The sequence below is a fragment of the Bacillus sp. SRB3LM genome, from assembly GCF_015712745.1.
In the GTDB taxonomy this organism is placed as follows: domain Bacteria; phylum Bacillota; class Bacilli; order Bacillales; family Bacillaceae_G; genus Bacillus_A; species Bacillus_A thuringiensis_K.
On sequence record NZ_VWVQ01000002.1, the window covers coordinates 111,165 to 168,835 of the forward strand.

The following is a 57,671-nucleotide window of genomic DNA, read 5'->3' on the forward strand; positions in this document are numbered from 1 at the left end:
ATAGTTTAGAGCAAGGATGCGATGGACACATGTATTTAACTTCCAAGACGGACACAATACCTTTCTATATACGCTTAGGAGGAAAACAATTATCACAAGGAAGCCAGATGATTGTTTTTGACGAACCTATTGGGCAAAGCTTGGCCGCTACAAAATTTCCGGGAGGTGTTATAAAATGGTTAAATTAGCTAGAAATTCGGCTGTTAGAGTTGGAGTTGTTAAGAATTCATTGACTGGGCATACTATAAAAAAGGTGCGTGGTGCTATGATTAACAAAGCAGAAAGATTTGAAAGAGGATTTCCCGACGGAGTATATGTAGAACCAAGCGATAAAAAAGAACCAAGAGTAAAAGTAAGAGCGCTGTTTAAATATTGTAACGAACGTGGAGTAGAACCAAAAGATTTAACAGATGAAGAAAGAGAGCAGTTCTTAGTATACGAATAATAATGAAGAGTCCCTATGAGATAGGGGCTTTTTTATTTTATATAAAAGGGAGAGATTATTAATGGAAGATATTAAATTTTATGCGCGTGTAAAAAACAAATGGGCTCGTAGACGTAGTGGGTTAAAGAACCCTGCATTATCAGAGCTATATGACACTACTAGAGCGTTGAATGAGAAATACGAAGTAAAACACTGGGCGTTCCCAGCAGGCATTAACCCGGAAGACTATCCTGAGTTGTTAGCGATGGAGGAGATAGTGACAAGTCATGTAAGCCACTACTCCAATGACTTTTATCTACATGATCTTCATGCGTACTTAACAGGGGATAAGAAGGGACTTTGGTTATTAAGAAATAGTGGAACACACTATATTCCTTTAGAGGATAAGTTTAATCCTATGTATTTTGATTTATACAAATCATACATTGTGGGGAATAAGTATTTCTATCTAATTAATAACGGAGAAATTCAGAAAATTACAGCAGAGAAAGCAAATGCTATTATTCAAGAGAAGCTATTTGTTGCTGCATAAGGGAGTTTTTAATGGTTCGACGTCTTTCAACAATAAGCGTTTTTAGTAGAAAGAGTTAACATAATAATATTATGGTAAAGGGTTGGTGTCGCCCATTAAGAAATAAAAGGATTTTTGTTGTTTTATGTAGAATATATTTATGTTCTGCACAATCAAACCTAGGGGGAATTTTCACATGGATTTAAAACTAAACTTAGAAAATGATGAAGCTCTTCGCGTTGAACATGCATTAGCAAAAAATGGTCAAGCTGTTTTTGATATTGACGAGGTCACAAGATGTTTTGTCCGATTGGATAAGTATGTTCCGTCACCTGTAAAACTAGATCCTTTTGTAGAAGCTAAGTATATTGACTCATTTAAAAGATCTATTTTAGATGAAGTTATTGATAGCGGCGTAGGTCAAAATTATGAGTATACATCATTTGCTACAACATATCCTCACATTTTTATTAAAACAGGAACTATGATTACACTCATTGTTTGTAGATCTGTTTTTCCAATGAACATTATTAAAAACAAAGATGATTTTGAATTTACAACAAAACTTAACAAGAACTATAAAAAATAATATAATCAGGGGATTTTTCCCCTGGTTTTATTTTCAGGCGAGGTCTTTCAACTAAATTGGTATTATGTTGAAAGAGTGCGAAAGTTACTTTAATCCCCTCTTTGGGGTAATTACATATATTTTTACTGGAGGTTTTACCATGAAAATTGATTTATGTATCGGTTACAACCAAACATTAACCGTTAATTTTATCGCACTAGGTTTGTACGTTAAGCAACATACGGATTATGAAAATACGTTAGAATTTATGTCGTCGTATACGTTTGATGATGCTAAACACATTCAAATGTATCATCCGGAAATTTTGATGTAATACAAAGTTGCATATGCACAGTGAAAAGGTTTTATTAAGAGAGTAAGTTACCTCGCAAGTTTTACGCTTTCACACCTCCCGGTGAAATTCGAACTTGTTTAAAACCTATCTACTTTACCAAATCATTATTTTCCTCCCTAAGGATTAAGGCAGCCGTTCGCAGGCTGTCTTTTTCTATTCACTATTGTTATTAAGAAAGAAGGAATTTGTTATGAAGAATAAACAGAATAAAACTAAGCGTATTGGTGTTATGACACAAAACCGTGGAACTATGCCCCCACCAGCAAGAGCTGACAAAGCTAAAAAAGGCAAAGGTTCATACTCACGTAAAAATTCTAAAATTGATTTAAGGGCGGTGTAATTATGGCTGATAGAAGTAAAACACTTTTATGGTGCACCGGTTATTATACAAATGAATTTTGCAAACAAAAAGCTGCTGAGATTAAACAAAAGATTAAAGATGGTGACGAGGATTTCAAGGAGTATATTGGTGTCAGGATCGTCGATAAAGTGATGGCACATGACACGAATAATAACCTTGTCCAATTTAATAGAATAAGACTTGTACGTAGATAAAAATATGATTACTTAAGATGTTCCAACTGATATAATGTATTGGACAACTTAGATTAAGGAGATACATAAACAATGGGATATTTAATCGCGGCATTTTTCTTATTAATAATTACATTCATCCTCTCCCTCACTTTAAGGGGAAAACCTCAAGAGCATGCAAAAGGAATGTTACATGAAATTCTAACTGGCCCTCTTGGGAAAATGTTATTAACTGCTCTTATAGCACTTATTATTATTGGAATATTTTTTGCTGGTATGATTTATGATTTAAACAATTAAAAAGGTATTATTCGCTACCTGTAGAAATACATATTAAAAGCCATTTAGAAGGAGATAATAATATGGAAATTTTAACGGTTTCACTTGCTACTTCAATTACATATGCTTTAGAAGTTTTAGAAAACGAAGAATCTAGACCTGAAGAGTTAGAAGCAGTTAAGAAGTTCCTTCAATCTGCAGGAATGATTAATGAAGCTTTTACAACAACTGATGAGAATAAAAAGAAAGCTTTATTAGAAGAAGTTTCAAAGATAAAGTTTTAAATAAAAAAGGAGCATACCATTTCGGTTATGCTCCCTTCTCTTTTTATAACACTTCTAATTCTTCATGTCGATAAGGTAACTCAATCTCACGTAAGAATGGTACCTGGTCCCCTGCTGTTTTTAAAAGTGTTTTTACATATACAGATTGAATTGGTTGGAAAATGTCTGTTGAGAAATCAAACTTCTCCGTTAACCCCTCATCAAAATACAATTCATGTTTTACAGTGTAGTCGTTAAATGGTGGACATCCAACTGGTACTGTTACCTTTGGTGTGTTTACATTTGTGAAACGACGATCTGTTCCTTCTAATGAGAACTTTGTTGTAAACTCTGCAGTATCTTGGGAATACTCACGGTACTCCACAACGATGTCTTGGAATCCATACATAAAGATTCGTTTGTTATCGTGCTTGAACCAGTAAGGTTGTTTTACTTTGATTTGCAGTTCTGTTACTTGTCGTCTTGGGAATGAAAATACTAGCTTACCAGCTTCAACAATCTCTTCCGGAATATCTGTATTGTTTACCTTTTTTACTGGGTAAGTTTCAATACGCCTCCACTCCCCATTCTGATTCTTGTATTGAATATCAAGAACGCTCATAGAGTACTCTGGAGATGGATGAAGAGTAATTGTATTTGTATAAATGTTATTAGAAATGTTTTGTGGGATCTTCACATGAATCAATCCATACACTTCTGTTACGCATTTATTTTCATTTGTCTCAGATTGGCGAACCCAGAACGAGTTCTTGTCTCCATCAAATGCTTTTGTAATACCACTAGAATCTACCTCGTAGAATTTACGTTGTTTTGTTTCTTCATCAATTGGCTCTACATCTGATGACTCATATACGTTTGCTTCTAGGTTGCTAGGTAGTATGTACTCACCTAAATCATTTTTATAGGCAATCTTATCATGAGATCTTACAACAACTGGAGTAATAAGTCCGTGTAGTGTATCTACATTAACGGGGCTATTTGCATTTGAGGAAATGATATTGCTTGCATGATAGAAAGATCGAGTAAGGATACTCTCCCCTGCTATGCTATTGTTTTGATAATCCTTTTCTAATTCATACACTCTTCCCTCTAATTTCTTTAGACGGTTTTGTAAGAAGTAATTTTCACGTAAGATATGATCCATGTTCTCAGAGATTACACCATCATGGTCATTCACAATGTCAAACAAAGTTGTAATGTCTGTTTGGATGTCATTACGTAACTTATTAAATTCTTCAGAAGAGCTAGGCCCTTTATTTAGATTCGGATTTCTTAATGTAATCGGGCGCATGTACTCACCTTCCCTATCGTATCGAATTGATTTTTTCTTCTAGTTCATCAACATTTGGTTTAATAACCATATCAAAAGATGAAACTTGAATCGGTGTTTCATTGAAGTAATATATCTCAAGATCCTTTACTTCGATGTTTGCTGCCTTTAACACATTCGGTTTTTCATGAACGTTTATATTGATTGATACTGATTCAGCATATTGGAAACGTAACACGTAATCGATAGTGATAAAATCATTGCTTTGTGGTAATGGAACCTTTCTTGTATCACCATTCTTATCTGGTCCCATACGCATATTGTTTGAACCAAAGGTAAAGTCCGAAGCACCACCTGTACTTCTTACCTTCATACGAATATACAGCTTGTCTCCTGGTTCTACATAAAGAGTACTATACATTCCTACAGGATCTAGTAATCCATTTGAAGAAAGCTTAATTGCGTCACCGGCTGCTGTTTTTGTACAGCCATTCAAAGGACTCCAACTATCTAATCCAGGAACAGGAACTGTTCGTGAATAGTCGATTTTTTGAAGCGTGGAAGCCGTAAATACATTCGACTTCCCTACTTCTTTATCCCCTGTCATGATAGAAACGAAATTATTGTACATTTCTTTTTTATGGCCATCTTTATTCGTTGCTTCATTTCCTTCTGTAATGTGTCCTAATAGTAAAAGGTCATGAGCAGATTCAAGAACAAAATTCGTATACTGGGAAAGCTCAGTTACACCACGGTAACGAGCATTGGCTTTATGAAAGGAAGGTTTATATTTCTTTTCGATTTTCATATAGTTGCTCCTCCCTAACTAAATTGTAATGTGTAGCGGCGTAATACAGGTGTTGTATACTGCCCTACGGAGAATTGTTTCATAGCAATTTTTAATTGAATATCTCGGTGTTCGACTTCATCTACGTAGTCATAGTAAAGGTCATATGTTACACCAGGTAGTGAATGATTAACCACAATATAGACCTTTCCATCTTTCTCGTAAAGAGCGTACTTAGACCAATCGTTATTCTTTGTGTTGTATCGTAAATCAAATACGGAAACCTTTTCTAAGAACTGGCTTGAAGAATAACAATGAGTACTTACACGAATCGGATCAAATCCTAAATCAATCGTGCAGTCCTTATTTAAACTCTGTACATAGACCAATACAGTTAAGTCATTCCACCCTTGCTTGAACTTGTAGTTCACATTAGTTTGAGAAGAAGGTATTCCCTCAAATAACTTTTCTCCATTTAAGAAGATAGCAATTGGTTCTGTAGATGATGGAATCGTAGGAAGTACTTGTTCTTTTCCTTCATAGAAAATACCCATTCCATAATACAGTTGTGTATGCTGCGTGAATTGTTCATCTTGTAGAATCAAACCACGATTCCCTTCCTTAATCGGAATTACATTTCGAACAATATCATTTGATGGTTGTTTCCAGTCATCTAATGAAGGGATATGAGTTTCACCGAAGTTTACTACTGTCTTCTGAACATTCCAAGCATCTTTACCCATATACATACGCTCTGTTCGCGGAACGATCTTACGTTTTTCAATAGAGCCTAATGTATAAAATGCGATTCCATTTGCTTGTAGTTCGATAATCTCAGATTCTTGGCCACCAGTATTCTCTGGGATACCTAAGTTTGTTGGACTAGCATGAACAACATACTTGAAATCAATTAAGTTAGGTGCCTGTGCAGTCTCTCTATTAACAGGAGATATCTGTTTCCAGCTCTCTTCCCTATCGTCTACACGTACAAAGTACTCAATATCTGTACCGTCGGGAATCTCTTCTTCTGTAACTAATGATACTTTACCAATAGAGAATGTCTCATCTGTATTCGGAGTAAGGAATTTTGTAACAACCTCTCCTCTTTCCGGATAGCTTAGTTGGAAGAATTGAATTTTCTTAACTCCAAATAAGTATTGATAAGAATAACCTTCAGGATGTACAAGCTCTTTATCGCTCTCCTGTTTACGAATCCAAATCCTCATACTCTTCATTTCTGTTGTTGGGAAATAAAAAGATACATTATTACCCGTTTGCTTACCTTCTGGATAATATGGTAAGTGGAAATAGTTTAATCCATCTAGCGTGAATTCAATATATACCGTAACATCCTTAATGGTATGTATGCTTAAATCAATTCGGTTTAATACTTGTTTATCATTGAATGTGATATCTACATACCCATCAGCTGGACCTTCTGTTTTCGATAGCCATACTTCTTGGAATGTTTCGTTTGTATTTACATTTAAGGCTTGTTCAATCTTCCCTGAAATAGGAATCTTTTTAAATGTACTCGCAGAGTTTTTTGGCATAACGAATTTAATTTCACTAGCAGGATTAATTAAGAATGAAGTGTTCTCCTGTTTCTTAAGTGTGATTTGATGGTTCTTTATATCGATAGATACATTGTCTTCTGAATCGATTTTAGATAAATCGTCAAATGTATCAAAGATGCTAGTTAAGTAACCCGTCTTACCATACAGCAATATCTTCTCTTTTAATTCCGTTTCTAATCTTCTAGCCTCATACTCTAACCGATTCTTTTCTACCTCAAACCAATTAAACTTTCCTTTTAACTGATCATGAACAGCGATTGTATTTTCATAAAGAATCATCAAGTCCTTTTGGATCTTGCTAACAACCTCATTGTAGAAGTCGGACTCAGCTAGTTCACCATTACGAATACGCTTGAACGTATACTCAGGAGAGCCTAGGTCTTGGTCTCTTAATAATTTATTTAAACGAGAACCGAACTCCTTGGATGTAGGAAGATTCCCCTTTCGAAGTTCTTCCTGAAGGATTTGGTTCACCGCTACAGTAAAACGTTTTTGACGAATGTTAATAGACATCTCCTACACCCCTTTCTGTTCTGTAAGAATTTTTAAAGCGAAGTCTTCAACGAGTGGTGTTGTATGAAGAAGAGGTATTTCATCTTCTGTTGTTTTCTCTGGTCGCTTCATAATAATTTTTAATCGCACTTGCTTTGGAAGTTCTTTTAATTGAAGGTTTTGTTTGTGAAGAGCAAACGCATTTTCAATATCAGATTCGTTATCATTAATCGAAAGAATCTTTGCTGGGAACTTATCGTTTACCGGTTGCTGATGTTGTGGAGAGATTCTGTGCCAGTCTATGTCGTCAAAAGAAACAAAGTACTGAACCCAATCATTAGATTCACTTACCTTCTCTTTGTACATAGGAGGAACTTTTTCGTTTGTGTATAGAAGTACTTTCTTAATACCATCTTCAAGTAGAAACGGTTTGCTAATATACTCACTTGTTTCAGCAAATTCAAAACTCATAATATCGATATCTCGAACACCAATAGCGTAACGCCAACCTTCAATAGCTTCTAATACTTTTTTAATCTCATAGTCGCTATTAACAGTATGGATACCGTATTTTTCATCAACAATATTGCTTGGTACTTCTTGTTTACGAATACGAGTAAATGAAGCAGAATCCTTTTTTCTTCTATAGAAAGCTTCTTGCCCTAACAATTCTTTATAAGAGTTAGGTTGTTCTAATACGAATTCAATGTATTTTGCTTCTCTTGATGGGAAGCTCCAAACACCTTGGCCAGAAAATTTTGTTTTAGCAAAGTTTTCGCTACCATCAAATAAATCCTCTGCTCTGTAGCTTTGAGGTGTTTTATTGATTTCTTGGTTTAATACAAATTGGTCATTTTGGAAAAGACCTTGGTATTCAATACCGTCATTAGATGTTCGAATAGAATACACATTAACTGTACCTGGGCTACCTGCAGCATGATAAGGATTTAAATTAATCCAGTTGATTGTCTCGCTCTTAGGTAATTGAACTACAATCTTTACACGTAATAGATCGTCATGTTCTTTTCCTTTTGCCCATTCAACATCGTAGTAGAATACTTGCTTCTTATAGCTCTCTGGAATGTTGACCATCTCGAATTCAAATACTGTGTCAGGGTTTCCATCGATTAATGCTTTTGGATCATCGTTCTTGATTTGAGAAGAAACATATTCGTAGTTTTCAAATTCTGAATCTGATTTAACTTTACGAGATAGATAATAAGTCCCTGCAATACCGTTACCAGTTATGGTTCGGACTTTGCTTCCGATGCTTCTATTTAAAGCATTTGTACGTCGAAGAGTTAATACTCCTTCTTGTGTGTGGATCATGCTTCGGTTTTCTACTGGAGTTAAAACAGTATCTACGTTATCGTAATTCGTAAACGATTCTTTTAAATAAACCGTATTAGGCGTTGTTTCTTCTGTTAACATTTGAAGGTCTGATACAACTCCATTAATACCACGAACGATAGCTAAGATTCTGTCTTTCTCACTTTGAGAATAATTAAAGTAATCCACTAGGTAAGTAGCAATGGTATTTAGTTCTGAGAATAAAATACCTAAATCCGTTTCCATTTCCTTGTTGTTGCTATAGTAATCTTCAAGGAAAGGCAATTCTCCATACACAACTTTCTGTGCTTGGAATAAGGGCTTACCTATGCAAGATTGATACCTGTAAAAGATTTCATCTGCTAATTGAGATACCTCTTCTTTTGTAGCAGAACTACTTAAACGTAGCTTTGCTTGCTCTAAAAGATACTCTCTTTGTTTCTCTAATATTTTAGATTCAATAACAGGGGCATTCATCCTTGCACCTCCCTACTTCATAACTTTGAATTTTAATTGGTAGCTATCAACCATAGGCGTTACCACTAGTTCATCACCTACGTTTTTACGTAAGATAACTTTTAGTCGGAAGTTTGTCACTAGATAATCGTAGTGAACAACCACTGTAGCGTTACCATGATTTGTTGCTTCGTTATAATAAAGATCCGAACGGTTAAAGCTTTCTGTGAAGATGAGTTTATTCTTCTCTTGCTTATACTCAAATGTCTTATAAACAGAATCCGGAACAATACTGTACTTATTTAAAAATGCATCTTTGCTAGTTTTATAATCTGTACGGTTCTTTGTTGTGAATTCATTTTCACTTGAGTAAGAGATTGGGAAGAATTCTGATTGAATCTTTCCGCCTCCTACTACGATTGCTCCATCTGTTAGGAATACATCGATTGGTCTGTAATCACTTGTATTCGGATCATAGTTCTCTCCACTATTCACTTGTTTATAATCAACAAATGGATACTTAGAAAGTTTAATTGTATTATTAGAATCAGTTCCATTTGGGAAAGACTCTACTTTACGAACTCTCTTAGAGAATCGATCTCCTACCTTAACTGTCCAAGGGTCAAATAGATTGGCATTTGGTACGTAATCAATTGTATAGATTGAACTACTGTCATGAGGTACAGCTAACTGAATAGCAGCTCCTCTTTCTGTAAAGTACCAATCACTTCTATTCATTAAGATGTTGTTGCGGTATACTTTCGTATTATCTTCATCACTAATATCTGCATGGAATCGAAGTTCTGCACTTGAACCACGGAAGAAAAGCTTTTCGCATTTTACATTCTTTGTACCTTCTGGAAGAATTGAAACCCAATCATTAAGTGAAGGATTCTCTTCTAATGAGATGTAGTATTCAATAGAAGTAACACGGTCTGTAGCCATTCCATCTAACTCATTAAACAGTGGATGATCTTCAAAAGTAGATAGTGATACCTCTACAATATTCCCCTCTACTTCAATTGGTTTTGTAACAAAAATTCCTGCTTGTTCATATAGAGAATGATTTAGCTGCAGGTTCTTTACCCCATACTGATAAACATATTCTGTTGAACTATTTACACGGTTACTTGAGCCAACTCCTTCTACGATTGGAGGAAGTGGCCCAGGTGTTGTACTACTTGTAGCACTTTGACCTTGCAGTAAAGTTGTTTTTGGTTTGCTTGCACTTTCAAAACTGTTAACCATCTAAATCCTCCTTTCTATCGTTGTTGACTATCTAAAGATTTTTTGGCTTGTTCAAAATCACTACGGTATGGATTCATAGGATCTGCTGAGATTGGCGCGTGATTTACATTCGTGTTTTGGTAGCTGTCTAAGATTTCTTGATGTAACTGAATACCAGACTTAGAAGAGAATAATTGGTCTACATATTCTCCAACTGCAGATTCATAAATAGATTGGCTTCTTGTTGAAGCTTGATTCCATAACTCAGCTTCCATTACTTCTTCTTCTGTCTTTGATTGGTCTAGTAATGTATAAGACTCTTGCTTAATAATTAAATAGAATGTCTTTGCAAATACAGGAGAGAAATGAAGATAAATGGATCCATTTGTTTGAACCGCTTTTGAAAGAGGAATTTCATAGGTAGTGGATTCTTCATTTTGGTCAACTTGATACATCAATGACATTAATTCAATTGGATACTCTGTGAAGAAATCAACGGATAAATGATTTACGGTTTTAGGCTTATCTAATGTTATTTTTAGTTTGGCCATAACACCTTTTCCACTGACCTTTTCTGTTTCATCTACTACATCTGTTTCTAATTCAGAAAAGAAGTTGTAGTATTCATTTACTTCTTTAAGAGCAATCTCTGTTAAGTCAATATAGGTCAAACTCGTACCTGTGAAGTCTGTTTCAAAATCGTATCCGTATGAAACAATTTTCTTTCCGGCGAAGTCCCAAGAGTACGGGTAGTATTCGATTTTATAAAGTAGTCGCTTTAATACTTCTGTTAGTCTTGGCCCAGCTTCTACAATCGGTCGATCATCCAGTTCAGCATGTTCATAGTCACTATTAGGAGCAACTAGGTAAATACTGAAATGTTCTTGTCGATTGTATGGGTGCATAAATGTCATTTCCCATAGTCCTTCAAATTCAGATACAGATAATGAATAATGCTGTTCGATATAAATGGGAGTAGGCATCCACTTTCCTCCTTTCTATAGTTTTGTTATTTCTGTATAAGCAGGTGCATTTGTTTTAACTGCTTGTGCCCAATACGTCTCAAGTGAATCATCTATTGCATGCTCCAATGGATGGTTTCTGTCTGAAATACTATTTGGTGCTTGATACATAATTTCAATCTTTGCAGTTGTTGCCCCATTTGAGTTTTGCAGAGCATCCTCTACTTCTCTAATAGGTAGAGACAGATAGTGTTGATGGAAGCTACGATTTAATGATGCACTTGGTAAGGATTTGCCGTCGCGGTCTAAGAATAAGTGAGCGTATTGGTCACGATCTGTTTCCATATACAAGCTCTTTTCTTTTTCTTCAAAGCCATATGTTTTTACAACTAACCCATCTTCTCCTTTTGCTTTGAGGTTTAATTCCTCAACACGAGTAGAAAGTGAGTCCACTTCCCTTTTCACATCATCCAATGTTCCTCGAAGAATTCTGTCATAATTGGCTATTACTTTCTCAACGATAAGATGTGAGTTATAAAGTCGCTTTAAATCTAAAGCTACATTCGAATGCATTTGATTAAAATGTTCGGCATCTACTTTTTCATCAGTTGGTGTAAGAGTCGTAACCTTTTCTTGTCTATTTGCAAGTTGTTGAATGAGTGCTTCAAACTCTTCTTTTGTTATAACTTTTACATCAAACAAATCCATATTTTCTTGTACTAACTGCTCTACTTCTTTGCGGTCGTAATCAGGCAGAACCGATAAATAATTGTGTAAATACTCCATACCTACACCTCCTTATGTTGGATATAAACCCAAGGACCTACTTGCTCACTATTTCGGTTTCGTATCCGAATAGCAGGACAAGCGCCATCGATAGTTGTTTTCTGAATATAAATCCATTCTCCATTTTGGTTTCTTATTCTCATAGGAGATTTACTTATCTCTAAAGCAGAAGCTAAGATTGCTTCAATTCTTCCATATTGCATTTCACTGTAACGAAAACGTCCATATTGATTTGTCTTAGAATTTCGTCTTGTAACAGGTTCGGCTTTTACTTGGAATGCATTTGCTTTTGGAGTTTCCTGTCTGATCTCTTCTTGAATATAAACCCAGGGAGATTTCTCGTCTTTTGTAATAGAACGAATTCGTACCTGTGTCATACAGAAAAACACCTCCAAAATAAAATAAGAGGGAGCTTTTGCTCCCTCATGAACGTAACCATTCGTATATAACCAGTCAATATATAATCCGTTATTGTTACGCTACTTCTCCTGCTTCTACGATTTCTTCGGTCGGAACTGCAGATGGTGCAGGTGGTGCTGCATGTCGCATCATTTCTTCCTGACGTTGCTGTTCCTCAATAGCTTTTTGTTTTAGAAGTGTTTTGTATTTAACGTTTTCACTAATTAACTTAATAATTGTATCTTCATACTCTTTGATTAATAGATTCACATCTAAATTTGTTGTATTCCCTTGTTGATTCATTTTGTTTTTCCTCCTATTGAACATTTGGAACATGTTATTTATTGAACACATCATAAGGACTACTTATTAAAATATCAAGCTAGTTGTGTTGGTTTTTCGTCCCAAGAAATAGCCTGCACTTCTTCTATAGTTGTACAGGCCTCGATTCTTGGTTGTAGTACATTTCTTAGCTTAGATATCTTTGCATCCTTTTCTCGATATGCTAAAAATGCTACATTGAGAAACTGCTCCTTACTTAAAGTAACTCTATGAGCTTTATCACCTTTCCATGCAGTCCATTCAACTTCTGTCATAAGCCCTTCGTTAAATAATGCTAGGCTGCCAATAAAATTAGATTGTGCTTCTGTATCAAACGAAAACGTATAAGTTTCTGAACCGACAGGAGCATCAAAGTAACCTGAGATATCCTTATTGCATGCCTCATTTAATTGATTAAATTTTACTGTCTTAACATCATTTAAAACGGCTTCCATATCTGCACCTTCAACCCACTCATTTAAAGTTTCATCGAATCGTGGTTTGTAAAAACTTTCTTTCCAGCAAAACTTAATAATTCTTCGCCCTTCAGATAGGGCTTTTTCTATTTCGTCCTCAGACATTAAATAATGTTCAATCACATAGCCTTCTTCATTTACTTCCCAACATGGTAATCCTGTGTCTATAGGAATAGGTGGAAAATTAATAATAGGTTCCTCTATAATCTCTACCTCACCTACGACTTCAATATTTTCTAAGTTTTCCATAACAACCCTCCTTTATTGTCTAGCTAGGAATCTAACTCCATTTAGAGAACAGAAATCAGGGGCACCACCTTGCATTACAACGGTTCCATCTGCATTTATATCAAGACGAGAATGACCGTTAACACCATTAACGGCGCTAAAGATAAGTGTTGTGTCTGGTCTAAAACCAGCAGGTAATTGGAATGCGGACCCAGTAGTACCACTATTACCTCTTAGTAATCCCTGTAACACAACAAAACCTGCTGCATCTTTGGTGTATCCGACCCCACCAAATCCGCCGTACTGAGTCCAACCATTAGTGAATGCTGTGACTTGTGTAAATGGTCTACTTATGATTTCAGCATAACCACCAGCACTACCAGTGTTAACCCTAATTACTTGGGTACCATTCACATCAGATACCCACCAGCTTGCACCTGCTCCATGACTTGCAGGATCCCTAGGTTTTATGTTCCCGTACCCGTCCATTGCCATACCTGAGCTATTCATGAATTGAATTTGCTTACCGTTGTACATTCTTAGGTCTCCGTAGTTCGATACGTTTGCTGCACCGTCTACTTTCCACCTAACAACATCACCAGTCCCTTGTATTTCTAACCCATTATCTGCACCAGCACCACTTCCACCGGTACGAAGTCTAGCGATATTGTTATGGAAGTTTAATGAAATTGATGCTGAAGTATTACCAGGGTTTGTTGTAGCAAATCCACCTACCGATGCAACTTCACCATTCGCTCTCACTGTGGCTCTTCTTGCTCCATTTCGAGCAAACTGTAAGTCACCTGTAGCATTTCCAAGGTTGTCTGGAGCAACTACTATCTTCCAGTTGTTTGTAGGGTCTTTCCATTCTAGTCCTTCTCCACCACCTGGATCAGTGATTGTAATATGGTTTACGTTTTCGATATTGGTATTACCCATGTCGATTATTCCACCAACAATTAAGTTTCCGGTAAGTTTTATGTTACCACCAACATAAAGTTTTTCAGTCGTTCCTGCAAAACCATTAATACCTACCCCTCGTTCACGGATAGATAATGCAGGCGTAAATGTAGGAATAGTAACTTTTAGGGTAACATCATTCGAACCAGCTAATATATAACCTATTGAATCACGAACTACAACAGAAATTGTCGCAGTATAGGAATCAGCAAGAGTTGTACTACTTGTTACTGTATAAGACTCTACTCCGGAAGTTATAGTTGAAGTTCCTTTTGTATATCCTGATGGCATTGTTGAGGTATTTGTAGATCCTGCCAATGAGGTGTTAGGAGTGATATTAACTTTGAAGGTTGCTTTACCAACTATACGAGATAAGTCACTTGATGTAACACTTGGTTTTTTATAGTAGTGAAGATCTACTGTTGGAGTTTCTGCAGAAGATTTCCCTGTGTTTCCTAACGTCTGTGCTCTTACATAGAAGGAAACGTTTTTCTTACTAGTTAACAATCCGGCTTCTATATGATTAACAGTTACTGTAGTCGCAGCAGTAACAATACCTGTATTTTTAATAATACCTTGGCTGTTTGGTTCTACTATAATTACGTCATAACTACAATTTCGTCCGAGCATATCTTTAATTGCTCCTGGGATTGACAGTGAAACAGGCTTGTATTCAGGGAAAATGTAGTTAACTGCATTTATCGTGTAGTAAGAAGCAGCGGCTATAGAAACACTAGGGGTTCCATTTACAGGAGCGTCTATTCCTAAATCGATCGGGATAGCTACCGTTTCGGTTTTAGATGAACCTTTACCATTTGTAGCAGTTACCTGTAAATCAATCGTTCCTTTGTAGGGGTTGGTGTCCGAATGTGCAGTTCCGTTTAATGCTGCAGCTTTCAGATTGTCTATTGTCATATAGTGCCCAGCCGTACCATTGTTTGCGTTAATAGTAATGTTTCCTGGTGAAACACCAGAAGGTCCTAAAAGTGTGGTGTATTTACTTGCTATTCCGCTAATGGTGTAACTTATTGGAGAACCCAGATTATCAGAAGCAGCTCCTAATGTTACAACGAAAGTTCTCGTAGCATAAGTAACACTAGCACTGGATGTTAATGATGGGGGCTTTAATTCATTTTTGTATACGGTAGGAGAGTAAATCCAATCTGAACGCATTACGTCTGTACCTACTGTATTCTTTGCTTGGATTGAATAACGAACAGAATTAGCACTTGCTCCAGGAGCATCCGAAAATGTTCCGTTATTATTAGCAGCTACTACTGTCCAAGCGCCTCCATTTATCTGCCTTTGTATTTCGTAAGTAAGTGTTCCATTGGCTCCAGTTGCACCTGACCAGTTTAGGGTGAAGGCTCCTGTCCCTAAGTTTTCTCTATAATAAGATGTAACTGATGTTGAACCGTCTTTGATCCAAATTGGACCACTTAACGAAGGAGTCGTAGCATAAACAGAAACAGGTACAGTTCCTGATTTACCTCCGACATAACCTGTTGTACTACTTGATGTTCCACCAAGTTGTGACGTTGCTGAGAATGTGTATGATAAGCTAGATGTTGTTGCTGATATACCTGATACAGTTACGCTAATATTACTTGATTTAGCGCCTGCTCCTTTTGGGAATGTACCTAAGGCAGCAAAACTAACTGTAGTTCCACCAATAGTAATCTTAGGATAAACAAGTGCGCCAAAATAATCATAGGTTTGGTTATCTAACCTAGCCCAACATGTAACGCTATATGTAACTGAATTTGCAGTACGACTTGTCTGATCTGCATAAACTGTATAAAGCATGGTCGGGTATGAACCCGACGCCAATGCTGCAAATAACTCCATATTTTTTCTCCTCTCTTAATTTATCTATTAAATGAACACATAATCTATACCTTTATTGCCGACATCTGTAGACTTTTTCATACGTAAGACATTCGTAATCTCAATATCGTCCCTAGCAATAAAGCTACCGTCTACTCGAACCGATGTATCACCAGTTAGGTTTTTAAATACGAAATCATCACCAGATGAACCATCAGATATAAATTCTAAAGCTGTAGTTCCCTTAATAGAGAAGCTTTTCATTTTGATCGTATTGTTCTTGTAGTCAATTCCAAAATCGTTTGCTCCGAAATCTAATCTTTGATTAGTGATGTCTACTGCTAAGAAGTTACCAAAGGTAGTTTTTGTATTTAATTCTACTGCTGACTCACCTAAAACCACTTTCTGAATCTTAGAATCATCAGTAAGAATGATTTTAGCATCGCCTTTTGTTGCAGTATCTTTGATTAAGATATTTCCTACAACTACTTCACCAGAGAACGTTCCTGTGAAGAATCCTTTCGTTGCTTCTAAAGTACCATCTGAGAAAACTTTGAATGGAGCAGTAGATTTGTTTGAACCAGCCCAGAACCTTAAATCCTTTCCAGTCCCACCTACTCCACTTAGTAATCCACCAGTAACAACGAAAGCATCAGTTGGTGCATTATAGTATCCTAATTCAATATCTCCACGGAATGTAGCAGCATTGAATTCAGCAGAACCATCAGCATCAATCTTCCAACCTTTTTTCTGTCTTTCGTATCCAATAGATTGAGAGGTACCAGATGTAGATAAGTTACCATTCGTATCAATATGGAAAGTCTGTTGACCTGAATCGTTGTATATTTGGACATCTCTAAAGTTAGCGTATCTTGCTTGGATTGTTCCTGTCTTAATATAGTTACCATCGATAACTGTAACTCCAGTTGTGTCATCTTTAGTAAATAGGTTCGACATGAAGTTTTTTTCATCTGATAATGGTCTGTAGTTACCATCCATATCTAGATAAAGTGGATTCGCTGGATCATAACCTGGTTGGTTAGAGTTACTGATTTTATTTCCAGCTGAATCAAGTGCCCATCCAGAAGCAAAATCAGAGAACGTAACTTTACCTTTCAGGTTAATGTTCTTACTTACCATATCAATAGCTCCTGGTGTAACAGACATAGAAGAAGCAATATCAAGTGCTTTAATGTCTCCATTTGGAGTTACTACTTTTCCGATTAACCCATCAATATCTTCATTAGCAGGATTCCAAGCTGTTAACTTTGAACCTTCTTCTACTTTAATACCCGTAAACCAATAGGTTCCATTTGTACCTCCACCGCTTCTACCAATATACACTATTGCATTGTTTGATTTCGCAGTAAATGTGAAGTACAACTTCACCCATTTGTTTTTAGCTGCATCGCCTGCAGCCATAGTTGCACCTGGATAACCTACCCCATCATTAACTTGGATAACTGCTTGACCTGCTGAAGATTTAACATAGCAAGAAACAGTATATGTATTACCATTTATAGTAGAAAAGTTTTGAAACAATCCTTGGTTACCTGTTGTCGTTGTAAATTTAACGGCTTTATCAAAACCAGGCAAGTCTGTAATATCTTCTACTTGTCGTACAGAAGGAGATCCCCAGTTTGTCCAGCTTGTCGCATCTGCAGTAGAGAAGCGAGAGTTTAAGATAACATTGCGTCCCCCGTCCGTTTTTGATGGATCATAACCATCATCAAACATCGTATTGCTATTAATATAGACTTTACCGTTAACAGTTACTTCCCCTGTATTGGTAATTTCTAATGTAACAGTTCCACTATTGTTCGTAACGCGTAATCGTCTTGCATCCACGGACTCTGCTTTTACAGAATTGGTTTTAAGTTTTCCACCATCAATAACAGTTACTCCATTTTCAATAGTAGTAATTTCATAAGCATCTATTTCTTGTTGTGTAGGCTCTCTAAATACAAGTCGGTCAAAGATAATGTTTTTAACTTTGTTTGTTGTAGAACCAGAGTAGTTGGCAAGCAAATATCCGGCCATAGCTGAGTAACCAGTTAGGTTGTCTGTTGGTCTTTTCATAACTGCTCGAACCGTATACCACTTACCTAACGTTGGAGTAGGTACTACATCTGATAGGTGTATTGATGCCCTAGAAGGACTCATACTGTTCCAATCCAGTAAGACGCATGCTCCTGTTATTGCACCACTAACTAGCATAAAGTCTAATTCAACTACGTAGTACTTGTTATTTGGAAGGTTTGGGATAAAGTATCCTGTTGTAATTTGTGCTCCTACTTGTGTAGTATCTGCACCTACATTAAATCTCATTGCACTACCAGTTCTTGTTAAAGTTGTTTCTTTTGAAACCGATGAACCACTCCATGAAGCGAGTCCGGCTGGAAATGCCTGAGTCCAATCTGAGAATGTTGAGTTTATAACTACCTGTCCCTGCTTTAATGCGTTATTTGCATTGTTTGCTGCATCCTGAGCTTTTTTATCTGCATCTGCAATAGCTTTATCTATATCTGCTGGAGCTAGCTCCCAAGATGTAGCGACGTTACCCTCTTCGATTTTTAACGAGTTAACACGAATCCATGCATAACCATTAGAACCTGTCATTTCTCGTTTTGTGCTACCAGCAATTAAGATGTATGCATTGTCGTCGTCGCGATCGGCTTTAAATGTTAATTTAACGCTGTAATAATTCGTAGCGCTTCCTGTTGCGATTGGGGCAAACTTAGGGAAATCTGTTGTTTTGATATCACCTAAACGACGGTTGCCTCCTTCTACCGTATACATTAAGTACATGTAATCTAGTAAATCGCCTAGTTCGCTTGTTGCTACGTTCATAGAAAGTGTATATTCTCGTCCACTTTTTACTGCAAACTTTCTTCCGTCACTTGCCATCCCGATTTTAGTATCTAAAGGAACAGGCAACTGGGTACTTCCGTTTCTCGTTTCCATGAATAATGCTTTCCCTGTCGGCAATTGTGGTTGTGCATAATGGCCAATAGATCCAATGCTCCCCCAGCGATTCCAACCTGAAGCATCTTTAAAGTCTGTTCCAGTCAGCATTTGAGTGCCGCCGACTTTCATATCATCATATCTTTTATTTGCGGCATCGATTAAATCATTAATGTCTTGAGTAGCTAAGCTCCAGTCTGTTACTTTATTTCCTCTTTCTAATTGGAATCCAGTAACGAATCCTGCAGTTGCTACTGATGATGAATCTGCTCCAGCATAGACACTTAATGTACTGTCTTTTGCAACGAATGTATGAACTACACGAACCCACTTACCTACTTCCGGCTGGAATTTTGTATATGTCCATCTTACATTCGAGTTACCTTCTTGCATCTTAATGACACCAGTTTTAGTTAATTTAAACCAAGCTGAAAGTGTGTAGGTTTCTCCTGTAGTTACTTTAACACTGTCTAATGCAAGACCATATTCACCACTTACGACTGATTCGAATTGAAAACCAGTTCCGAACCCTGCTAAGTCAACATCTACGCCTACGGTTTTTGTTCCGCCAGAAGTACCGAAACCTCTCCATTTACCCATTGTTTTAAATAAAGAGTTTGGAATTATATTATTTCCGCCAACTTGTATGTCTGTAATCATATCTGAAACATCAAGAGCCGATGGAGACCAGTTAACAATTCTGTTAGCCTCAGAAAACATAACATTCTTAACCCAGTATTTATTAGTAGCTGTTAATTGAGCACCATAGATAAAGGCTTTGAAATAAGCTGCTGAACTAATAGTAGGTTTCGTCTTGAAGAGTATCGAGATTCGTGTCCAAGTGTTTGCCTTAGCAACGGTTTCGCTAGAAATCAATGCATATCTTTCTAATGCATTGTTGTTTCCCCCTGTGTCAAAGAACCAAAAGTGCATTGGAGTTGTACTAGCTATTGAGGTATCTTCACTAAACATAATTTCTGTAGTGTATACATACTCTGTTCCTCCCTTAACTACAGGAACATTTACTGTATTAGTAGAAACGATAGAACCGACTGCTTCTAATACAGAGAAACCATCCTTTTGAACAATGTTTAGAGATGTACCACCATTCAATGCCCAACCATTTAGATTTCTGAAATCTCCAGAATTTCTAAATAAGTTATTACCACTGTTAAGTTGTCCAAGAATTGTATTTTCAATATCTTCCGGAGCAGGAGACCAGTCCATTGGCTTGTTTCCTTTGTATAGTGCAACCCAATCTACAGTAGCTAGTGTTGTATTTTGAGGGTAGTTATACAGGCTCAGTTTTCTTTCGTTCCCTGTTGTTGTAGCTAGTGCTTTAAACGTTACATAAGTTACTCCATTAACATATGTAGTTGTTGCATAGCCTACATTGTTAGAACCACCATTTTGCCATATGCCAAACCTTTGTCCTGCAGGAACCGTACCTTTAATAACAAAAGTGTATTCTTGTCCAGTAATCCAATCCTCGGATAAGCTATACATCTTGATAAGGTAATCTGTTGTTGAGAAGTCTGTATTGGATTCTAACAATAGGTTCTTACCACCTACAGAAAGCTTATCAAGATTGTCCTGTACCTTAGCAATTGAATCGTCAACATCAGCTTGGGATAAAGAGAAGTCAGTTGCTACACTACCTAGCTCCCCTTTTACGTTTCTGATTTTAAATGTAAGAGGAGCACCAGTGTTATTAATTACTCCAATATTAGATTGGTCGTATAACTCTGTAGTTGAACTATCTTTGTTTTTATAAGAGAACCAACATTTAGTCCATGTATTTGCTTTTATATTTCTACCAGAATTCTTTCTTAGCGCTACCTCATCGTTATCATTCGTACCAGATGATGTACCAATCGGGAAGTTATTCGTATCATTACTCCATGTTACATCCACAGGTGAATACACGTCGAAACTAACTGTGTACCAACTCCCAATAGGGATAACAGAAAACTTATCAGTGATTCGCACACCTGCTCCCCATGATCCACCAGCACCATCATTAATTGTAAGAGTCCATGTATTTGTAAGATCATCAAATGATGAAGATGCTGCATTGATAGGAACTACTTGTTTTTTTCTAACGATGTTCTGTCCACCGACTTTTAAATTATCGATTTTGTCATTAGCATTATTTGCTGATTTATTAATCGCATCATTAATCGCTTTCTTGATTTTTTCAGATTCATTAAAGTACGTATTCATCTGTGTTTTGAATAAGTCTCTGGCAGTAGTTGAAGCAAATGTATATGTTGTGTTCATGTTCGCTAAAACTTCTGAAGCGATTTTTGGAGATACACTGTCTAAATTTGTATACGCAGTTGTATATGAAGTAGCTGAAACACTAAGAGAATTTGCTAAAGCCAATGTTTGCGTGTATTCGGCTTTGATTGATTCCCAATCACGACTTAATGTTTGTTTTTCTAGTGGCGTAATCTTCATATCGCTTGTCATATCAGCAATAGCTAACTTAGATTCATAAGCACTAATTTCTTGCTCAGTTGCAGGTCTTGTAATTACAGAATCAAAGTGAAGCACATTCGCAGGCATTGTAGGATCAATTGTACTCCAAGATGCCATTGGGAAAATTCCATATCCACCAAAATCATCAGTTGTCGGAACTTTAATTACTTTCGATACTGTATACCATTTGTTTAATACGGGGTTTGGAATAACATCTTTAAATTTGAATGCGTTATCCCAGTAAATAGATTTACCATCTGCTCTCCAATATCTAAATAGCACACCAGCAGCATTAATAGAACCACTCTCTAATTTGAATGTCGCTTCAATATATGCATATTCGTAGAATGGTTTATTCATTGCGTTTGTGTTGAAATAACCTGACTGTCCTGCTGCAGTAGTGAATTTAACAGAATTACCATTTCCATTCTCTGAAGCCACTTTGGTCGGAGCAGTCCCCATTAATCCTATGTATCCATTAGGTAGAGAACCAGTCCAATCAGCGAAGTTGTAGTTCTTATTAATATAAGAAGACTCATTAGATGCAATTACGTTCGTGTAATCCTTCGCGTTTTTCTCCGCATCCTCTGCGCGCTTCTTAGCTGTTTCATTAATCTTCTTAATTAATTGTGCTTTTTTATCGTAATAGTCATCAAATGTATTACGGAAAGTTGCGCCATTAATATCACTAGTGATTGTGATGTTAGCAATAATAGGAGATATTGCTGTATTTAAAGCGTTGTAGGCATTGACATAGTTTGTCTTCTCCGTCGTGATTCCATAATTAGTGGCAAGTGATTCGTATTGTGGCTTCTCTGCTGATATTGTAGCCCACTCTTTTTTTAGCTGTTGCTTTTCCAGAGGAGTAGCTTTATTGTCATTAGACATATCAGCGATAGCGCTCTTACTTGCTTCAGCTTTCTGATCTGCTGCAGAAATCATTTCATCAATATCAGCAGGATGAGGTGTCCAACTGGTAGCTTTGCTTCCTTCTTCGAACTGAGGTCTTGCCATTTTCACCATACCATTTTGAGATAAAGACAACATAAATTCTGCTTTGTCTGTAACATTTTGAGGTAATTCAAATGAAAAAGAAACGTAGACCCATTTGTCCTTAGCCAATTTCGACAAGTCTGTAATTCTTACATCAAACTGTGTACCGCTTGCATCACTTGTAGCTTTTGTGAATCTAACAGCAAGATCATCAGAACCGTTACCGATAAGAGGTACACTACTATCAACATACAACCAAGCGCTAGCTGAATAATTACTTCCTTTCTCAATGCTTGGCAATGGGATATTTCTTTGTGCTACTTGCGCTCTAGGGTTTCCACTTTGATAATTCGTTCTTTGTAGAGTTATCGAATTACTACCTTGAAAATCATTTGTATTGATAGTGACACCCGGCCACCCAGCAAAAGTTGAGGTGTAGCGTAAAAAGTTCACTCCACCAATTTTTAAATTAGCAATTTTGTCATTAGCATCACTTGCTGACTTGTTGATTGCATCATTAATTGCTTTCTTGACTTTTTCGGATTCATTGAAATAAGCACTTATCTTTGATTTAAATGCATCTCTTGTAGATACTGAAGCGAATGTATAAGTGGTTGTCATATTAGCTAATACTTCCGCTGCTATTTTCGGAGTAACGCCATCTAGGTTCGTATAAGATGTCGTGTAAGTAGAAGTTGTAACACCAAGAGAAGTTGCTTGCGCTAACACTTGTGTGTATTCTGCTTTAATGGCTTCCCATTCTCGACTTAAGATTGTTTTTTCCAACGGAGTGATCTTTAAATCACTTGTTAATTCATCAATACCTGCCTTACCTTTTGCAGCGTTATCTTTGATTGTAGCTGCATCAGTTCCTGCAATTGTAGAATCAGAACTAATAACTAAACCATGAGCATAGATTTTACCATCTAGGTTTGTATAGAACATTTTGTTCCATGTACCTGCATTGTTCTTCTCAATAGAAATGCCTTCAGTTGCATTCAGGATTGTTCTGAAAAGACCATCGCCTCTTAAAACAACGATACCTTTATCAGTATTGATAGTAACACCGTTGTAGTCTTCTCCTGGTCTAATACTGTTTGCTAGATATGTAGATGTTGCTACTGCCAATCTTGAAAGTTTTTCGTAGTAAGCATCCCATTTAGCTGTCCATGTAACGGGATCAATTGTTGTATCCCCCGTCAACCAAGGTCTCGGAGTTAATGATTCTAAATATGTTTTTAAATTACTATAGGCTGTTTCAAAAGCTGTATAATCCACATGAGTTACTGGCATACCTGAAGCTCTTGCTTCTGCTCTTGCTAAATAAACTTGTCCGCCTTTTGCAGTATCAATCGTTGCAAGAGTAGGAAGAGTTTGTCCAGAAAGAACATCACCTGTGATTTCCATTAAAATTAATTTAATGTTTACTTTTTCGCCTGAAGTAATGATACCGTCACTTCCTGCTTTATCAGCAAAGTCTTTTAATTTTTCTACATCTTGATAAAATGATGGGTCTAGAGCGGAAATAGATAACGATTGCTCAACCCAATTAATTCCGTCCCAACTATTTAATGTATTAGGATCTTTAGTTGTGTCAATCCAAAGTGCTCCTAATGAAGGGTCAGCGGGCGGTACATCTGATACAATTGCATCGTTAATATCAACAAGTGATATGTGCCCAGTTGCTAATACTTCCATATTGTTCCCTTCTTTCTGATTTATGTTTTATTTAAAAAAGTAATAGACTACTTTGTTTTACCCCATCAAAGTAATCTATTACATCTTAGAATCGCAACACCTAATTACTAATAATCTGGCAAAGAAATGTTGCTCTTTGTTTTAAATCCAGTCTGGTAATTGGCACTTCTTTTAATCCTGCATGTGTCTGATTCCATGCAGTATCCTCATTGCCATCTTTATCTACTCTTCTCCATAGAAACTGACTGTTTTGCAACTGGCTTGTTACATCAGTAGATCCTTTGTACACTTGGGCCTTTAATGTCGTTGAAACAATACCTTGTTTAAAGAACATTCCATTTGTACTTATTATTTCTACACGATAAGGAGTTCGTTTTTCTATTTCTTGAAGAAGTTCACCGGGGCTATAACCTGGTTCGAACTGTGTATCTGGTCCGATTTGAACCATACCAGCTTTAATCTTTCCAGTAGTTATTTGTTCCGCATGTAATTCTCCTGTGTAGAAACCATCTTCAGTCATGAATGAACCGTCACCAGTCCACTCAGTTACGATGTTTCCTTTTTGGAGCATTGGTCTACAGAAATAAGAATCTCCATTTTTAGGATGATAGATTCGTAAACGAACTCTTGTCGTTCCTGCAGGAGCAGTTTCTGTAACGCTAATACGTTGCCATATATCATTTCCTGTTAATATAGATGTGGTGATTTTTGATGTGATACGAGCTGAGTCATTGTAGTATTCGATTTCAACTCTAGGATGACCGCCATCATAACCGGAGAGATTTTTTGTGAGGACATATACAGAAGCAGAGTAATTTTCTCCTGTACTTGCGGGAACAAACTTAGAATACGCACTTGAATTTTGCAGAGGTTTTCCAGTAGTAAACAAATGAAGACTATTCGTTGTATTTAAACGAACAATTTCACTTACTTCAGAAGTACTAAAGTTTGAATCAAGAGACCAATCAATTGTCCCTTTTCTAAATGTTGCATTCGATACTAAGTTTCTACTCGTCATCTGAATAGAACCAGCAGTTACTTTGTTAGCACTTAACGTTTTAATATGAGCATCTGTGATACTAGCTTGTGCGATTTCAGCTTCACCAATAGCACCTTTCCCAATAACCCCACTTCCTGCAACGATAGAGTTTACTTGCAAGTGATTAGCATTAATAGATTTCGCTGCTATCTCTCTAGCGGTAATAGCATCAACTACTAGTCGGTCACCTTGCAAGGAATTTTGTAAAACCTTGTCATTGTCTACCGCTCCGTCTTCAATTTTTTTATTAGTAATTGCTCCGTCAGTAATACCCTCTTCCCTTACACCATTATGGTCTAATAGGATAGTAGTTCCATCTGCACCACGAACACGGAAACCAAACTCTGATCCGTCTCCATTCACATCACCAAGAGAGATACGTTCAATTGGAGTTGCTTGGTCATCAAAAACTTGCAATCTGTTATTCGTGATTTTTAATCGCGCACCTGGACCTTGTAAGGTTACTAATGAGGTATCAATTGTACCTGCTTTAATTTTAGCGGCTGTTAAACTAACAATCTTTGCATCTGTAATACTAGCATCTGCGATTTGTGCGGAATCAACCGTACCTTCACCAATAATAGCTCCATCAATAAAAGCATGTTCGATACTTGCATTAATCGCTTCAATTACAGAAGCTTGTAATCTGTCGAAGTCAGCACTTCCCGCTGAAATCTCTAAAGCTTCGATTAATCCTGCTGAAATGTTTTCAGCTTTTAAAGCACCAATCTGCGCAGCATCAATTTTAGCTTGTCCTGCATAAAGATTAATAGCTTCAACAACCATACCCTTAATATGACTTGCAGTTAAGGTACCAATCTTTGCAGAGTCAATTACAGCAGTTTCAATAGATGCGTTAATTGCTTCAATTACAGCTGCCTTGATATGGTCTGCATCAAGTTGACCGATCTTTGCTGAATCAATTACAGCTTCTCCTGCATATAGATTCACGGCTTCGATTACGGCCGCTTTAATGTTCTCGGCTTTTAACTCACCGATAACCGCATTGTCAATTAGTGCAGACTCTGCAGATATGTTCTTTGCATAAATATTGATTGCATCAATAACATTGGCAGCGATGTGTTCTGCAGATAACTCACCAATAACAGCTGTATTAATTTTAGCTGTACCAATATAAGCATTAATTGCTTCAATGATGTTTGTCTTAATATGGTCGATATTAAGTACCCCTGACTTAATAGATCCTGCATCAATATAGTCAATAACTCCACCATGTAAAAAGTCATTACCAGCCATTTCATCATAGCCACCAGGACCATTCTTAGCTACGGCTGCAGGAGAGTTATTAATCGCTCTAATAACTGTATCCTTGATTGAATCTGGAGTTGCTCCGCTTCCAGTTAACCCAGCAATTTTCGAATAGTGAATTAGATGATTATTATCATTAATTGCATCGACAAGAGTTTCGATACCTTCAGAACCATAAATAGCACTAGCAAAATCAATTGCACTACCAGGGATTTGTTTATCTTGCCATGTGTAGATTGAAGGATTTAACCCTACCCCTTTTATGTAGCATTCGTTTTTCACTTTATCGAAGACAAGGCTTCCTTTAGAGAAAGAACGTGATGTAGCAGTTGATTCTTCTACATAAACTGGATTCTGCGCTTTCCATTTTCCTAGTTCGAAACCATGAAGGTATCTTTCTACCTTCTCATTTAAAGCGTATCGACTCTGAGGAACGAGACTGTATCCATCTAAGTTGTATAAAGTAGATAGCATTTTTCCGTATAAATAAAGCTTATTGTTATCGTTACTTGCATCTGCTGTATCTTCAACGAAGATTTGAATGCCTCTTTCTTTTTGAGCTTTGTTTAAATTGAAAACAACGGAAGGAATTACGATAGGGTTGTTTTTAGTACCACTTAAAACGAAAACATCTTGCGCTAGGTAGATGTCATCTTTTGATGTTATAAGGTCTGCTTGTTGAGGATTGTTTTTGTGAGGTTTATTAAATAGTGTAGTTTCTATTTCACCTGTAATAACAGCTGCCATTCCTTTTGCATGAATGTATTGAAGAATTTGGTTTTGTTGTGATCTGTTCCACCCATTTTCAAATCCGAAATTAGATAGTAAGACCCCATGAAAACCTTTAGATTCAAACCATGTTATATCAGCTTCAATGTTATTTAAAACAACATTCGGGTAATTGATAATACCATATAGTCGTGTTCCGCTCTTCTTAACTTCATCTACGAAGAAATTAAAGTTAGTAGATTCTTCTTTATTGATCATGACATGAGGAATGTAACTAAAAGCATTGATTCGTTTTTCAATGGAATCATATGTGTTAATAGATGAACCTCTATAACCAATAAATAACGGACTACCAAAATCAGATATGGTTGCCTTGTCTACTTTCTTATTAAGTTCATCTGAAACTGTGCTTCCTAGCTCTTTAAAGTTAATGACGCGTTCTATCTGTTCAATAGATTCCTGAAGCTCATTAACATCTTCAGACATGACGTAATCACCATTAGGATCTCCGTCATACTGAGCATCCTTTTTACGGACAAACTCAGAATAAGGCACAGGGAAAAATAATTCCTTTTCCATACATTCACCTACTTTGTCTTTAATATGTTTCTTTTATAACCATTACAAAATACTTTTGCTATAAAAAACGGGACGGAATTATCCGCCCCATTGGTTAATAGTTGCTTCCTATTTTCGGTTGCTTTTCTATGATCCCATTTCTTCCATCACACTTTACCCATTTACGTAAGTTTTGATCATAGATTTCAACTTCAAAATGAGTAAGGTTCGGATCATCAACATAACTCCACTGTAGGTGAGTTGTATCTGTCTCCTTGTCATAGTACTGGAATACTCCTAATGGATAATTCATACTAATCACTCCCATTCAATAATGCAGTACGTTCCATAAGCTACATGCTTATCGATAACTTCTTTTACGTATTCTTCCGATAAGTTACCGCCGTATTCAGTTAGAATCGATTTAGGAAGTGTAATAATTAGGACACCATTTCGGTAGAATGCTTTTCCATCCCAATTACCAATATCCCAATAACGTTGTCTTCCCTGCACTCTCTCATCAATTGTCTTAGTTGATAACGATTCAGAGATACCGCCACCGCGAGTACGTGCATCCATAACAACTACATCTTTAACGCTCGTATGCTCTCGTACTTGAACTTTAGCAAGTAACGGATACATAGGGTTCGATTGTTGAATGTTTCTCCACTCTTCTCTACTGAAGCAGTGACGAATAGAGTTTCCGTTTTCGGAATCCGGAACGATGTAAATATGGATAAGTTTATTAAGAAGTTTTGAAGATGGAACGTTCTTGTACTCTACCTTTTGAACACCATTCACATAAGTTGTCATAGGAAGAGTTGAGTAATGTCCCACTGACGGGTTGAGGTCTAAATGAAGGAATGTTCGAAGTGTTTCATTATAGAAACCCTTGTATTCGTAGAAGTTATCGAAATAAGAATACTTAGCAAATAAATCATCTTTAAATGAAATGTTTTCTTTTAAGAAGAAGATTCCGTTTTGGATATCATAATCATTTGCTACTAACTCTTGGTTTTCGAAATAACCGTAGTCTGCATATACAGGCCCAACTGGTTCAAATTTAAAGACTACTTTCCCTTTTTCATAATCGATTCGATAATTTGTAGCAGGAATTGTATTAGCTGATGTCGCTTTGCCTTTTGTCGTTTTTAAAACTGGTACCGGTTGGATTAACCAGTTTTCTTTTGAACCATACATGATTACTTCTTTCGTAACTGGATCAACACGTTTGTTTTCTAATAAGTCATCAGACATTTTTGTGTTTTTGTAGATTCTCTTATACAAGCGGAAATTACGGTGCTCGTAAGTAGCGTATACTTTACCTGTTATGTTTTTACCTGGGAAGAAAATAGTACCCTCATCATGGTTAATCTCGAATGGATATTCTTCAAAGATTTCCACGATGTTTCCGTTATTTGCAGCATCTATAAAAATACGAACCTTATCATCACGAATCCAGTCTTTTTGTTTAGCTCGGAATAGTGTTCCGGCTGAATTCGCTAAGCCCTCAACTAAAAGTTGTTCTTTCTCTACAAAGCCTTGGCTTACAAACAGATCATTATGAGGTACTTTCACTGTAGAAGGAGTAATGTATTCCATCTCATTTTCTACTGTCATGATTCCAATAGAAGGATTAAAGATTTGAGAAGCGTATTCGTTGACCTGATATTTCTCTTTTTTCATAACTCGCTCTTTGTATTGGTTCATTACATCAGGGTTTTTACTAGCATGTAATTCTGACCATTCTTTATATCCAAGGTCATCTTTAATGAACTGTCCGTTATGAATTCTTAAATACCAGTTCTCTTTCGCATCCTTTGTTTGAGGAAGTTCACTATAGATACGACGGTCATCAATTAACTTCAATCCAAAGTTTCTTTTAGACGCTCTTATTGTTTCGAATCCAGTTTCAGCATGAAGAACAAAACTTGGTTTATCTGTTGCCCAGAAAATATCTTTATGGCCAATAACAAGATCTCCACTATAGAACCATTCCATGCCTGTTTTACGGTCAAATAGTTTTAGGTTAACTAAATTGTTTTCCTCTAAACTTTCTGAACCAAGTGCAATTTTGTAGAATATTTTGTTCTTGTCATACCACTCTTTCCCACTTGGTACTGGAGGAAGCAGCGTATGTAGGTAACCTAAATTCTTTAACCCTTCTGTTTTACGAATTGATTTAGAATAAGAAACTGGTGGTCCATACATTCGCTCATAACGACCAAACTCTAGCCCTGTTCCTGGATCTACTCCGAAGGAAATCCATTGATGGATAAATGGCATAATCGTGTATGTGAATGGAACTTCAGGTGTAGCTCTAGTGATGTCTGCATTTTCAAAGCCTTCTGCTTCAATATCAATCGTTGTAGCATTTGGTTTAATACTGAATGCATAGAGAGCCTTTTCTCCTTCATTCTGTGCAACACCTCTAACCGCTCCGATTGTATCTAATGTGACATCATCAAAACTTGCTTTACCGAATCCATTACCATCTACAAAACCTAAGCGAATTTTAATATTTTGAGGTTTATCGATATGGAAATTCGTTTCGAGTTTAACCCAATCTTTCTTTCCTGTAATAGAGATTGAAGAAGAGATTTTTTCACCCTGCAAATTATAGATACCGATTTTCACACCATCTGTTGTAATTCCTCGTACCTGATCAATAGTTGCCCATACAGTCACTTTGTAGTCATCAATAGATAAGTAGATATCTTCACTTTCCCAAAAGGCATGAGCGCCTGTTGTTCCATTTGATGAATCTAAGGATACCTGACGAACACCGAATAAGCTTTTTGTGGAATCGTGTGTAAATGTAACTGTTTGACCAGCTAACTTCTTTGTATTCCACGAAGGGATTGCATTTATTGTATCTGCTGTCCAAGATGTAACAGGCTGTCCACCTGCATCTACCTGACCGCTTTCAAATCCACTGTTGTTAATTGGAATTGACTTGTCACCATCTACAGCATGTTCATATACTCCTGTAGCGTTATAGAACCAAGGTTTGCAGTAGATTTTCACATACTCTTTACAGTTCTTATAAAGGATTTTTTTAGCGACAATTTGGTTTGCATTGTAATCACTTCTGTCATTGATATAAACATCCGTGTTGTTCACTTTGTATTCCTGAGCGAATAAATTATCTCGGTGATATACGAAGTCATTTCTCCAAGGAGTAAACACCCATTGTTCTTCTGCATGATAAAGGATCGAGTTTAAAACAAGGTTCACACTCTCTTTTTGGTTGTGATAAAACGCTCTAAATATTCCACAGTTAGAAACAAGAACAGTACCCTTATCAAACAATGTCTTCTTAATGATAGAAGGGCCACCATTTAAATGTTTTACGATTGTATCCCACTGCGTACTTTCTTCATCTTGTCCAAATAAGATAGCTGGAGAAATATCTGCATAACCTAAAGCTCCAACGTTTTGAATCGGTAGTAAGCGATTTAAGTATGAAGAGTCTTTCGTAGCTTCTTTGACTCCAAATTCATTACTACTTGAGGAGAACCCGATATCAGAAATAAATGTATTCCCTTTGCTCGTTTTGAAATCAAGAATATTAATTCCACTACCAGCATTATCTATCCAAATCGTACCGCCATTTTTTAAGTAATGCTCAAACTTGTCTTTAAACATAGATAAGTCTGCTTTACCGTAACCAGTTATAACGAGTAAATCATAATCCTCATAATGATGGTCTGGCATATCAAGGTTAACCGCCCAATATCGCACATCCTTTTTCAAGAGATCTACTTCTGTTGGATGTGGGTTTTGTAATTCTATATATTTTGGAAGCGATAGATGTTCATTGATTGTCTTACCAATAGAAGATAAGTTTTCAACATTGATTACTGACTGAACAAAACTAAATCCAATGTTCATCTTACCTGGATTTGTTTCACTTAATTTTGTTTTTAATTTTGCTTCGACGCGATGCTTAAATAATTGAGGTGTACGTGTTTGATAATTTGCAATCATAACATCAGATGTTGCATAGAAAGAAAAGTCATTCCCCTTCTCCTCAATTGCATACACTTTTAAGTGTTTGTATTGGTCTGGATCAGATTCCATTTCGGTAACAATATTTTCAAACTCATCCATTGTTACTTGTTCGAAAAATGGATATGCGTTTAGAACTTCTTCCTTTAATTCGCTCTGTTTAATATCACTTCTATAGTTAGGGTATACTGCCTTGTATGTAACATCTTTGTTGTTGCGGAAATTTGTAAATACAACAATACGGTATATGAAATTATCCTCACGAATTAATTGAACCTTATACACATCATCTTCTTGTAGTGGTCCTCCGTTTGCTTCTATACGAATGCTGTTACCTACATAAACCAGATCATTTCTTTTATCCAGTACAACTTCTTCTAGAGGTATTGCATCTTGTTCAGTCTCAGAAGCAAAGCCTCCTAGATAAGGGATAACCTGAGCAGTTCTTGCATCGAAACGCCCTTTCAGCTCCATTTGATAAAATACTGGTTTGGGAGTATCTTGACGGTTCTTACGAATAGTAAATTCATCTGTTACATAGACTGCATCCGTAGGGAAAATAGCTTGTCCGGATTCTGTCTCCAGTAAGAATTTATTGTTTGGATAAACCATGTAATCCTTCTCTATGAAATTAGATAATCCGTTTTCTTTAATTTGAGAAGAAACATCTTCTAATAAGATGTTCTCCTCAGGTGATACAGATTTTGATTGTACATATGCAAGGTTTGCACTATTCTTAGGAACTTTGTTACCGATACGAATAGCATACCCGCGGTTTCTTTGACCACTACGAACAAGGTCTTTATGAGGTTGCAGCTGCATGGTTTGTATCCTCCCATTCTTTTAACTTGTTTAAGATAACAGTCAATTCATTATCTTTTTGATTTGTTTCTAAGACTAAAATCTCGTCCATTGTAACGCGACCATCTTGGTTAAAATCTAAGATAGATAAAAGCACTTCATCTTCATATTTCTCTACACCCTCATACATAAGGAGGTAGTTAATGATTTTTGTTTTTGCAGTTAATAAGTTCTTTTCACTTTTCGTTAATTGAACCTTATCTGGTTTTGATACAGGGCTAAGTAACATCTTGTAGCAAACACCAATATTGTTATCTTTATCTGTGATCCAAATATAATCTTCTACAATCTCACCTGCACGCTTCACTTGAATATATGGAGCATGATATTGATATAGATATTGTCCTGAACGTTTTTGTGCTTCAACTGCATCTCTTGATACATGTCTAGAAACAAATCCTTTAGAAGCAACAATCTCTAAGTTGGAGTGAGACAAGAAGTTTCCTTGGTAATCAAGTGGTTCAATAATAAGCGTTGAGAAGCTCGCGCCATCTGCATGTAATCGGTCTGGCGTAGCTGTAATTCTAAAGCTATCTGTCTTATTTATTGTGTTTGTAATATATAAGAACCCTTCATGATTCTGATTTTGAATTGGATTCATATCGATCATTGTTGCTAGCTTCTTCGGTTCACCATAACGGTTTCCTTCTTGATACACAATTCTTTTCCCGCCATCGTGTTTAGCGAAATCAATTCGATAACCATCAACAGCTTTGATATTGTAGTCAATTGTGTAAGTGTCATTCACTTGGTACGTTGCGTAAAGGGTTTTGTTTTTTAGTACTGCCTTCCTGTTTGTGTGGAAAGAGAAGTAAAACCTCTTGCCATCTATTCGGTAAGGTTCACCTATTTTTTCTCCATCCTCTGTACGGATAGCAATATCCCTAAATTGTTCATCCAGGTTATTGTATGCAACCTCAATGTAATCACTCTTACCATCATACTGGAATGGTTCTTGATTCCACGTTTGATACGCTCCTGTTTCATGATTAAAGAATGATACTTTTTGTAATGTATCTCCATTCTCTTTTTGAACTAGAATCGGTGAATGATCAATTGGAGCTACAGGGATTTCAGACCAAGTAACATTCTGGCCACTTATTCCTCCATCAAATAAAGATTGCATAACTGCAAAAGGTAGTTGTGCTTTAATGTCAGAAGTAGCTGGTAATTTGTTATTGAACAGTGCCCATTCTTCTAAGATAACTTCTTCCTGAATAGGTGTTTCTTCATTTGCGAAAATCAATTCTTGAGGAGTTGTAAGTAGAAGTCCTGTATTTAAAGCTTTCGCATTTTCACCATTGATAGTTAACTCAATACCTTCATCATTCCAACTACAAAGGAATTCATATGAGGTACTTCCTTCAAGCGTTTTAGGGATAGTAATTGTGCTTGCACCAACCGTATAGGATAAATTAGTTCCACGTACTGCAAGCGATAGTTCATTTGTATTTGAACGGAAAAGGGTTTGATCTCTATCGATACGGTTTTTTGTAGTTAGTTTTAAATAAATGCTCCCTGCTTTTTTATCAAATAAGTTCTTTACTGGGAACTTTAATGACGACCCCTTACGAACTACTGAACTAGTAATACTAGAATTCGGTATGTATGGAGTAGGATCTACACGGTCTTCTAATTGGTGTTTTCCCACGATAAGAATTTCATTTGTTTGGAATAATAGAGTAATTGTTTGTGGGGTTGCTACATTGAAAGTTTGAGAGATGTAAGACAAGTCTCCTTTTGAGATAGTAATCTGTTTTAGAACTGTATCTCCTGACTTAATTAGACATTCACCATTCCCTTGAGCATTGAATGAAAGCGTATGGTCTTTTGCAAGTAGAGAGATAGATTGCGAGAACATCGCTTTCTTAGTTGCAGATCCTAAGAGTTTTATATACTCATAGTCTTCTATTTTAATTGTTTTTACCTCTACTCCCCCACCATTTGCATTACTTGTCCATGCGGTAGATTGAGGTTCTTGTATTTCACAAGAATAAAAGATTTCTCCAACTTCTCCATACACACGAACCTGGCCATTAACGAATAATGCAGATTCGAATTTAAAAACTGTTTTATTGTTTAAAGCAACTGTAAAATGAGATCCATCTGAAGAGATTGTTAGAGTGTTAGAATCTAAGATAGTATCCTTTGTATCTACGACTCCATAAATCTTCTCAGAATCCTTTACGATTCCACCTATATGTAACTTGTTCTCTTTATCTAAAGAAACAAATAAGAAGTTTCCATCGCTTAAATATTTAGGGATTAATACCACTTTTTCCGTCGGCTTAGAAAACGAGAATACTACTTTACTATCTTCATAAAGTTCATTTGAAATAGAAACATATCCCGCACTTTGGAATGCAATAGCGTTTGGTATTGTCGCATGTTTAATAATTGTTCCCGGATTAGTGAACATTTCTGCACCACCTTTTTATTGATTTCTTTTGACAATCTAACCTTTATTTCTTATTAATGTCCATAAGAAAAGGAGAGGAATCTCTCCCCTCCTTAACTAAACTAGAATGATGTTGCATTAAAGACTTTAGCCTTTTTCCAACTGTCGTTTTCAAACACTGAATCTTTAACCATATTACTACTAGTGGGCAGCAACATTGCCCCAATTCCAGTTGGTCCATTTACATATTCGATACCATCAGCTGTTGGCAACTCTTTTTCAGTTAGTACCGTTTTTAATGGTTCTGAATATAGGTAATGCTCTTGTTCTTTTAGATAGTAGTATCCCTTCTGAATTTCAGGATGCCAATTCTTACTTGGATCTTTTCCATTCAGAGTTCCTACTAAGAACTTCTTACCATTAATATCTTGAACACTCGTTTCTACCCATAAGTCATTGTCTTCGATAATATAACCGATGTTTTTATAAGCACCATCATACCCTTCGAAGGACTGAGGAATAGGCAGTTCTAGTTTAAAGTCTTCTGTTGGTGTGCAAACTCCATCAAATACTTTCACTTCAGGTGAGCGCCACACAATGTCAGTTCCCATCTTTTCAAAGTAGTCTGTATCTAAATGAACTTTCACACTGTCTACTTCGCGACGCTTGTAAACAACAACGTACTCTTCTCCAGCTGCAGGTTCTAATACTCCTGCTTGAGATGGAGACCAGTCAATATAGTTGCTCTTTAATTTGAAGTCGCCTGTTTTTAAAGTATCGTTCCAAATGTGATACGTTACACTTCCAGTTTTTTTCTTACAAGAAACAATTTCAACAACATCACTTAAAGGAAGTGGATCCATTCCATTAGCATCTCCACCTCTTACCATTTCAGCTGTAAGAAGTTCAGAAGTTCTGTACGTTACCTCAAGAGGTAGGTGTTTCCCATTCCAGTTAATAGGAATAAAGGACTCATCAATTCTAACCCCATTTTTCTTATGGACAGAATCTTCAATGATAGAAATCTCATAAGGCATTGCATTTTCGAACTCAGCTTCAGGAGCTAATGCAGGGAGAATAATATTTGGAGGAATGATAATCGCGCTTCCTACTTTCAATTCTTCAATTGAGTCATTAGCGATTTTTAGATCTTGTACGTGTATATCGTATTTAGTAGCAATACTTTCCCATGTGTCACCATTTACAACTACATACTCACGATTAAAATCTGCAAGAGTTGAAAGGTTGAATTGTGTACGAACAAATTCACCACGGATATCATTCGCATTAATTACACCCGTATAAATCTTTTCTTCTGATGCCCAATCTACATATCCTTTTGGAGGCGTGTTTGGAACCTTAATACTTATTGGCTCACTTGATAAGTCCGTAACGTTTACACCATGATCTTTGTCATATACTGCGTTGTGACTAGATTTCTGTGTATAAGCTGTACCGTTCTTGAATAATAAAGAAACCTGGCTGTTCTTAGATGTGTTTGGCATTGTGATAAGCTGGTCTTTCACCAATGTTCCATCCTCATTCAGTAGAATATCCTTATTAATAGCTTTAATTGCTGTTACCGTTGTGTTGTACATTTCAGCAACATCATTCAATGTTTGTGCATTAACAACCTTATGTAATTCGTTTGGCCATCCATTTTGAATGTAATAACGATACTTAAGATTAGATAGTAAGAATGGTGTGAATGTAGAATCTAATTCTCTTTCATAAGGTCTTAAATACTGAACCTTCCCTGCACCATATTGATAATGCATAAGGACTCCTGTTTTTTCTCCAAACTCCAATTTCCTTTGAATAGCTTTTGCAATTACTTCATCAGATGCAGATGTAGACTTACCAGTTCTAGAACCTTTCGTTTCCTCTGATTTAAGATAAATCATAACGTCAGAAGGTCTTCTTGTTTGGTCTGTAAGCTCATACTTTTGTTGAGCAGCAGTAATTTGTTGCTGATTAAATGGAATTTGATTTGAGGTACTTGGGTATTTAAACGGATAATCGCTAATCTTTTGAAGTGATTTTCTTCCTGTACTTAAACCATCTACTGCAGAAACATCTTTATTGATTACGTTGACTACTTCTTTGTATAAGATGTTTTGGTAAATATCTATAAGGTCAACTACCGGTGTTCCTCTTACTGAAGAACGTGTCATTTCTACAGTTAAGAAATATGGTTGAGGAGAAAACTTCATTGCTCGATCTTTTACATTCATCGGATTATCAATTACCTGAAGAAGATTTCGAGGGTCTTTTTGATTTGTTCTTGTTTTAGAGAAGACATAAGATATCTTGGTATTACTCGTATCTTTTGGAGGAAATGCTTGTGTGTCCCAATTCAACAGCGATGTTGTTTTACTAAAGTCAAATTTAGTTCCTTCATTGATTGGGCCTAATGTCACACTATGATTTGTTATTCCGCGCTTTAATCGAAGACGTTTTGTATTTTGGCGATAAGGTGCTGTAATCGGACCCCAGAATATATTGTCTCGACTAGAAGAAGAACGAATATTCATTTCAGTACCAGTTGGTTGTTTCTGAATAAAACGTATCTTACTTGCGTACTTGAATGTCTTACCAATACTTGTAGCCACTTGTGTCATATCGATTTTGACAGTGTAATCACCATTCTGGTCATATAGTCCACTATCCTCTGAGCGTAACTCAACCTTATCGATAATTGGAGAAGTAGCATTATCCGAAGATAGTAAAATTATTTTACCTTGAACATAACGAACGTTTTGATATAATGTTGCGCTCTGTCCTGTACATAAATAATCCTGTCCTTGAATAAATGTCTTGGTTAGAGTAATTGGTTCCCATTGTGACCATGTAGTTTTATTAGCGGAGGTACGAATCTCAATATTGAAATCACTTGTTCTTAATTTACCTCCAACAATGATTGCATCTGCTGTCGTATCAAGTGCCTGGGTAACTACTTTATAATCACCAAAACCATAAGAATCAAAGGCGATTTTATCTACTTTGTTTGGATTTGTTAGGGATAGTGTATTGATTGACTTTGTTTGTTTCTCTACCCATTGATATGTTTCTGATACTAATTCTTCTTTATACAACTTCGCTTCAATGTTCTGAGTGCCCACGTTTTGAAGTCGAACATGAATTTCCAAATTGTCACCTGTAGCTAAGAATTCCACTGGTGTATTAGCAGTTCTTGTTTTAATATCAGTACCCGATACCGTCCATTTGGTTGCATCGGTTCTTGTAAATTCTCTGCTTGTTGCTGCATAAAAAGTAGAAGGTAATTGTGCTTGAATTTTTGCATCAATATGATAGCTGAAAGGTTCTTGAGCATCAAATTCTTCTGTTAGATAATCTCCATAAAATGCTTTTAGTCGTCCATATAATGAACTAGAATAAAAGTTTCTTTGGTACTGTGCCAATCTGTGTCACCACCTTAAAAAAATAAGGGGGAGATCGCTCTCTCCCTATCGATATTTAACGTAAAATTGAAATGTATAAGCATCAAAACGCATATAAGAGTATGGCCCGTAACTAGCTTCTGGATGATAAAAAGCCACACCTTTAATCCAACCATCACGTAAACCTTCACCAAACGATTTGTTAAGAGGAACCCAATGCCCCTCTCCACGATTAAAGTCTAATCGTTCTATCTTTTGATGATTAAATAATTGAGGGCCTTGCCACGCTGGAGGAAGATCCCATTTCCCTCCATAGTTGTGAGCCCACACATGAAGGAATCGACCATCTTCCGGATATCCGTGTTCGGTATTTCTTCTGCGTATATAAAGCTTAACATCTAGAATTTCTTTCCCCTGTAGTTTTTGCCTCCAGTCGTTATGATCAAGGAAGAATAAACATTTGTTACTGCCCCATCTTGTTCCTTTTTTAACTGCAATGCCATCCTGGATTTTGTTTCGAAGCTCTACCCATTCTCCATGAAATACTTCTTTGTCGTCATATTCATAACGCCACTCTGACGGGTTTCGTCTAACTTGTCCATTTTGCTTATAGATGACATAATCTGTACGCCAAGTTCTACTTCCTACATTCTTTTGAACCTTTTCAATAATTGGTCTTGGTTGTGTTTTACCACTAACAGTAGCCCAAGGTGATGCGCCTGCTCGGTTTACAGCTCTTACTTTTTCAACATATGTTGTATCCGGATTTAACCATTCATGAGGTGAGTCTAAACTATTCGTTCTTTGTATAGATGGGTTTGCCCACCACGTAGGTAAATATTCATAATACTCAGCGGTAGGAACAGCATCCCAAACGAAATTCAGTTCGTGTTGTCCAGACCACGCCATACGAGGTTTTGGAGCTGCAGGAGGTTTTAATGGATCAATTTTTATATAATCCAAGATCCAAAACCAATCGCTTACATTCCCATTTATATCAAATACACGAACAGCATAATGGTAAACACCATCTACATTACCTGTTACGTTATGAACATAAGCTGTATTTGGACCGTTGTAAATATCGTGGTAATACTGTATGATCCATTGATTTGATAAATCATATTGTTGAACACGTAGGTTGTAACTTGCTACACCAAGGGGAACATTATCCACTTTGTAGGATTTGTAGTAAGGCACTGATTGTTCTTTTCTTTTGTCTACTGCAGTAACTCGTAAAACATAACGCGTTTCTTTTGAGGAAGAAAGATGTACAAAGTTAATATGATCCATTGGAATATTGATTTTTCTTCCAAATGATTCTACATCTTCTACTCGATAAAATAATGTATGAGTGCAAGTCTTATCAGTGAAACCAACCTCTAGCTCAATCTTGTAATACGAAACATCTTCCGATAGCTCATTTAAAAAGTTAACCGTACATGTACCTGGTTTAAGATCTGATGGTTGCCAGTTAACATCAACAGATAAGTCCTCTTTACCATTATTGTACGCCCTTCCACTTTTTACATAAAGCGGTTCAAGACCTCCAAATGTTAAGTACACATTACTTGGTTCTTTTGGTGGGATTCTAATGAGACGGTCAAAGATTGTATATATCTTGTGAATATCTTGAGCACCTAGACCATCTTCAATAAGTCTTTGAATTTCATCTCGATATGTATCTTCTTTTTTTGCAATTAACCAAAGGATACTTTCGAGGTTTTCAAAATCGGTACGACTAGGAACAGTTTCACGAGTGAATAACGCCAAAGCTTTTTCTAGTGCATCGTTTTCTTCTATAGAATCTACTACATAATCCTCTAATACTGAAGCAGCATTTTCTCTAATCTCCTCAAAGTATTGACGAGTCCCGATGTATTCATATGCTTCTGGCCCATCTCGCCATAAAAGTCCATCCTGTAAAAATACAGGTCCAAATTTAAATCTTTTTCTTCCACTAAAAGCAGTGGAGTCGTTAGCAGCTGTTACTTTTACTTCCCATTCATAAGTCTGCTCTAGGTCAAGAACACCCTGATGAGAGGTTATATCTGCTTGCTGATCTGTTCCTGTAACAAAGGTAATAAGGGCTGTGCTAGAGCCCGTTCTATATACCTTTACTTCTGCATCTTTCTGATAATCACTAGAGTTTTCTTTAATGAATGTCCATGAAAAAATTAATGAGGAAGGAACGTCTGGAGAAACGATGGAGTTAAAATTAGGAGATAATCCTTCTGGTCGTTTTGCCATTTGTATAACATCCTTTCTTAGCGATCAAATACCGCTGGGTGAACTGGTTCAACAATCGCATAATCGAAACGAACTTTTACAGAAGAAGTTGTGGCTAGTTTTCGAACACGTAGTTTTGTAGAACCGTCATGATTGAAGATCAAGTAGAATGTTTTATATTGTCCACTTGTATCGAAGTCTGTTCCGTTTAAAGTAGCCTTGTTAATAACTTGGCTTGTCTTTGAGTTAACTGCAGAAATCTCAACAACCGCATTAGAAGGAAGACTACTTGCTGATAATCTTACAATCGCAACATAACGACCGTAATGCATTCCATCTAATGGTGCATTTAGCAAGTCTGAAGCAGCAGTAGCACCACTCTCGATTGCTTTGTTTAGTAATGTTTTTGAGTCAGCAACTGCAGTGTTACCAGTTGAAGATGCATCATTCGAATCAAACTCTCTTGTCCATCGAGTGTTCGTCTTCCCTAGTACTTTCAGTTCTGCATTTTGTGCAATTGTTCCACCTGTTGTTTCAGAAATCTTGTCGTTAATCGCATCAGCTACTTTTGTATTTGAAGTAGATTCCACATAGATATCTGAACCGGTGATTCCTGTAGCAGTCTTTGTCAAATCAACGTTTGCCTTTGGCAGTTTACCCTGTACTTCTTGTGTAAGCATAATCTTCTCCGGCATACCAGGAATCCCTGAAGTACTACCTAAGTGACGGTGTTGCTGAATTGTAGCGTTTGTAGTCTTGTCCTTATCGAAAGCCCATGTAGGTCCTCCGTATCGTTTATCGAATTCAGCATACCAATCATGAGTCTCAAGTGCGTCTATACGAGACTTAACGGTAGAAGTTCGTTTAAGGTTTAATAGCACGTTTGGATCTGTAATAGGTTTCCCGTTTACATCCTTTGGTGCAGCTGGCATTTGAGCTAATTCTCCTAGCATACGTTGCACTGCCATTACAGCATCCTGTAGCGAGTTTACATGCTCGGCCATGTTGTAATCTTTAAGGTTTGTCCATCGAAGCAAGTTGGGATTTGACTTAGAACCACTACGTTCATCGAATAATTCAGGAAAACGAGTAAGAACTAAGTCGGGATAAATATTATTCCCAACTGCATTTTGTACTGATCCAGTTTCAGCCATTATTTATCCACTCCTTGTTATTTTGGTAGGTTAAGAGATAAAGAACCTTCTCGGTTAACTCTTACGGATATACCTTGTGATCCTCTTAAAAATGAACCCTCTGTATCTATTACGGCAGAGAAAGAACCTCTACCAAGAGTTACAGAACCATTACCAACTTCTACATCGGCTAACGTTGTTTGGGTCATTGTATTGTTTAGAGTAAAGTCCTCATCAGTTGTTAATTTGTAAGACTGTGGTGCGTCACTCTGATCGATCCAGTCCACTATAAGCTCTTCTAAAACAGGTGTCACTGTTCTATCAGCAGTTTTCATTTCTACATGGACTTTAATTTGTGGCTCCTCATTATTGTGAAGAACATCTTCTCCTGTAACAATTTCCATGCCAGGAGATGTGTTGTCGCTAAAAGTATAACCATAACGATTATCCCAAGTAATATGAGTTTGATATAGGAATTCACGTAAAGCTACTAATACGTAATGAAGTGGAATGATTTCAGAAGCCATTACTGTATATTTGTAATCCTCTAAATCGTACTCATCATTTGGTATTTTCCCTTTTGCAACTATCTTGTACTTGAATTGAATTTCTGGGTGGTTCTCTTCAATTTGCTCCTCTGTACCATGTAGCCCAACATAGGCTTTGAATTCTCGAACAGGAGATTCTTCTTTTGGAGCAGTTACTAGTAAATCATCGCCGCTACCAATTCCTGATTGCACTTCGTTATCTTTCCACGAAGCAGAGAAACCATCCCATATATGAGGTAGGTAATGAAATCCCATATTGTTTTCTTCAATGCTGCGCCAATAAGCTTCTCCCCAATTCATATGATCCCAAGAGAAACCTAGATTACTATTAATCTGATTTACGTATTGGATATATGTTTCAGAAGGTGTGCCGTCTGTATTCATAAGTTTTGTTTGAACATATTGATCATCAGATAATGAACCTAATTTGACTTGTGACTTATCAATACCTAGTTCTCTACTAATGCCATTCATAAGTCCTTGTTTTGTTGCCCCACCAGGATTCTTAAAAACATCTAAGATACGATTCTTGAAAGCTTCGTTTCTTTCACCTGGTAATCTAGAAATGCCTAACAACATACCAAACTCATCAAATACGTTCCAAATATGATGAAGCATATATTCATAGTGAAGAGTATCTCCTACTTCAATTGCATCGAATGGTTTAAAGATATTATCTTGCATGTAATAATCCATTACTTTGATATATACATACCCCTCGATAGTATCAATCATGTAGGAGTTATCGTCACTCTCAAAAAATAGTCGTAAACTATCCATTGGCATACAGTCTTTTCGCACACCATCAATAACTAAACGAACGTGAAGATCTGATGTTTCAACATCTACAACGTCACGAGTAGCAAGTGGAATCTTATAACAGTAATCGGCTGTTTGTAAGTTTGCTGTACCGATATACATGTTGTTCCAAGCTTGCTCTATGTAACGTTCAATGTCTGATAGTTCAACACCAAATGCATCTAAAAATAGTGCCCCTACCGATTTCGGGTCTTTGGCCATTTTCATCCATTGCGGAAGCATGGACATCATACTTGTTGTATGTTTGTTTAACAATGGTGTCACCTGCTTTCTATGCTACGTTAATTTTTCTTAAGAAGTATCGTTCTTCTAATGAAGGCTCAACATTCTTAATGAAATATTCTTTTTCATTAACAACAAGTTTTTTAAATTCCATATCAAGAATTTGTTCGCTTGTTTCCATTACACGCTGAATAATTTCATTGATAATAATTGGAGAACCCATGTTTAATTGTTTCATGTACGCTCCGACATTTTGAACGACTTTGTTACGGATGTGTTGTCTTTCAAGGGAAGTTGTTTTCGAGTGGAAAATTAAGTTGAGGGTGATATCCACGGGGTTGTACTCACTTGTTTTTACTTCTACATTCATACCATAAGCAGCTACTTCATCTATAACGCTTTCTACACGAGTTAGTAGGTCGTTTTCAATTGGATAAACTTGAGGAGTAACATAGCAAGTAAAGGAGCCTGTCCCTCTTGTAAATCTTTTGAATTGAGCATCTGCAACGCCATCAATTCTCAGTGTTTTTAAACGGATAGCAATTAGATTTGCATTCTGTTCAACAGATACCTGATTAGAGATTCTTGCACGATAGTTGTCGTCAGATTCATCTCCATCACGAGTACAGTTTAATAGTTCACCAATAAGGTCTAAGTATCCACCTGTTGATGTTGAAATAAAGCCCATTTGAATAATTAATTCTAATTCATCGTAGAAGGGACTAAACTCTTCTATCATTACTTCTGAAAACATACGAGCAATGGAACCTGGACTTGTTTCAGTTATTCCACCCTCAGTTCGAAGTCGAGTTAAAACGGCTTCGAGCATTTCATCTTTTGATTTTCTCATTAACTGTTCACCTCATATTCTGATAACAAACCATGTTCTAAATTAAATAGAACTGGTAAAACTAGATCTGTTGCTTTTCTTCTAACAGTTATATAGAAAAGTATTTCACTAGAACTGACAGGAACTGGTCTAACACTTAAGTCGCTAGGCAGTATGAACTTGTCACTAGTTAGACTTTTCTCAATTAGAGACTTTCCTAATTCTCCTGTCTCCCTTGTATTAGGAAGACCAATTAATTCAGATAAGTCTGCCCCTATATCTTGATGGATAAACCAATCTGGATTGTCCGTTCTTAATCGATTGAGTATTACCTGCTTCTCACTTAAATAGGATACTTGAAGCGGGATATCCCTAACTAATAATCCTTCTGAGCTGTCTGTCGAGATATTTCCTACTGAATCGATATAGAGTAATTCATCAAAGTCATTGTAACTAGGAGAACCAAGCTCTAAATCTCCTTCCGGTGTAAAACGAAAATCGACTTTCATTCTTATCTCCTTCTTTCTAATACTTTTAGTAGTTTCTTACCTGCATCAAGCCGGTGGATAAGATAGTGACAGTTACCGCACAATACTGATAGATTAGTGGAATGATTGTTTTTTGATAGTTGTTTTCCATCCCATTCCTCGTAGCCTTGTTCTTTTGCAGCTTCTAACAATCCCGTTATATCTTGTCCTGCTTTTATAGCCTTGCGGATTTCAATCTCCGCTGCTTGTTGTTCTTGGTAGTCGATATGATGAACTTCTACTAGAGAGTGTCCACAAATTTCACATCGATGGCCATATGTTTCAAGACCAATTAATCGATAGTCCAAGACTAACCTCCTCTCTTTATTCTTGAGGTTTCTATTCCTAGACCCTCAATCATAGATGTAACTTTTTCATCGTAATAGTGTTTTCTCTTTTGTTCTTGGAAAAGAGGAACATTTGAGATAGCTGATCCATTCTCTGTTTGACTAATCACATTGAGCTGAGGGATATATCTTTTATCTTTGATTTTGTCTCCATAATAAAGATACGGGTTAAGATTGTGATTGTTCCAAATGAATCCGTATGGCTTGGTGTGCATTCTTATTTCCTTTGTAGCGAAATGAATACTATCACCATAAAAAATGATTCCATTATCTTTCGCATCCAATCGAATACCTGTATCTTCATTAACAAACATTTCAATTGAACCATCATCACAGAGTTTGAAGGTGGAGCCTGTAACTGGATGTTTTAGCGCAATTTCATCTTCACTAATAAATTGCCAGCTCTCTAACTCCTTTTCCAAACTCTTAGTTTTAAAGTTAACGAGTTCGTTTTGCAATACTTGTCGCCAATAAGGATAATGAATATCTTTGTCTCCATCTCCATATGTTTTATTTACATACGCTTCATTCATTAGAATCCTCCTTTCTAAAAAATACGAGATTGGCGAATTGTCCTGCCACCGTATGGACTTAGATAATTCTCGTCACTATGATTTGCTTTGTATACGGTAGATATATAAGGTGACTCCTTAGATTTGTTTTTAAAGGAGATTGAAACTCTATCGCCATTTTTAACTGATTGTGTAAATACGCCATCTCCATCTTTAGGTAAAGAAACGTTTTTCATTGTTCGTAAAGCATGACTGTTTTCATCGGAGTAAACTACTTCACATGTCAGTTTCGTGTAATCCACCTGAATCACATAGCCTTCGATTGTTCCTTGCAACCTATTTAAAGATGGTACAACTACCTTACTGTAAATAGATTGGTGAATTGGACTGTTGAAATTCATCGAATCACCTTCTCTTTAATTCTTTCTTGAGTTAAGAAATCGTCTGTCATAGGCTTAGTGATGAATTGCTGCATATATTCATAGGCAAGACCAAACAAATACGGTCCCTTTAGTGGCCCATCCTCTTTATGATAAAAAAACAATTCGCCATGTTCATCACTCATACCAACAAATAAACGATTATTCATTTGAATGCATGTTGTACCCTTATGTTGTTCTAAATACTCTTTAATTGTCATGCTGTCACCCACTTTCCTGGTCCACCATAGATAGGAACTCCATCATATTTAATGTCTTTCCCTTTCGGAGCAATGTCTATATGAATGAACCCTTTGTTGTTTTCGAAGTCTCCACCAATTGCTATCGATCTCACGCCTAATTGCCATGCACAGTCTGCAATTTCTCTTACCTCATCTATACTTCTAACAAGAATATCAATTGCACAACCTGCTTCATGAGGTGAAAGTTGACCGGGGTTACTAAAGCGAAAACCACTAATAACCTCAAAATAAGGTTTTCGGGTTTTCAAAAGCAAGCTTTCAAATAACCTTTTTGCATCTGGTGAATAAAGATTTCCTTCATGACCATCGTATTTCTCACTATGAATAAATCTTTCCTTATTTAAGGGAGTCATTTTTTCATACTTGGTAGTTCTAGCCCAACCAACACGGTTAAGAAGAAAGTACTCTCTTGTCATGTCACTCTTCTTAAGTGAATCCCCTATGAACTGAACTGGTAGATACGGGAAAGAACTTCTATACGTCTGATCAATCAGTTTTTCTTCTTCCGATAATTCTGTACCATCATTCTCATAAAGAGCATGCATTGGTTTTTCATTGCCTTCTTCTTTCTCATCTGCTTTTGCTGAGAATCCAGCCTTAGGTGTAATAGAATTTACTTGAATAGCTGAAGCACTGCCTCGAATATTAACGTAGTCTTCAGGATTTTTTGTTGTCCCTTTTCTATTATTAAAGTCTGTACAAACCTCAAAGTGCAAATGAACACCTGTTGACTGCCCCTGCATACCCATATTGGCAATATGTTGTCCTCTTTTTACTGTGTCTCCGGTTTTTACTTTTAATGTATTAGGAGGCATGTGACCATAAATCGTATATAGGTCATCCTTATGCTTAATAACTATCCAAGTACCAAATCCACCTACTCCACTTCTAGCTTGAAGAACAACTCCATCACCTGCAGAAAGTATCTTACAGTTGGTATCTCCAGGTGTGTTTGGAGCTAAATCCACTCCGTTATGGTTTGTTCCCCAACGGGCTCCCATAACGGAAGTGAATCTATATGATTTTGGTTCTGCAGGAACTCCTAGTTCGCCCGAACCTGTGAAGTTACCAACTCCTCCCTCAGGTTCTTTTACGGCATTTCCTTGGTCTTCAGGCTTTTTACTATCATCGGAAGCTTCTACTTCTTCCTCTTCATCATCAGTTTTAGGAAGTTCAAATTTAGCAAGATACTCTTTTCTTTTTTGATACTCTTCCTTACCTGCTTTAATTTTTCTCTTATATGATTCGAGATTATAAGTTTCTTTGTTTGTAGCCATAACTAAACTCACCTGCCCTTAATGTACCTGGTCCTTGATAAAGTGGTAGATTATCATATCCCCAAGCTGATTCAGGACCAATATCAACATGAACAAACTTAGGACCAACCGCAATGGCTCGGAATCCTGTCAACCATGCAGTATCAGCTATATAGATTGCTTCTTCTGTTGAATCAGCATATATGTCCATAGAAATACCAATAGAATGAGAAGACTCTCCATCAGAAGGATCAAACCCTCTAGCTATTCTTAAGGTTTTATATCCAAGTCGATCTTTAAGAAGACGGAAAGCTTGTCTTGCTTCACTTGTGTAGAAATTCTCTTGAGGGCCATTTAGATGAATAAACTCATTTGGAGGTAATGGGGAGTAATTTTTCTTCATGTCATAACTGGATGACAGTTTAAAGTCTTCCACATAGTTTGACCTTGGGTACTTTGGAGCAATAATTCTACTCTCTTTTAGTCTTGCAGTAGGAATACTTATCTTAAGTGCAAAACTCCTAGCGGATGCTAATTCCTCTTCTGTCGGTGGTAACTTGACTGGGGATTCATCAACAGCTTCTTTTACCGGATCTTGATAAAGGTCACAACCAGCTGCATAATTCGCTTCAATATCTGAATCTGATACAGGTACTGATTGAGTAGAGAACGCACTTATTTTTGCCTTGCCTGTAACTAGATTCATGAACCAAGTTTTATCTACTCCAGTACCAGGACAACTCTTCGGCTCTTTACCATTAATTAACCCTTCACGGTGAAATTTCACACCATTTGGTCTGCCAGCAAAATACTTGGCGATAGCAACAGCTGATTCCAACTGTTTACCTTGCAAAACATCATTACCTTTATCAAAGTTTCCAATCATTTCATACATTGCTGGGTGATTAGCAGCTGTACCATTATAGTTTTTTGCACTACATGGTACAGATGAAATATTACGTCCAAGAATTACTTGCCCATCTACACCAATAGTGAAGTGTTGCGCGATATCATCCCAGCCTTGGGTTTGTGTATGGAATTTTCTCATCTTATCATTTAGTGCTGACAATGTTTGACCTTTAGCACTTGTATGATTCGGGTCCCAAGTATGATGGACATAGATTCCATTAATCATGGTTGTATCTACAGTATCTAGGAATTTAACTACTTCTGCACCGCTGGCAAATGTTTTTCCGTATTCCCATTTACCGCCTGTTCCTTTACCACCAGCAGCTGATGAACTTCCACCACCGCCACCAGATAAAACGTCTAGGGATAAAATTGTGTCTGCAAGTGGATCTCTTCCAAAACCTCTATACATTGCAGCTACTTGGTTTCCATAAATATATCCACCACTTAAAACCTTATTAGCTGCGCTCTTTGGTACACTAAAACCGTTATATAGCCAAGCAATACCGTGGACATTTTGCTTTAACTCATACCCTCGGCTTTTAAAATCTGCATATGGATTTTTACCCCTAGAGATAACGCCTCCAGCATAATTATGTTTTTCTTTAAGAATCATGCACCCTACATAGATATTATAGATTGGATCACTGCATGCTTTGCCGAAGTCTAAACCGAGTTCACCAGTGATATTTTTTTCCGTCTGCATCAAACCAACGCAGTTCCAAGGGTTTGGTGTTGAACTGTGGTCTCCACCAGATTCCGTTGCCATAATTACTTTAACCATAAGAGGGTTGACGCCAGCTTTAGCTGCTTGCTCTTTAATATGTTGATTCCATTTATCAGTACCTGCTACCTTAGCTTTAATTCCTGTTTGATAGTTATCTTTTATCACTTCGTCATAGTAATTATCTGGTCCAGTGTACTGAGCAACCGTAGGCAATTCTCCATTGAAGTTTACTGAACCGCCACCACCTGATGCCGCTACTTCTCCGCCACCTTCTTTTGGCTTCTCTTTTTTCTTTTTAAGTGAGAAACTCTGCAGGAACTTCTTACGTTCTTCATACACTTCTTTTGCTGCTTTAATTTTCTTTATATACATTTCCGTGTTATAGGTTTGTTTGTCTTTTTGTGCCATAAAGTTATACCTCCTTATTTTGATAAGCTAACCATTTATTTTGATTTTCGCTATAGTTAACACAAAAAAAGAAGAGGCGTTAGCCTCTTCTGTAATTGCTATTGTTGCTTCTTAGCTAATTCATTTAGTTGGTGAGCTTTTTCAGTTTTTGCATACACACCATCTTCTCCTCCTGAACCAGTAAAGAAGTTAGCTATTTCTATGAATGCATTACCGAAGAACTCTGCATCCTCATCATCATGGAACAACGTTGCACTGAACATTTTATCGTATCGACCTGGTGCATCACCATAAATCATACCTGCATGGTTGTTAATACCTGCCGTCAATTCCTTCCCTCTATACGTTAATGGTATCGCCACAACGCACTGAAGATTTTCTTTAAATCGACGATAGTGTTCAAACAGCATTTCTGTACCAATCCATATTCCTGCATTGACAATGAATCCGACTGGTGTGAAGGAAGCTGCTCCTCTAACCATGTTTAGTGCTCCTTTACCAATCTTCGCTATATCATCAGAGCTTGATAGAACTTTTGCAAAGGCAGATCCTGATTGTAAAATAGCTTTTTTACTTGTGTTTTTAAGGAAGCCTGATTTTCCAGGAGCCTTGGTCATGTTTTTAGCTGCATCTTCAAATTCGGTTACTAACCTCTGTTGTAGAGCCTTAACATCTCCATCTCCTTTTGAGACAATCTCATCAAGAGTTTTTAGGATTTTATCCATGTCTCCACCACTATTTGCCATACTTATTGTATGCCTAAATCCTTTAGTAGACACCCACTTACCTACACTAGCAGGGATCCCTTTTGAGTTCGTAATCCATTTAGTTAAGTTTCTTCCAGCTTTATTGGCTGCTGCACGTATTGCAACTGTAGCAGCTAATGACTGTCCAAAACTCATGTACCACTTACTCATTTCAAGAATTACTTGGTCATCGTTTACAACTAGTAAATCCGGTTCAATAGAAGTGATGAATCCTGTTTCCATGCTGAAGTGATGTGTTACTGATTTAATTAACGCATTACCTTGAAGGTCGTTAATCTCATCATTGATGTACATCATGTCATGAGGTTTAGCAGTAGGATCTCCTAATACCAATAGATTTCCTTTGTACATATCTTTCATGCTGTCTCTAAGAGTAGAATGTCCGAAGTAGGTAGCCATTACTTCTGAAGTGTAGAAGTCAGCAAACTTTGCTACAATGTCAGCTTCTACTACTCTTGTTTTCTGTTTGTCGAAACGAATATCCGCATCCGCATACAATACCGGTGTTTGTTTCCCGTCATAGTTTACGATAACGTTTGTGAAAACATTATCCTCACTAGCTTTAATATTGTTCTCTATAATATCATAAGCCGACATGTAGAATTTGTTTTGCATGTATGGACGTCTTGGTTGTCCTGTAAGATATCTTGACCATGTTTTCTGTGTAGGGTCAAACTCATATCGAGAATCGTACTCAAAAGCACAACGCCAGTATGGTTTACCGAAGAATAATGTCGAGCGTAATTCGAACGGATGAACAGCAGATATATAGTCCGGAGTCGAATACGTAATCGTTTGTATAATGTCCCAAACAGTGTTGTTGTAAAACTTAATAACTACATTGTCTTCATCTCCTGGGTTAAGGATTTTAAACTTATTTTCCCATAGGCGCTTCACGCTAAAATCTTCGAAAATATTATTTCGCTCTCCGTTAGGATGTAACCATTGTGAAAATGTAGGTGTTCCGTTTGAAGAGTAAATGTTTTGGGCAACTTCTCCATACTCATCATTGAACCATATTAAGTTACCCATAGGTTTTGAATCAGTTGTACCTTTTGAATCGAATGGTTGTCCAAAATGCATGATTCCTAGAGGGTTGTCTTTAAACAATCGCTCATCTACTACACCATTCATGAAGTCTTTAAACCAACTTCCTTTTGAACTCATAAGACTACAAATTAAATCTCGTGGTTCAGTAACACTGAAGATTCCATCGTTATCATCATCAGGGTCACCTGATACTACGTTTCCTAATTCAACTCCATCACCTTGAGCAACAATCTCAATTACATCACCAATCTCAAGTTCTGAAATGGTACCATTAAAGACAATTGGTAACGCACTAGCTGTAGCACCATAACCCATTCTTAAATGAATACGCGCTCCTGTTTCTAGGAAAAGGTTCTTGTGGATTTCGTTTTCCTTCTTATCAATTAAGTCCTGAGGGATTTCATTCCAGATATAGTTATCCCACCATTTTAACTGACGGTCTACGTAGTCAACATCGGTACGACGAGTTGTTAAGTTTGAGTAAACATTAGTCATAGAGATTACTGCAGTATCTGCAGCAATTTTACGAGAACGGTGAACGTCTATACTCTGAATAGCGTTGAATCCGTACATATTGTCCCAAAACTTGTACTTACCAAAGTAATCACCTTCATGGATAATAAACATCTGGAACCCTGGGAATGCACGAAGCATTCTTCCACGTTGGTCATGATACCTTAAGTCGTAGAACATTTCCTCATACAGTACGCGTGGATCAACATCATTATATAAACGAAGGTCTGTTGATGCTGTTGAGGATTCAGCTGTCTTATCAACATCATGAATTGTTTCATAAAGCTTAGCGCCTTTTTCATAGATTTTTTGTGAATACTCGTATCCATTCTTATCTTTTTTACCACCTGCGAATTTATCTGTTAGTTTATCAGTGGCTTTTCCAAGTGCACCAAACGTAGCAAGGTTACCTGGGTTGTATTTCCCAAGAAAGTCTACACCTTTTTCAACCCATCCATCTGTCTTACTTAATTCATATAGCATTTTTAAATGCTTCTCATAAATCGAGTACAGTGATTGTTTATCCAGGGTTTCTAGATGCTTTTTCATGACCTTCTTGATATTTTTCTTATCAGAATCAACTTTTAAATTATTCGCTTTTAATACTGATAAGTCGTAGTATTCAAGCTCTAAGAGTTGATCAACATAGTCATCTTTGTTTCCATCACCCATCGTAATGCCCTCATCTAGAGTCAATCCAGCATATCCTTTATAGACATCCTTATTGTAACCACTAAATGTATTAAATGGCTTAGTCGCATAATGATTGAAACGGTTCATAACGCCGCTTGCAAAACTACTGTCTTCGATATCCTTAGAAAATTTAATTTTAGCATCCGGCTTTTCATACAGGGCGAACATTCCATCCCAAGGACGACAATAAGATTCGTAGTTCTCACGATCCTTATCTAACTTATCAAGCTTCTCGTAGTGTTCCGCAAGTTGCTTAACTGCTGTTTGTAAATTGTATCTCCAGTTATACATTAAGCGTTTTACTTCATCAACCTTCATATCAGATGAAGAAACATCTACTTGCGCTAACCCTACACGTCCAGCCTTACTAACATTAGGTTTTGTCCCTTTGAAATGCTGCCACTGACTTGTCTTATCAAGGAATGCTTTCAGAAGTGTCATAAATCGTTCTTTTGTGATTTTTGATTCTGTTTTAGCGAAGTCCATATGATCCATACCATTCGGTTTTTTAGGCTCTTTAATGACTTCTTTCTTGATTAAATCACCAATTGCAGTAGTATCTGGGCCCCTCAACTTACTTCTTCTTACTTTGAAACTTGCATAATAAATATCTTCCGCAGGCTGATAAGAGACTACCTTTTTAGTTTTATCCGCCTCTTTTAAATCCCCGCGACACTCTTCAATGAAATCAGGGGCTGAATAATATTTCTTAAAGTACTTGTCAACTAGACTATTAAGCTCTTGGTAGATAAGTGCTTCATCACCACTAGGGTCTTTAGACAACGTACCATAATCGTTTCCTCCATTAGGGAAGAGTGTTTTCCATTCTTCCATAGTCGGGAAAGTTTCATAAGCTAATTTATCATCTTTTTTATCTGTTAAAAACTTTTGGACGTCTGCATTCTTTACTGCTGCAGCACCGCCTTGGTCAGCCATAACAGGTCCTGCTGATGTATTTGGAGCGTCGGATTTCTTAGCTTCTTCCTGTTTACCCCAACTAAAATTCCAGCCAAGAGGCTCTACACCTTCAGTTTTTTCTAACTTTTTAAGCTTCTCCCAGTCTGCTTCAGTTGTATCAAATAGTTTTTCTGATTTGTTACTTGTGAAAGCAGCTACACCTGTAGCATCAAACATGTTTAACTGATGGTTTCCAAGGTATGATTCTTCAATTAATTGTCTTAATGTGTTACCTGTAGAGAAATAGAAGTCTGGATCAAGATATGTTCCATTTGTTATGTTCGGATATTCTTTTATACCTGCATCCAGCTCTGGTAATACTGCATTAATTTGAGCGTAAGTAGGAAGTTCCATGTCCGGATAAACTTCTAACTTGTGAAGTCTAGCTTCTATCATGCGGTCATTCATAAATGCGGTCTTGTTTATCTTTAACTTCTCAAGATCCATTTGCTTACTGTTACCAGGTAATGCAGTTAGTTCTTCACGTTGACGCTGTGTTTTATCGAACCCAATACCTTGTAGCATGATTTGGTATCTTCCTGGGAAGTTAGGAACTGTATTTACAGAGATACTTTCGAACATTACATATCGAATACCAAATAACTGAGAAAGATCATTTTCAATACCGATATATCCATTTGTAATACCTTGATTAAATTTCTTAGCGTATTGGTCAGAAGTCGCAATAAGGTTATTGAAATCTCTTGCGCCATCTTCATCTACCTCTAAGAGTAAATCAATGTGTGGATCTCCACCACCCATATATTGTAGAGTTGCAGCTTCACTAGATTGAACATGAGATATACTAAACTCATTTGAGAAACGAGCATTGATAGAGATTGGTATAACCTTACCGGAGATTGGGTATTCCCTCATTGGAATCAGACGCTCACTAGCTTCAATAACTCTCATGTATTCATCAAATTCATCTTTGTATTTAGCTACTTCATCTTCCATTTTCTTTGCACCGTCTGCAATGTTTTTAATTGCCTTTATCCCAGCATCATTAGCAGGAATACGAAATAGTCCTTTCTCATAATACTTCTTAAAGTCCTTTTCAAGTGCTTTTTGGTTACCAGGATCTTTAAGTTCCTTTATAAGGATAAGACCATATTCCTCTTTTCCTTTGTATGGTTCTTTTGAGTAATCTACTGGAGGATCTTCATCATAATAATTAAGCCCAGCAGATATACTTGACCAATCAAATCGAGTCTTAAAGTACAAACGAGACTGGTATGGAATGAAGATTTCTTGATTACGTAGATTAGTAAAGGAACCCTTGTATTTACCATCGTAAATTCTAGCAAACAATTCCGCTCCTTCACGTAGAACGTTTTCTGCTTCTTCTCTTTTTAATTTGGGGTATTTCTTTTTAAGTTCGCTAACCATGTACCAATAGTTACTATCAGCAAATCCCATTCGAAGATCATCAATAATTGTTTCTGGCTTAATCGTAGAATCTTTATAGCGTTTATATTGATCCAAGATTTCATTAGCAACAGAAGCATCTTCTTTTTTGTATTTGTACTCATCATTCTTTGTCTCTAATTCAATTTTTCTTAGTTCTGGAGAGTCTGCATTCTTCATGTAGTTGATAGCGTCTCTTCGAGCTGTAAGGAATGATTCATCAGCAAGGGTAAATTTGATATCACTTTTAAGTTGACCCTCTAACCCTTTGAAGTAACGGTACTTATCTCCGCGATCTGTTAGGGATTGATTGTAATACCATCTTAACATTGGATAATTCACAGAATCGCCCAGTGTGCTTTTATCCATTAAGTATGCTTCTGAATTAAATTCAACAAGCGTTAATTTGGCAGTTAAGGACTCTGGAAAATTAGGAACTGTCGTTACTTCAATATTCATTAAAGCTACATCACGAATACCTAACACATCATTAATGTAATAGTTATCAATAGGAAGAAACGGCGCTTTAGCGAATTGTGCAAGCAATGGTCTAAGTCCATCAACGTAAAAGTACTTAGCTTCTTCTCCTTTTCCGTATTCTTTCTTCCAAGGGTATTTCTTACCGTTAATTGATTCAAGGTCGTGGAAATAAAGATCCATGCTTAACGTAGTAAGTGTTTGACCGCGGTTAACTAATACAGAGGATTTTGTACGAAGTGTTTTTATTTTGGAGATGTTTGAAGTTTTGTTTACATCAATAGAAGTAGGTGGAATTGTAAGAATTACATCACCAATCCTAACTTTAGAATGTCTTTTTAAATCTTCGACTGAACTTATACCCTCTGTAAAAATCGACACTCTATCGTCATAAGGGCTGAAAAAGTCCAAAGCGTTATGAGCAGGAGTTGTTGTTCCTTTTATATTTGTCGTTTCAGAATTGATATCTTCATCGTAGGGCTCATCACTACCCATATCAGGCGTACTCTCTGCATCATTTCCACCTGTTGAAGGAGAACCAACACCTGTGTCATATGCTTTCAAATTTAATTCCTGAATCCAACTCAATGGATTAAGAACTGTTAAAGTATTTGCATACTCAAACGGGAAAAGACCAAGAGGAACTTGAGGAAACTTCTTAGATTTTGTTACTAAAAGAGATTTGTTTACGTGTACAAATTTATTATCCTTTTTGTTAATGATCTTATCGAAAACAATATCAGCACTTTTTTCATTGGTTGCATAAACATCTGCTATGTAACGACCATAACCATTATCTTGTTTAGGTGTATCTCCACTTTTATTACGGTCAAAATGTACAATCACGAGTGGCTTTTGGTTGTCTTTCCAACCTAAGAGATCCTTGTTGTATGTATGCGCTTCTTCCCCTACCTCATACATGTCCTGCATTGTAGTACCATATATTTTCCCAAACTTAGTGTTCTTAGAATCTTTTTTCGAATCCCCTCCGGGTTGAGGTATTTCTGGTGTGTCTACACCGTTATACCTGATTGTGATGGTTTGTTCTTTGTTTAACTTAGAAGACAAGAAATCAGATAGCTTTACCAATTTCACATCAATTGTATCACCATCTGTAACTTTCTCTATTCTTCCAATCGCAATATAATCTGAAGTCTCAACTTGCTCTTGATGCTCCTCCATCACACTAAAGAATCCATTGTTCTCTTCTTCTGGTTTTTGTTGCGCTATTTCTAATGGATTACCAAGTACTTCTTTTTCGTAGTAGAATTTAGCGCTTGATAATAGCCTGTGAGAATTATAACCACAATCTAAATAGATGATTTGGTTACGCATCGTTGTGACTTCCATCTCTCGGTTATCAGCTATTGAATAAAAACTAATATCTACAGGGTAGCGAGAAACCTTCTTTTCTACTTCATTAAGGAACATGTTGAATCTTGGGCTAGTTGCTACACTCCCCTTGCTCCCTACATTAATAAACGTGTAGTTCTGATTTATGTATATACCAACACGCCAAGGCGCATCTTTTCTAACTCTTGTTAGAGAGGTAATTAATATTTTCTCTTTCATTCAGGTCACCTCTTTTTTGTAGTAAAACAAAAAGAGCTAACAAAATGTTAACTCTCATTTGTCTATTAATATGCATAACCCTTATTCATTGCATTTGCAACCGCGCCCTCTAACCACTTGTTATCTATGTTTCTCGAATTGTCATTTACATTTACATTTGTGCTCATTTTGACATTCGACATAGCCATGATTTCATTGTTTAGCATAGCTGCTAGATCATTATGATTCATTCTCTTAGCAGCCGAAGCCTTAACAGAGATATTGATATATTCACCGTTCTGGTTAGGTGTTACACGCGCTGTAGGAGCTCCTAAAGTTTCAGGAGCAACTGGTGCCATTTCTTGCAAGCCTTCTGGTGTAGGTGCGCCTTTCATTAAAGCATTTGTTGCCCATAATGCACCGAATCCAAGAAGTCCAACCCCTGCAAAACTTGCTGCGCTTCCACTAAATGCTTTCTTACCAGCAGTTGCAATATCTGAAAGAGACTCATTCATTTCATCTCTCATTGTACGATGAAGTGGCATTGCTTCATTTGACATGATTTTTGGTTCAACAGCTTTTCTTTCTCCCATGATTTCAACGGAACTAACTGCATCATCTAAACGATCTTCA

The 57,671-nt window shown here is 36.8% G+C and carries 39 protein-coding genes (2 of these 39 cut by a window edge); 9 read left to right on the plus strand and 30 right to left on the minus strand.

From position 1 onward, the window contains the following. The 9 genes from F3I02_RS00845 to F3I02_RS00885 form a co-directional block, all read left to right on the plus strand. Positions 1 to 188: the final stretch of a hypothetical protein gene (locus F3I02_RS00845; RefSeq protein ID WP_196477367.1), read on the plus strand. 343 nt of this gene lie to the left of the window's left edge; the window shows 188 of its 531 coding nt (coding positions 344-531); its start codon lies beyond the left edge, outside the window; its stop codon occupies positions 186 to 188. After that, positions 176 to 445 carry a hypothetical protein gene (locus tag F3I02_RS00850; RefSeq protein WP_230876742.1) on the plus strand — a complete coding sequence of 90 codons (270 nt, stop codon included), beginning with the start codon at positions 176 to 178 and terminating at the stop codon, positions 443 to 445. The genes F3I02_RS00845 and F3I02_RS00850 overlap by 13 nt, the downstream gene beginning before the upstream one ends. Positions 446 to 506: 61 nt before the next feature. Next, a complete protein-coding gene (locus tag F3I02_RS00855; protein ID WP_196477368.1) occupies positions 507 to 977 on the plus strand; it encodes a hypothetical protein in 471 nt (156 codons plus the stop codon). Positions 978 to 1,152: 175 nt separating this feature from the next. After that, entirely contained in the window at positions 1,153 to 1,545 is a 393-nt protein-coding gene (locus F3I02_RS00860) for a hypothetical protein (protein ID WP_196477369.1), read from the plus strand. A gap of 139 nt (positions 1,546 to 1,684) precedes the next feature. Next, on the plus strand, positions 1,685 to 1,858 hold the full coding sequence (locus F3I02_RS00865) for a hypothetical protein (RefSeq protein ID WP_196477370.1): 174 nt from the start codon (positions 1,685 to 1,687) through the stop codon (positions 1,856 to 1,858). A 211-nt stretch (positions 1,859 to 2,069) separates the two neighbouring features. Next, positions 2,070 to 2,219 (plus strand): alternative ribosome rescue factor ArfA, encoded by a 150-nt coding sequence (locus tag F3I02_RS00870; RefSeq protein ID WP_196477371.1) that lies wholly within the window; start codon positions 2,070 to 2,072, stop codon positions 2,217 to 2,219. Between the two features lie 2 nt (positions 2,220 to 2,221). Further along, positions 2,222 to 2,434, plus strand: coding sequence for a hypothetical protein (locus F3I02_RS00875; RefSeq protein ID WP_196477372.1), 213 nt, complete (start codon positions 2,222 to 2,224; stop codon positions 2,432 to 2,434). Between the two features lie 72 nt (positions 2,435 to 2,506). Then, the gene (locus F3I02_RS00880; protein WP_196477373.1) at positions 2,507 to 2,713 is read left to right on the plus strand and encodes a hypothetical protein; all 207 of its coding nucleotides are present in this window, start codon (positions 2,507 to 2,509) and stop codon (positions 2,711 to 2,713) included. Positions 2,714 to 2,775: 62 nt separating this feature from the next. Continuing rightward, entirely contained in the window at positions 2,776 to 2,976 is a 201-nt protein-coding gene (locus F3I02_RS00885; protein WP_196477374.1) for a hypothetical protein, read from the plus strand. 43 nt (positions 2,977 to 3,019) lie between these two features. Here the strand turns inward: F3I02_RS00885 and F3I02_RS00890 are convergent, their stop codons facing one another. The 30 genes from F3I02_RS00890 to F3I02_RS01040 all read right to left on the minus strand — a co-directional run. Continuing rightward, on the minus strand, positions 3,020 to 4,267 hold the full coding sequence (locus tag F3I02_RS00890) for a hypothetical protein (RefSeq protein ID WP_196477375.1): 1,248 nt from the start codon (positions 4,265 to 4,267) through the stop codon (positions 3,020 to 3,022). A 13-nt stretch (positions 4,268 to 4,280) separates the two neighbouring features. Continuing rightward, the gene (locus F3I02_RS00895; RefSeq protein WP_196477376.1) at positions 4,281 to 5,054 is read right to left on the minus strand and encodes a hypothetical protein; all 774 of its coding nucleotides are present in this window, start codon (positions 5,052 to 5,054) and stop codon (positions 4,281 to 4,283) included. Positions 5,055 to 5,068: 14 nt separating this feature from the next. Further along, positions 5,069 to 7,123 (minus strand): hypothetical protein, encoded by a 2,055-nt coding sequence (locus F3I02_RS00900; protein WP_196477377.1) that lies wholly within the window; start codon positions 7,121 to 7,123, stop codon positions 5,069 to 5,071. 3 nt (positions 7,124 to 7,126) lie between these two features. Further along, positions 7,127 to 8,908 (minus strand): hypothetical protein, encoded by a 1,782-nt coding sequence (locus F3I02_RS00905; protein ID WP_196477378.1) that lies wholly within the window; start codon positions 8,906 to 8,908, stop codon positions 7,127 to 7,129. A gap of 12 nt (positions 8,909 to 8,920) precedes the next feature. Continuing rightward, entirely contained in the window at positions 8,921 to 10,135 is a 1,215-nt protein-coding gene (locus F3I02_RS00910; protein ID WP_196477379.1) for a hypothetical protein, read from the minus strand. Positions 10,136 to 10,149: 14 nt separating this feature from the next. After that, positions 10,150 to 11,097, minus strand: a complete 948-nt coding sequence (locus F3I02_RS00915) for a hypothetical protein (protein ID WP_196477380.1) — start codon at positions 11,095 to 11,097, stop codon at positions 10,150 to 10,152. 15 nt (positions 11,098 to 11,112) lie between these two features. Then, the gene (locus F3I02_RS00920) at positions 11,113 to 11,862 is read right to left on the minus strand and encodes a hypothetical protein (protein ID WP_196477381.1); all 750 of its coding nucleotides are present in this window, start codon (positions 11,860 to 11,862) and stop codon (positions 11,113 to 11,115) included. Between the two features lie 2 nt (positions 11,863 to 11,864). Further along, positions 11,865 to 12,239 carry a hypothetical protein gene (locus F3I02_RS00925; protein WP_196477382.1) on the minus strand — a complete coding sequence of 125 codons (375 nt, stop codon included), beginning with the start codon at positions 12,237 to 12,239 and terminating at the stop codon, positions 11,865 to 11,867. Positions 12,240 to 12,336: 97 nt separating this feature from the next. After that, positions 12,337 to 12,564, minus strand: a complete 228-nt coding sequence (locus F3I02_RS00930) for a hypothetical protein (RefSeq protein WP_196477383.1) — start codon at positions 12,562 to 12,564, stop codon at positions 12,337 to 12,339. A gap of 74 nt (positions 12,565 to 12,638) precedes the next feature. Beyond that, entirely contained in the window at positions 12,639 to 13,307 is a 669-nt protein-coding gene (locus tag F3I02_RS00935) for a DUF4376 domain-containing protein (RefSeq protein WP_196477384.1), read from the minus strand. Positions 13,308 to 13,319: 12 nt separating this feature from the next. Then, on the minus strand, positions 13,320 to 16,094 hold the full coding sequence (locus F3I02_RS00940; protein ID WP_196477385.1) for a hypothetical protein: 2,775 nt from the start codon (positions 16,092 to 16,094) through the stop codon (positions 13,320 to 13,322). 27 nt (positions 16,095 to 16,121) lie between these two features. Next, positions 16,122 to 24,209: a phage head spike fiber domain-containing protein gene (locus F3I02_RS00945; RefSeq protein ID WP_230876743.1), complete on the minus strand. Its 8,088-nt coding sequence runs from the start codon at positions 24,207 to 24,209 to the stop codon at positions 16,122 to 16,124. Between the two features lie 100 nt (positions 24,210 to 24,309). Then, the gene (locus tag F3I02_RS00955; protein WP_196477386.1) at positions 24,310 to 27,825 is read right to left on the minus strand and encodes a hypothetical protein; all 3,516 of its coding nucleotides are present in this window, start codon (positions 27,823 to 27,825) and stop codon (positions 24,310 to 24,312) included. Positions 27,826 to 27,919: 94 nt separating this feature from the next. Continuing rightward, entirely contained in the window at positions 27,920 to 28,117 is a 198-nt protein-coding gene (locus F3I02_RS00960) for a hypothetical protein (protein WP_001108869.1), read from the minus strand. A 5-nt stretch (positions 28,118 to 28,122) separates the two neighbouring features. Continuing rightward, positions 28,123 to 32,637 carry a hypothetical protein gene (locus F3I02_RS00965; protein WP_196477387.1) on the minus strand — a complete coding sequence of 1,505 codons (4,515 nt, stop codon included), beginning with the start codon at positions 32,635 to 32,637 and terminating at the stop codon, positions 28,123 to 28,125. Further along, positions 32,618 to 35,095, minus strand: coding sequence for a hypothetical protein (locus F3I02_RS00970; protein ID WP_196477388.1), 2,478 nt, complete (start codon positions 35,093 to 35,095; stop codon positions 32,618 to 32,620). Before F3I02_RS00970 ends, F3I02_RS00965 begins: the two co-directional genes overlap by 20 nt. Before the next feature lie 101 nt (positions 35,096 to 35,196). Further along, entirely contained in the window at positions 35,197 to 38,496 is a 3,300-nt protein-coding gene (locus tag F3I02_RS00975) for a LysM peptidoglycan-binding domain-containing protein (protein ID WP_196477389.1), read from the minus strand. Positions 38,497 to 38,541: 45 nt separating this feature from the next. After that, positions 38,542 to 40,725 (minus strand): hypothetical protein, encoded by a 2,184-nt coding sequence (locus tag F3I02_RS00980; RefSeq protein WP_196477390.1) that lies wholly within the window; start codon positions 40,723 to 40,725, stop codon positions 38,542 to 38,544. Between the two features lie 17 nt (positions 40,726 to 40,742). Then, positions 40,743 to 41,858 carry a hypothetical protein gene (locus F3I02_RS00985; protein WP_196477391.1) on the minus strand — a complete coding sequence of 372 codons (1,116 nt, stop codon included), beginning with the start codon at positions 41,856 to 41,858 and terminating at the stop codon, positions 40,743 to 40,745. Between the two features lie 17 nt (positions 41,859 to 41,875). After that, positions 41,876 to 43,459, minus strand: a complete 1,584-nt coding sequence (locus tag F3I02_RS00990) for a hypothetical protein (RefSeq protein ID WP_196477392.1) — start codon at positions 43,457 to 43,459, stop codon at positions 41,876 to 41,878. Between the two features lie 16 nt (positions 43,460 to 43,475). Continuing rightward, the gene (locus tag F3I02_RS00995) at positions 43,476 to 44,276 is read right to left on the minus strand and encodes a baseplate J/gp47 family protein (protein ID WP_196477393.1); all 801 of its coding nucleotides are present in this window, start codon (positions 44,274 to 44,276) and stop codon (positions 43,476 to 43,478) included. Then, on the minus strand, positions 44,276 to 44,764 hold the full coding sequence (locus F3I02_RS01000) for a hypothetical protein (RefSeq protein ID WP_196477394.1): 489 nt from the start codon (positions 44,762 to 44,764) through the stop codon (positions 44,276 to 44,278). The genes F3I02_RS00995 and F3I02_RS01000 overlap by 1 nt, the downstream gene beginning before the upstream one ends. 2 nt (positions 44,765 to 44,766) lie before the next feature. Next, a complete protein-coding gene (locus F3I02_RS01005) occupies positions 44,767 to 45,090 on the minus strand; it encodes a hypothetical protein (protein WP_196477395.1) in 324 nt (107 codons plus the stop codon). 2 nt (positions 45,091 to 45,092) lie between these two features. Then, positions 45,093 to 45,662 carry a hypothetical protein gene (locus F3I02_RS01010; protein WP_196477396.1) on the minus strand — a complete coding sequence of 190 codons (570 nt, stop codon included), beginning with the start codon at positions 45,660 to 45,662 and terminating at the stop codon, positions 45,093 to 45,095. Positions 45,663 to 45,676: 14 nt separating this feature from the next. Further along, the gene (locus F3I02_RS01015; protein WP_196477397.1) at positions 45,677 to 46,042 is read right to left on the minus strand and encodes a hypothetical protein; all 366 of its coding nucleotides are present in this window, start codon (positions 46,040 to 46,042) and stop codon (positions 45,677 to 45,679) included. Continuing rightward, positions 46,039 to 46,281, minus strand: coding sequence for a hypothetical protein (locus F3I02_RS01020; RefSeq protein ID WP_196477398.1), 243 nt, complete (start codon positions 46,279 to 46,281; stop codon positions 46,039 to 46,041). Before F3I02_RS01020 ends, F3I02_RS01015 begins: the two co-directional genes overlap by 4 nt. After that, positions 46,278 to 47,600 carry a peptidoglycan DD-metalloendopeptidase family protein gene (locus F3I02_RS01025; protein WP_196477399.1) on the minus strand — a complete coding sequence of 441 codons (1,323 nt, stop codon included), beginning with the start codon at positions 47,598 to 47,600 and terminating at the stop codon, positions 46,278 to 46,280. The genes F3I02_RS01020 and F3I02_RS01025 overlap by 4 nt, the downstream gene beginning before the upstream one ends. Next, complete coding sequence (locus F3I02_RS01030) at positions 47,575 to 49,623, minus strand: transglycosylase SLT domain-containing protein (RefSeq protein WP_196477400.1); 2,049 nt, start codon at positions 49,621 to 49,623, stop codon at positions 47,575 to 47,577. The genes F3I02_RS01025 and F3I02_RS01030 overlap by 26 nt, the downstream gene beginning before the upstream one ends. Before the next feature lie 98 nt (positions 49,624 to 49,721). Further along, positions 49,722 to 57,059: a thermonuclease family protein gene (locus F3I02_RS01035; protein WP_196477401.1), complete on the minus strand. Its 7,338-nt coding sequence runs from the start codon at positions 57,057 to 57,059 to the stop codon at positions 49,722 to 49,724. A gap of 65 nt (positions 57,060 to 57,124) precedes the next feature. Further along, positions 57,125 to 57,671, minus strand: partial view of a hypothetical protein gene (locus tag F3I02_RS01040; RefSeq protein ID WP_196477402.1) — the final stretch only. It continues 6,716 nt past the right edge of the window; 547 of the gene's 7,263 nt are visible here — the last part of the coding sequence; its start codon lies off the right edge, out of view; the stop codon is at positions 57,125 to 57,127.

Bases quoted from the DNA above. Each gene is read 5' to 3' on its own strand.
- F3I02_RS00850 (WP_230876742.1), top strand. From the start codon at position 176: ATGGTTAAATTAGCTAGAAATTCGGCTGTTAGAGTTGGAGTTGTTAAG.
- F3I02_RS00925 (WP_196477382.1), bottom strand. From the start codon at position 12,239: ATGACACAGGTACGAATTCGTTCTATTACAAAAGACGAGAAATCTCCC.
- F3I02_RS00890 (WP_196477375.1), bottom strand. From the start codon at position 4,267: ATGCGCCCGATTACATTAAGAAATCCGAATCTAAATAAAGGGCCTAGC.
- F3I02_RS00880 (WP_196477373.1), top strand. From the start codon at position 2,507: ATGGGATATTTAATCGCGGCATTTTTCTTATTAATAATTACATTCATC.
- F3I02_RS00940 (WP_196477385.1), bottom strand. From the start codon at position 16,094: ATGGAGTTATTTGCAGCATTGGCGTCGGGTTCATACCCGACCATGCTT.
- F3I02_RS01035 (WP_196477401.1), bottom strand. From the start codon at position 57,059: ATGAAAGAGAAAATATTAATTACCTCTCTAACAAGAGTTAGAAAAGAT.
- F3I02_RS00860 (WP_196477369.1), top strand. From the start codon at position 1,153: ATGGATTTAAAACTAAACTTAGAAAATGATGAAGCTCTTCGCGTTGAA.
- F3I02_RS00985 (WP_196477391.1), bottom strand. From the start codon at position 41,858: ATGGCTGAAACTGGATCAGTACAAAATGCAGTTGGGAATAATATTTAT.
- F3I02_RS01000 (WP_196477394.1), bottom strand. From the start codon at position 44,764: ATGAAAGTCGATTTTCGTTTTACACCGGAAGGAGATTTAGAGCTTGGT.
- F3I02_RS00895 (WP_196477376.1), bottom strand. From the start codon at position 5,054: ATGAAAATCGAAAAGAAATATAAACCTTCCTTTCATAAAGCCAATGCT.
- F3I02_RS01020 (WP_196477398.1), bottom strand. From the start codon at position 46,281: ATGACAATTAAAGAGTATTTAGAACAACATAAGGGTACAACATGCATT.
- F3I02_RS00875 (WP_196477372.1), top strand. From the start codon at position 2,222: ATGGCTGATAGAAGTAAAACACTTTTATGGTGCACCGGTTATTATACA.
- F3I02_RS00995 (WP_196477393.1), bottom strand. From the start codon at position 44,276: ATGAGAAAATCAAAAGATGAAATGCTCGAAGCCGTTTTAACTCGACTT.
- F3I02_RS00855 (WP_196477368.1), top strand. From the start codon at position 507: ATGGAAGATATTAAATTTTATGCGCGTGTAAAAAACAAATGGGCTCGT.
- F3I02_RS01015 (WP_196477397.1), bottom strand. From the start codon at position 46,042: ATGAATTTCAACAGTCCAATTCACCAATCTATTTACAGTAAGGTAGTT.
- F3I02_RS00970 (WP_196477388.1), bottom strand. From the start codon at position 35,095: ATGTTCACTAATCCGGGAACAATTATTAAACATGCGACAATACCAAAC.
- F3I02_RS00955 (WP_196477386.1), bottom strand. From the start codon at position 27,825: ATGGAAAAGGAATTATTTTTCCCTGTGCCTTATTCTGAGTTTGTCCGT.
- F3I02_RS00930 (WP_196477383.1), bottom strand. From the start codon at position 12,564: ATGAATCAACAAGGGAATACAACAAATTTAGATGTGAATCTATTAATC.
- F3I02_RS00915 (WP_196477380.1), bottom strand. From the start codon at position 11,097: ATGCCTACTCCCATTTATATCGAACAGCATTATTCATTATCTGTATCT.
- F3I02_RS00885 (WP_196477374.1), top strand. From the start codon at position 2,776: ATGGAAATTTTAACGGTTTCACTTGCTACTTCAATTACATATGCTTTA.
- F3I02_RS00920 (WP_196477381.1), bottom strand. From the start codon at position 11,862: ATGGAGTATTTACACAATTATTTATCGGTTCTGCCTGATTACGACCGC.
- F3I02_RS00960 (WP_001108869.1), bottom strand. From the start codon at position 28,117: ATGAATTATCCATTAGGAGTATTCCAGTACTATGACAAGGAGACAGAT.
- F3I02_RS00870 (WP_196477371.1), top strand. From the start codon at position 2,070: ATGAAGAATAAACAGAATAAAACTAAGCGTATTGGTGTTATGACACAA.
- F3I02_RS01025 (WP_196477399.1), bottom strand. From the start codon at position 47,600: ATGGCTACAAACAAAGAAACTTATAATCTCGAATCATATAAGAGAAAA.
- F3I02_RS00865 (WP_196477370.1), top strand. From the start codon at position 1,685: ATGAAAATTGATTTATGTATCGGTTACAACCAAACATTAACCGTTAAT.
- F3I02_RS00900 (WP_196477377.1), bottom strand. From the start codon at position 7,123: ATGTCTATTAACATTCGTCAAAAACGTTTTACTGTAGCGGTGAACCAA.
- F3I02_RS00965 (WP_196477387.1), bottom strand. From the start codon at position 32,637: ATGCAGCTGCAACCTCATAAAGACCTTGTTCGTAGTGGTCAAAGAAAC.
- F3I02_RS01030 (WP_196477400.1), bottom strand. From the start codon at position 49,623: ATGGCACAAAAAGACAAACAAACCTATAACACGGAAATGTATATAAAG.
- F3I02_RS01010 (WP_196477396.1), bottom strand. From the start codon at position 45,662: ATGAATGAAGCGTATGTAAATAAAACATATGGAGATGGAGACAAAGAT.
- F3I02_RS00910 (WP_196477379.1), bottom strand. From the start codon at position 10,135: ATGGTTAACAGTTTTGAAAGTGCAAGCAAACCAAAAACAACTTTACTG.
- F3I02_RS00980 (WP_196477390.1), bottom strand. From the start codon at position 40,725: ATGGCAAAACGACCAGAAGGATTATCTCCTAATTTTAACTCCATCGTT.
- F3I02_RS00905 (WP_196477378.1), bottom strand. From the start codon at position 8,908: ATGAATGCCCCTGTTATTGAATCTAAAATATTAGAGAAACAAAGAGAG.
- F3I02_RS00945 (WP_230876743.1), bottom strand. From the start codon at position 24,209: ATGGAAGTATTAGCAACTGGGCACATATCACTTGTTGATATTAACGAT.
- F3I02_RS00935 (WP_196477384.1), bottom strand. From the start codon at position 13,307: ATGGAAAACTTAGAAAATATTGAAGTCGTAGGTGAGGTAGAGATTATA.